Raw genomic sequence first — 54257 nt, 5'->3', positions numbered from 1 at the left:
GGCGGCCGAGGCGGGGATGGTCGGCGCGCTCGCGGACTGGTTCGCGGTGACCGCGCTGTTCCGGCACCCGCTGGGGCTGCCGATCCCGCACACGGCGATCATCCCGACCAAGAAGGACCAGCTCGGGGCGTCGCTCGGGGAGTTCGTGGGCGAGAACTTCCTCTCCCGCGAGGTGGTCCGCTCCCGACTGCGGTCGGTCGGCATCGGCAACCGGCTCGGTGCGTGGCTCGCCCAGCCGGAGCACGCCGACCGGGTGACCGCGGAGCTGGCCACCGCGCTGCGCGGGGCGCTCACCGTACTGCGGGACTCCGACGTGCAGGCCGTCGTCGGCGAGGCCATAACCCGACGGGCCGACGCCCAGGAGATCGCCCCCGGCATCGGGAAGGCCCTGGAGCGGATCGTCGAGGACGGCGGCCACCGGCGGGTGGTGGACCTGGTGTGCGTACGCGCCCACGACTGGCTGGTGGAGCACGGGGACTCCGTGATGGACGCGGTGCAGGGCGGGGCGCCCGGCTGGACGCCCCGCTTCGTGGACCGCAAGGTCGGCGAGCGCGTCTACCGGGAACTGCTGCGGTTCGTCACCGAGATGCGGGACATGCCCGACCATCCGGCGCGGGAGGCCGTGGACCGTTTCCTGGCGGACTTCGCCGGCGACCTCCAGTCGGACACGGACACCCGGGCCCGGGTGGAGCGCCTGAAGCGGGAGGTCCTCGCCCGCAGCGAGGTCCAGGACCTGATCGCCTCCGCGTGGTCCTCGGTACGGGCGATGATCGTGGCCGCGGCCGAGGACGAGCGCAGCGAACTGCGGTTGCGGGTCCGCACCTCCCTGCTGTCGCTCGGCGCGCGGCTGTCCACGGACGCCGGGCTCCAAGGCAAGGTGGACGGCTGGATCGAGGGCGCGGCGGTGTACGTGGTGACCACGTACCGGGACGAGATCACCTCGCTGATCACGGACACCGTGGCCGGGTGGGACGCCGAGCACACCTCGAAGAAGATCGAGGCGCACATCGGGCGCGACCTCCAGTTCATCCGCATCAACGGAACGGTGGTCGGCTCGCTGGCGGGACTGCTCATCTACGCGGTCTCGCACGGCCTCTGGCCCTGACCCGCCGCCCCCGGCCCGTCCGCACCCGGTCCGGGTGCGAACGGGTCAGTCCTTGCTCGGGGGGAGCTCCCCGCGGCGGGCCGCCCGGCGGTCGAGCTTCTCCTGCCGGCGCTCCGCCTTCAACCGCTCCTTCTCGGCGCGGGTCACCTTGCGGCGGACGCCGACCCCGCCCCAGAAGGCGAACCCGGTGACGATGACGCGGGGCGCGGCGGGGTCGGTGTACTCCTCGGGGTCGGGGTGGTCGAAACCGCCCATGATCCCGATGCCGCGCACCACGACGTCGACGCCGGGCGGCACGGTCACGTCGACCCCGCCCATCACGGCGATGCAGTTGATCACGATCTCGTTGTCCTGGAAGTCGGCGTCCCGCAGGTCGATGTCACCGCCGCCCATCAGCGCGAAGGCGTTGAACCTGCGGGGTGCCGTCCAGCGGCCCTTGCGCTCGAAGGCGCTCATGATCGCGACGCCCATCGAGGAGGTGGGCTCACCGCCGATCCGCTCCGGCCAGCGCGGGCCCGCGACCGTACCGGGCGGGGGCTTCACCAGCGAGGTGGGCGCGGTGCCGACCTCGGGCAGGTCGCGGGTGATCGGCGCGAGTTCCCCGTACGTGCGGGCCGCGTAGGCGGCCTCCAGCCGCTCCCCGAACTCGTCGAGGTCGAGGCGGCCCTCCGCCATCGCGTCGCGCAGTCGCTCGACGACCAGTTCCCGGTCGGCGTCCGACGCCCGTAGCTGTGCCGGGTTCAGCTCCTTGCCACGGGGTGCGGGGGCGTTCGCAGGGGAGGGCTCCCGTGCGGGGTCGGCGGCGGGTCCAGGCTCAGCGTCCGTCATGCGTTCAGCCTACGAGTTCGGCTCCGATCCCACTACGACGGGCACCCCTGGCCCACCCCTGAAGCGGTGCGCCGCGGCGGGCTAGCTGTGCACGCGGTAGCCGCAGCCGCACTCCCACTTGACGAGGTGGTGGTCCTTCGCTCCGGTCATGTACCGCCCGCACTGTCTCGGGCACGCCGTGCGCACGGCGCCGCCGTCCACCTGCCGGTACGGATTCCAGTACGGCTGCCGGCCGCCCGACAGGGGCTGTTGCTCCATGGCCGCAGACTAGGGCAGATCGCCATCTGTGGGACGCGCCTCACCCGGTGGGTACGGGCGGGGCGGGGACCACGGCCGGGGTGGCCATGCCGTTGTCGGCCAGGGCGATTTCGTCCAGTTCGACGCTGCGGACGAGGACGCCGGGCAGGTCCGCGAACCGACTCAGCGCGTCGGCGACCGCCTCGGTCAGGGTGTCCGCCGCGAACGCGCACGTGAAGCGGGCGCACCCGGGTGCTTCCTCAAGGGCGATGCGCCCGTCGTGGAAGCTCGCCAGGCCCGCGAGCGTGTCGTCCTGCTCCTCGGTGAGGACGCCCTGAAGGACCAGGTTGAAGTACCAGTTGCGCACGGTTCGCATGCTTCCGCGTGCATCGGTCGATCCGGCTGGACACCGGGGATCAGATCACTCGGACGAGCGAGCGTCCACCCGCCGGGGAGCGAACCGGGGCGCAACGGGACGGCGAGCCGTCACTGTCCCTCCCGGCCCGCGTACATGCGGGCGATGACCGACTCGATGTCCGGCTCCCGGACCGACAGGTCGGCCAGCGGGTACTCGGCGGCGATCCGGGCGACCAGGGGCGCCGCGGAGCCCTCCGCCGGGAAGGCGAGCCACTGGCGGGGACCCTCCACCTTGACCACCCGGGCCGCGGTGCCGACGTCGATCGGCCCGAGTTCGCGTTCCAGGTCCACCACGAGGGTCCGTTCGCTCTTGCCCGCCTCGTGCAGCCCGGCCAACGCGCCGTCGTACATGAGCCGCCCGTGGTCGATGACCATCACCCGGCGGCACAGCTGCTCGATGTCGGTCAGGTCGTGCGTGGTGAGCAGGACGGTGGTGCCCCGCTCGGCGTTGAGGTCCCGCAGGAACTCCCGCACCCGCACCTTGGAGACGATGTCGAGGCCGATGGTCGGCTCGTCCAGGTACAGCACCTCGGGGTCGTGCAGCAGCGCCGCGGCGATGTCCCCGCGCATCCGCTGGCCGAGCGAGAGTTGCCGCACGGGCACCTCCAACAGCTCGCCGAGCTGGAGGAGTTCCACGCAGCGGTCGAGGTTCTCCTTGAAGCGCGCGTCGGGCACCCGGTACATGCGGTGCGCCAGCCGGTACGAGTCGATCAGCGGGAGGTCCCACCACAGGGTGGTGCGCTGGCCGAAGACGACCCCGATCCGGCGGGCGAGCCGGGTCCGCTCCCGCGTCGGGTCGATGCCGGCGACCCGGATGCGCCCCGCGCTGGGGGTGAGGATGCCGGTGAGCATCTTGATCGTGGTGGACTTCCCGGCGCCGTTGGGGCCGATGTACCCGACCATCTCGCCGCGCGCCACGCCGAACGACAGCGAGTCCACCGCCCGGACCTCGCTGCGCTCCCGGCGCAGGAAACCGGTGCGGCGACGCACGTCGAAGACCTTCTCGACCCCGTCGAGCGTGATCAGCGGCGCTTCGGGCGGCCCGGCCTGGTCAGGGACGCTTCCCGTGGTCTGTGCCATGTTCCTTCCGGTTCTGTCTGGGGGCGGGGCGGGGCGGGTGCGCGCTGCGGTCAGCTGCCCGTGCTGCGGTAGCCGCGCAGCCCCGCGCGCCAGGCGAGACCGGCGAGCGCACAGCTCGCCACGGCGACCAGCGGCGGGGCGAAGGCCAGCCAGCTCGGCAGGTCCAACGGATAGGGGCGGTCCAGGAGGTACAGCGTGGGCAGCCAGTTGACGAAGGCGAGCGGGAAGACGAACGTCACCCCGCGCACCAGCTCCTGGGTGAAGATGACCGGCGGGTACTGGAGCATGGTGACCCCGCCGTACGTGAACGCGCTCTGCACCTCGGCGGCGTCCTTCGCCGCGAACTGGAACGCCGCGCCCGCGACGAACACCGCGCCGAAGATCCCCGCCCCGCTCAGCACCATCAGCGGGACCATCAGCACCGCGAGCGGGGTCCAGTCCACGTCCACGTGCAGCAGCCCGTACCCGAGGACCAACGCGCCCTGGGAGATCCGGCCGAGGCGGCGCAGGGCGAAACGGTCGGCGGCGACCTGGGCGAGGACCGGCGCGGGACGCACCAACAGGGTGTCGAGGGTGCCGTCCCTGACCCGCCGCCCCAGCCGGTCGACCGAGCCGATCGCGAGGTCGACGAGCCCGAACGAGGTCGAGGCGGTGCCGTACAGCAGCGCGATCTCGGCGAGCGCGTAACCACCGAGCGAGTCGACCTGCGAGAACATCAGCAGGATCGCCACGAAGTCGAGGATGGTGACGGCGAAGTTGCCGAACAGGGTCAGCGCGAACGACACCCGGTAGGTCATCGTGGAGCGGATCCACATGGCGGCGATCATCCGGTACGTGCGCAGTCCGTCCCGCAGCTTGGTCAGGGCGCCGTCGCGGGTTCCGAAGTCGGGGGCGGGCAGCGGTGCGACGGCAGGGGGAACGGGTCCCCCGGGCGGCGCGGGAAGCGTGGTGCGCGGTGGTTCAGCCACCCTGGACCACCACCCTGCGGGTCGCGACGGACTGGAGGAGCCGGCCCACCAGCAGCAGTGCCACGGCCCAGCCGGCCTGGAAGGCGAAGGCGCCCCACAGCCGCGCACCGGAGTACTGGCCGAGCAGCACGTCGGCCGGCACCTGGATCAGCGCGGACCAGGGCAGCGCCCGGGCGACCTCGCCCAGGGCGCCCGGGAAGACGGTGAGCGGCAGCAGCATCCCGGAGAAGAAGATGCCCGCGAGGAATGCGATCTGTGCCACACCCGCGCCGTCCAACAGCCAGAACGCCGTCAACGCGACGAGGTAGCGGATCGCGAAGCTGACGATCGCCCCGAGCAGGACGGCGAGCAGGAACGCGAGCCAGGGCAGCGGCCCGCCCGGGAGGGCCAGCGGGAAGGCGAGCGCGCCGACGATCAGGGGCACGACACCCCGTCCGAGCAGCTGGAACGCGCCCCGGCCCAGGTCGGCGGCGAGCCACCACCCCTGGAGGTCGACCGGCCGGTACAGGTCGATCGCGATGTCCCCGCTGCGGATGCGTTCCATCAGCTCGTCCTCGAATCCACCGCCCATGGTCGCCATCACGGCGAGCAGGCCCTGGCTGACCCACACGAAGGTGAGGGCGTCGGAGACGTCGTAACCGCCGAGGCCGGGACGCTCGTCCCAGAGGGCGATGAAGGTGTAGGCGAGAATGAACCCGAAGACGGTGTTGGTGAAGACTCCCGCTGCGGTGGCCGTGCGGTACGTCGCGTGGCGTCGGAACCCGCCGGCGGCAACCCTCGCGTACAACCATCCGGTGTGCACGTACAACCCCTTCCGGTTCTGCGTCGTCTCCTGTTACGGGGCCGAAGCGCAGAACCCTAGTGGCAGGGCGTGATGCACCGCCACGGGGTTTCGGGGTTCCGGGTCCGGTTGCGTGCCGTGTCACGGGCACCCGAGCAAGGGTGCGAAAGTTGAGACCTGGGACGCGAAGGTTTACGGGGTGCGCAACCTTGTACGAACCTTTACGGGGTGTATGTGACGTATGACCCGTACGTCCTCAGGGGGCACCTTCCTCGGTCGTGCCGTACACCGGCGCGCCCGGGGCAGCGGCAACGGCACCACGGCAGTACCCGCAGTAACAGAAGTATCCGGCGCACGAAGTGAATCGGGAGTTCCGCGAACCATGAGCGACGAGCCGCAACAGCACGACGAGGGCACTACGGGCCCGGAGCCCGAACGCCCCGCGGCACCGCCGACCGGCGAGGGGGAGCGGAGCTCCGGGAGCCCGTTCGGAACCGGGAAGAAGCCTTCGGACACCGGGAGGGGGGCTTCGGCCCCCGGGGGGAAGACCACGGGGGCGACGGGTGCGGACGGGGCGCCGAAGCTCCCGCAGCGCCCTGCGAAGAGCAGCCCGGCCGCCGGCGAGGGGCGCTCCTTCGACGCGTTCGCGCCGCGCCCGCGCTCCGGCACGTCCGGCGGGAACCGTCCCGCGGGTCCGGCGGGCGCAGGTGCGGCGGGACGGCCGGGCGGCCCGAACCCCGACCGCAAGGCTCCCCGGTCCGCAGCACCGGGGGCAGCGACGCCGGGGGCCGCAGCGCCCGGGGCCAAGGGCGCTGAGCCGAAGGGGCCCGCGCCCAAGGCGAACGGGCCCGAGGCGCCCCTGTCCAAGAATCCGCAGTCCAAGGCCCCCCAGCCCAAGGGACCCCAGGCCGCCGGGCCGGCGGCGAAGGGGCCCGGCCCCAAGGCCGCACCCGCGTCCGGCGGACCGGGCCAGCGACCCGCCGCGGAGTCCCGCGCCGCGCAGAACGCACGGGACGACCGCAGCAAGCGCGACGCACCGGGCGCATCGGGCGCCGGCAAGGCACCCGGCGGGCAGCAGGGCACCGCCTCCGGTGCCGCCGCCGCGGGCACGGGCTCCGGACCGACGAAGCGACCCGCCGGCCCGTCCGGCAAGCCCGCGCCCGGCGCGTCCCCCGCGTCGGGGCGGACGACCAGCGGCACCGGAGGCGCCCCGGGCGGCCCCCGCAAGGGCGCGCCCCGCGGGGCCGAGGAGACGCCGGCGGAGCGCACCACCCAGCTCGGCGCCGTCCGCCGCGGCGGCGCGGGCGGCGCGGGCCGCCCCGGTGGCCCGGGCGGCCCCGCGGGTGCCGGCGGCTCCCCCGAGGAGCGGCCGGTCGAGCGCACCACCCAGCTGCGCCTCCAGAAGCCCGGCGGCCCCCCGAAGGGCGCCGTTCCGCCGCCCCCCGGAGCGGACGGGACCGCGGTCTTCGCCGCGGCCGACGGCCCCGCCGGGGAGCCGGCCGAGCCCGGCAAGAAGGCGAAGCGGAAGCGGCCCAAGCGCAAGGGCTGGCGCCGGCTCGTGCCGACCTGGCGCTTCACGCTGGCGGCCGTCCTCACGGTGCTGCTGCTGGGGATGGGCGCCTTCATCACCGGCTACATGATCGTGAAGATCCCCGCGGCGAACGCCGCGGCGACCAAGCAGAGCAACGTGTACCTGTACGCGGACGGCTCGCAGCTCGCCCGCGACGGCGAGGTCAACCGGGAGAACGTGCAGCTGTCGCAGATCCCGGAGGACGTCCGGCGCACCGTGCTCGCCGCCGAGGACCGCGACTTCTACGGCCAGTCGGCCGTCGACCCGAAGGCGATGGTCCGCGCCGGCTGGAACACCATGACCGGCAAGGGCAAGCAGTCCGGCTCGACGATCACCCAGCAGTACGTGAAGAACTACTACCTCGCGCAGGAGCAGACCTTCTCCCGCAAGGCGAAGGAGTTCTTCATCTCGATAAAGCTGGACCGCGAGCAGTCCAAGGACGACATCCTGGAGGGCTACCTCAACACCAGCTTCTTCGGCCGCAACGCGTACGGCATCCAGTCCGCAGCGCAGGCGTACTACGGCGTCGACGTCGAGAAGCTGACCATCGAGCAGGGCGCGTACCTCGCCTCGCTGCTCAACGCCCCGAGCGCGTACGACGTGGTGGCCCACCCGCAGAACAAGCCGCAGGTGGTGTCCCGCTGGAAGTACGTCCTCAACGGCATGGTCACGGAGGGCTGGCTGTCCCAGGAGGAGCGGGACAAGATGACGTTCCCGATGCCGAAGGAGGCCAAGGGCTCGGTCGGCATGTCCGGCCAGCGCGGCTACCTGGTGCAGGCCGTCAAGGACTACCTGTTCGAGCACGACATCATCAGCGAGGACGTGCTGAACGCCGGCGGGCACCGGATCACCACCACGCTCCAGAAGCCCAAGCAGGACGCCCTGGTCAAGGCGGTCAACGACCAGCTGATGGCCCGGGTCGACAAGAAGGCGCGCAAGGTCGACCGCAACGTGCGGGCGGGCGGCGTCTCCATCGACCCGGCGACCGGGCAGGTCGTCGCCATGTACGGCGGCATCGACTACACCAAGCAGTTCGTCAACAACGCGACCCGGCGGGACTTCCAGGTCGGTTCGACGTTCAAGCCGTTCGTGTTCACCTCCGGCGTGGAGAACGACTCGGTGACCCAGGACGGTCGGCCGATCACCCCGAACACGGTCTACGACGGCACCAGCAAGCGCCCCGTGGAGGGCTGGAGCGGCGGCCCGTACGCGCCGGGCAACCAGGACTACGTCAACTACGGGCCGATCACCATCCGGGAGGCCACCGACAAGTCCGTGAACTCGGTGTACGCGCAGATGGCCGTGGACGTGGGCCCCGGCAAGGTGGAGAAGACCGCGGTCGCGCTCGGCGTGCCGAAGAAGACCCCGGACATGCACCCGTACCCGTCGATCGCGCTGGGCGCGGCACGGGCGAGCGTCCTGGACATGACGGGGGCGTACGCGACCCTCGCCAACCACGGCAAGCAGCGCGACTACACCCTGGTCGCCAAGATGACCAAGAACGGGGCGGCGATCGCCCTGCCGAAGCGGACGGCCAAGCAGGTCGTCAGCCGACAGGCCGCGGACACCACCACCTCGCTGCTGCGCAGCGTGGTCGACAGCGGCTCGGGCATGGCGGCGCTGGCCGCCGAGCGGCCCGCCGCGGGCAAGACCGGTACCGCGGAGAACGACAAGGCGGCCTGGTTCGCGGGCTTCACCCCGGACCTCGCCACCGTGGTCGCGGTGATGGGTCAGGACCCGGTGACCGGCAAGCAGATCCCGTTGTACGGGGCCCTGGGCGAGCCGCGGATCAGCGGTGGCGGTCCGCCGGCGCAGATCTGGGCGCAGTACACCAAGGCCGCGCTCAAGGGCAGCGAACCGCAGGACTTCACGCTGCGGCTCCAGGACGGGTCCAACAGGCGGCTCGACCTGCCGGGCGCGAGCAGCAGCGGTGACCCGGACACCTCCGCCAGCCCCGACGCCGAGGAGCAGGAGACCGAGGGCCCCACGCAGAAGGAGGAGGAGCCCGAGGGCACCCCGCCCACCAGCGACGCCACCCGGGACACCGGCAAGCCGACGACCCCGGGCAGCGGGGCCACCGACGGCACCACCGGGAACGGCCAGAACGGCGGGACGACGGGTGACGGCGGCACGTCCGCGGGGACCGGCGGCACCACGTCCGGCACCGGCTCGGGCGGCACCGGCGGTACCGGCTCGGGCGGCACCGGCTCGGGCGGTACCGGCGGGACCGGCGGTGGCGACGGCGGCGCGACGGGCCAGGTGACGGGCGGCGAGGTGACGGGCGGCCCCGGCCAGACCGGCACGCCCACCGGCGGCAACAGCCCCGGACTGCCCACGACCCCGTAGCGGGACGGAAGCAGACACACGAGTGGCCCCCGGGGTGGGTACCCCGGGGGCCACTCGTGGGTGCGGGCGGGTGGTGACCCGCGCGCGGAAGGGTCGCTCGGTCCGTCAGTGGCCGGAGGTGGCCTTCAGTCCGATGACGGCGACCAGCAGCAGCGCGATGAAGAAGATCCGCGCGGCGGTCGCCGGCTCGCCGAGCACCAGCATGCCGAGGATGGCGGCGCCACCGGCGCCGATGCCGACCCACACGCCGTAGGCGGTGCCGATGGGGAGCGTCTTCGCCGCGTACGACAGCAGGACCATGCTCGCCACGATTCCGGCGCCCGTGAACACACTGGGCCACAGTCGGGTGAACCCCTCGGTGTACTTCATGCCGATCGCCCAGCCGACCTCCAGCACACCGGCGATGATCAGCAAAATCCATGCCATGACGGCACCTCCGTGGTTTCCATAACGGATCTACAGGGGTGCGTCGTCTTTGCGTGTCCCGGTACGGCGCGTCTCGTCGGGCTGCCCCTACCGTAGCAAAAAACGGCGAAAGGGCTGGTGACCGGGGTCACCAGCCCTCAGAGCGGGGCCCTGTCGGCTACAGGTACAGCCCGGTGGAGTCCTCGGAGCCCTCGAAACGGTCGGCGGCGACGGCGTGCAGGTCGCGCTCGCGCATCAGGACGTAGGCGGTGCCGCGCACCTCGACCTCGGCCCGGTCCTCCGGGTCGTACAGCACCCGGTCGCCGGTCTCCACGCTGCGGACGTTCTGCCCGACCGCGACGACCTCGGCCCAGGCGAGCCGTCGCCCGACCGCCGCCGTCGCGGGGATCAGGATGCCGCCGCCGGAGCGCCGCTCGCCCTCGGCCGTGTCCTGCCGCACCAGCACGCGGTCGTGCAGCATCCGGATGGGCAGCTTGTCGTGCGTGGTGTTCAAGTCCTTGTTGGCGCTCACGCCCCCGAACCTACCTGCCTCGGCCCCCGGTACGCCGATGGGGTGGTCCGCACGGCCCGTACGGGGACGCACCGGCCCCGGTGCGCCCCGTTTCCCGCCGGGGGCGGCGCCCCGGCGCCCTCAGACCTTGCGCTTGCGGGAGCCGCCGAGGGCCACCAGGCCGACGAGCCCGACGACGACGATCGCGACCGGCACGATCCGCTCCAGCCGCGGGGCGCCGTCCTCGGACACCAGCTTGCCGGTGAAACGGGAGATCACCCGGTTGGCGCCGACGTAGACGCGGCCGAGGGTGTGGTCGACGCTGGCTACCGCCTTGGCCTTGGCGTCCCCGACGATCGTCTTGGGGTGCACTCGGACGCCGATCTCGTCGAGCGTCTCGGCGAGGCGCTCGCGGCGGCGCTCGATGTCCGCCTCGATCTGCGCCGGGGTCCTGGTATCCGATGTCTCCGACACCGTGTTGCCTCCGTCGTGTCCGGCGTGGGTGTTCCCTACGGTCGACAGTCTGTCAGCTTCCCGCGCGACCCACCCCACGGCACCCCCATTACGCTCGTTTCCGTACTGCGTTCCGTACTGCGTTCCGTAATCACCCCGGGGACGACCGCCCGGGGACACCGACCCTCGCGAGGAGATGCGACATGAGCGAGCGACTCCAGCCCGGCGACACCGCCCCCGCCTTCACCCTGCCCGACGCCGACGGCAAGGAGGTCTCGCTGGCCGACCGCAAGGGCCGCAAGGTCATCGTGTACTTCTACCCGGCCGCCCTCACCCCCGGCTGCACCAAGCAGGCGTGCGACTTCACCGACCGCCTCGACTTCCTCGCCGGCGAGGGGTACGACGTGATCGGCATCTCCCCGGACAAGCCGGCGAAGCTGGCCAAGTTCCGGGAGCAGGAGGACCTGCGGGTCACCCTGCTGGCCGACCCCGACAGGGCGGTGCTGGAGGCGTACGGCGCGTTCGGCGAGAAGAAGCTGTACGGCAAGACGGTCACGGGCGTCATCCGCTCCACGGTGGTCGTGGACGAGGACGGCAAGGTCGAGCGGGCCCTGTACAACGTCAAGGCGACGGGGCACGTGGCCAAAATCATCAAGGACCTCGGGCTGTAACCTCCCCCGCGCTGCCCGGCGCCCGGCCCCGGCCACTACGATGGGCGCGCGGACGCGGCCGTGGTGGAACTGGCAGTCACGCTGGGTTTAGGTCCCAGTGGGGTAACACCCGTGAGGGTTCGAGTCCCTCCGGCCGCACCGAACAGGGCCCGGCCCCCGAGTGATCGGGGGCCGGGCCCTGGTGCGTGCGCCCCGCGGCCCCGTTACGGGGCGGCCGGGAGGAGTTCGCGGAGCACGGGGACGAGGGCCCGGAACGCCTTGCCGCGGTGGCTGATGGCGTTCTTCTCCGCGGGGCTCAGCTCGGCGGTCGTCCGACTGTCCCCGTCCGGCTGGAAGATCGGGTCGTAGCCGAAGCCGTTGCTGCCCTCGGGCGCGTGGCGCAGGGTGCCGGTCAACCGCCCCTCGACGACGCGTTCGGTGCCGTCGGGCAACGCGAGCGCGGCGGCACAGGTGAAGTGCGCGGCGCGGTGCGGGGCTTCGATGTCGGAGAGCTGCGCGAGCAGCAGGTCCAGATTGGCCCGGTCGTCGCCGTGCCGTCCGGACCAGCGGGCGGAGAAGATGCCGGGGGCACCGCCGAGGACGTCCACCGACAGTCCGGAGTCGTCGGCCACGGCGGGCAGTCCGGTCGCCCGGGCCAGGGCGTGCGCCTTGAGGAGGGCGTTCTCCGCGAAGGTGACGCCGGTCTCCTTGACGTCCGGGATCTCGGGGTACTGGTCGGCGCCGACCAGCTCGTGGGCGAGCGCGGCGGCGGCCAGGATCTCCTGGAGCTCGACGAGCTTGCCGGGGTTGCGGGTGGCGAGGATCAGGCGGGTCATGCCGGGATTATGCCTGGTGGCACGGGGTGGGCCCGGGGGTGCCCCGGGCCCGGGGACCGGCTAGGGGGTGCACACCTTGGTCAGCTCGCCGGCCGCGTCGGTGACGGGGCCGATGTCCGGGGTCGAGTCGCCGTTCTCGATGGCGGTGCCGACGGTGTCGATGGCCTCGCCGAGTCGGTCCACGGCCTTGCCCAGGTCGGCGTTGTCGGTGGTGTCACCGATCTTGTCGAGGTTCTTCTCGATCGCCCGGAGCGATTCCTCGGCCTGCGTCGGATCGTTGGCGGCGTTCTCCACGGCCTGCTGGAGGTCGGTCACGCTGTCGGCGATCGTGTCGGCGGTCTGCACGCAGTCGAGCGCCTTGTCGACGGCGCTGCACCCGACGGCGAGCGGGGTGAAGAGTACTGCCCCGGCAACGGCGAGAGCGGTGATGGTGCGGCGGCGCGCGGCCATGGGGCGGGTCCCTCCCGAGAGTCACGGCGGACGCTGCGGGGTTCCCCCCTGCGCCCGTACTACTAGAAACGCGATCCGCCGCCGCTTGGTTGCCCCCGGTGCCGGTTCGCCCGGTCACACCGCCGCCCGGCCCGGCCCCCTCGGGGCGCGGACCGGGCGGGGGTCAGCGGTTCACTGGTCGTCGAGCGCCTTGCGCTGGAAGGCGGCCAACTCGTCGCAGCCGCCGACGGCCAGGTCGAGGAGGACGTTCAGCTCGTCGCGGGCGAAGGGCTCGGCCTCGGCGGTGCCCTGCACCTCGACGAAGCGGCCGTCGCCGGTGCAGACGACGTTCATGTCGGTGTCCGCCGTGACGTCCTCCTCGTAGCGGAGGTCCAGCAGCGGGACGCCGCCCACGATGCCGACCGACACGGCGGAGACGGTGCCGGTGAGCGGCTGGCGGTTCGCGCGGACCAGCTTGCGGTCCTTGGCCCAGGTGACCGCGTCGGCGAGGGCCACGTAGGCGCCGGTGATCGCGGCGGTGCGGGTGCCGCCGTCGGCCTGGAGGACGTCGCAGTCCAGCACGATCGTGTTCTCGCCGAGGGCCTTGAAGTCGACGACGGCACGCAGGGAGCGGCCGATCAGCCGGGAGATCTCGTGCGTACGGCCACCGACCCGGCCCCGGACGGCCTCGCGGTCGCCGCGGGTGTTCGTGGAGCGCGGGAGCATCGAGTACTCGGCGGTCACCCAGCCCTCCCCGCTGCCCTTGCGCCAGCGGGGTACGCCTTCCGTCACGGAGGCCGTACAGAACACCTTCGTGTCACCGAAGGAGATGAGGACGGAGCCCTCGGCGTGCTTGCTCCATCCGCGTTCGATCGTGATCGGGCGGAGCTGGTCGGGGGTGCGGCCGTCGATGCGTGACATGGTTCCGAGCCTATCGCCCACGGCCTTCAGGGGGGCGTGGGCGGGTGGGGGCCCTGCGGGGCCGGTGCGCTGGGCTGCGCGTGCGCTGTCCCGTGCGGGTGCGTGGTCGCTTCTGCGCAGTTCCCCGCGCCCCTGATCGGGTGCGATCCGCTGCGCGTGCGTGGTCTAGCTCGGGTGCGCGGTCGTTTTCGCGCAGTTCCCCGCGCCCCTATCGGGGTGCGATCAGCTGGCGGTGCGCTGTTCTGTGGCCCGCAGGATGCGATCCCACCGGAGCGACATCAGGGGCGCGGGGAACTGCGCGAAACGACCATCCACCCGCACGGGACAGCGCACCCGCAGGTGGACGCACCCCGACAGGGGCGCGGGGAACTGCGCAAAACCACCGCACACCCCAACCGGACCGCGCACCGCCAGGTGATCGCAGCGGATCAGCGGCGCGGGGAACTGCGCGAAACAGCAGCGCACCCGCACGGGCTACTGTTCGCCCCACTCCCACATGCTGCGCACCACTGGTTCCAGCGCACGCCCCCGGCCGGTCAGAACGTAGCGGACCCGGGGAGGCCAGCCCGGCACCCGGTGACGCTCGATGACACCCGCACGGGTCAACTGGACCAACCGGTCCGAGAGGACCTTGTCCGAGAGCACGGGCAGAGCCGCGGACACCTCGGAGTACGTCGCCTGACCACGCCGCAGGAACTCGCGGATCACCAGCGGCGTCCACCGACCGCCCAGCACGGCGAGCGTGACGTCAACGGGGCACCGCGGTTCGGGACGCGGCGGGACGAGTGCGCTGTCCGGACAGTCCGCCAGCGGACCGTCCGGCTCGTGTCCAACGGTTTGGTGAGTCACGAAGGCCCCTCCTAGCGTCCGTCGAGAACACCCCGCCAACATGCCTCCAGGGGGCCTCGTGCGCATCCATCACCTCAACTGCGGTTCTCTCCGGAAGATTCCACCACTCGGCGCAGGGCTTGAGGCCGACGCCGTGCACCACGAACGAGCCGTCGTCTGCCACTGCCTGCTCATCGAGACGGACGCGGACGGGCTGGTCCTGGTGGACACCGGTCTCGGCACCGCCGACCTGCCGCACCCCGACCGGTCGCTGGGTGCGGACTGGGTGGCCTACGCCCAACCCGAGCTGAACCCCGAGGAGAGCGCGCTGCGCCAGGTCGTCCGGCTCGGGTACGCACCCCGGGACGTACGACACATCCTGCTCACCCATCTGCACCGCGACCACACGGGAGGACTGCCGGACTTCCCCCGGGCACGGGTGCACGTCCACCCCGAGGAGTACCGGGCCGTCACCGACCCCACGGCAGCGCACCACCAGCACAGCCTCGACCGCTTCGTGCCGGCGCACCGGGCGCACCAGCCGCTGCTCACGCCCGCGTCCGTGGCGGACCGTACGGAGTGGTTCGGCTTCTCCGGCGTGGCTCGGCCGCAGGGGCTGGCGTGCGAACTCCTGTTGGTGCCGTTGCCCGGCCACTCGGCGGGACACGCGGGCGTCGCCGTGCGCGACGGGGACGGAGGGTGGTTGCTGCACGCGGGGGACGCGTACCTGCATCACGGCGAGCTCGAACACACGCCGCCCCGGTCCCATCCCGTCCTCGAACCGGTCCAGGAGGGGGCGCAGACCGACGCGGCAGTTCGTCTCGCGACCCGCGACCGGCTGCGTTCCCTCCGGCGCGACCACGCGGGCGAGGTCACCGTCTTCAGCGCGCACGACCCGTGGGAACTGGCTCGGTTCCGGCACGGGCAGCGCACCGGGGGGACTACATGAGGTCTTCGATCTCGCCGGCGATGGGGTCCGCGTCCGTGCCGATGACGACCTGGACGGCGGTTCCCATCTTGACGACGCCGTGCGCCCCCGCGGCCTTCAACGCACCGTCGTCCACCTTCGCGGGATCGACGACCTCCGTGCGCAGCCGGGTGATGCAGCCCTCGACCTCCACGATGTTCTCAAGCCCGCCGAGCCCCGCGATGATCTTCTCAGCCTTGCTGGCCATGCTGCCTCCCTGGCGCCACTGATGACTGCTTTGTCACGTTAACCCACTGTTGGCCCAACTTCGCGAGCGGTGACCGCCGCCTTGGCGAAGGATGACGATCACGACGCGCCACCCGACCGGGTGGCGTACGTCATCCCAGGAGGTCGCCCATGAGCGCGGACAGCGCGGCAGCACCCGCCCGCTCACGGTGGAACACCCTGTTCCAGGGGTTGCAGAAGATGGGGCGCAGCCTTCAGCTGCCCATCGCCGTCCTGCCTGCCGCGGGCATCCTCAACCGGCTCGGCCAGCCCGACGTCTTCGGCACCGAGGGACTGGGCTGGACGGATGTCGCGACGGTGTTCGCGGCGGCGGGCGGCGCCCTGCTGGACTCCTCGCTGGGCCTGCCCCTGCTGTTCTGCATCGGTGTCGCCATCGGCATGGCGAAGAAGTCGGACGGTTCCACCGCGCTGGCCGCGGTCGCCGGTTTCCTGGTGTACTACGCGATCCTCCGCGCGTTCCCGGAGAGCTGCGCGCCGGGCGCCGACTTCGAGGGGGCGGGCACCTGGAGCGGGCTGTGCGTCGCCGAGGACGGCACCTCGGCCCAGGCCTCGTACCAGAATCCGGGGGTCTTCGGCGGCATCGTCATGGGCCTGGTCACGGCGTACGTCTGGCAGCGGTTCCACCGGACCAAGCTGGTCGACTGGTTGGGCTTCTTCAACGGGCGGCGGCTCGTCCCGATCATCATGGCGTTCATCGGGTTGCTCTTCGCCGCGCTGTGCGTCTGGGTGTGGCCGCCGATCGGTGACGCGCTCACCAGCTTCTCGGAATGGCTCGTGGACCTCGGCTCCTGGGGCTCCGGCATCTTCGGCGTGGCGAACCGGGCGCTGCTGACGGTGGGGCTGCACCAGTTCCTCAACACGTTCGTCTGGTTCCAGTTCGGCGACTACACCAAGCCGGACGGCACGGTCGTGCACGGTGACATCAACCGGTTCCTCGCCGGCGACCCGACGGCCGGGCAGTTCACCACGGGCTTCTTCCCGATCATGATGTTCGCCCTGCCGGCGGCGGCCCTCGCGATCACCCACTGCGCACGGCCCGAGCGCCGCAAGATCGTCGGCGGGTTGATGCTGTCGGTGGCGCTGACCTCGTTCGTCACCGGCATCACGGAGCCGATCGAGTACTCGTTCCTGTTCGTCGCACCGCTGCTGTACGCGATCCACGCGGTGCTCACCGGCGTCTCGATGGCGGTGAGCTGGGCGCTGGGCGTCAAGGACGGGTTCAGCTTCTCGGCCGGCCTGATCGACTACGTCATCAACTGGAGTCTCGCCACCAAACCGTGGCTGATCATCCCGATCGGGCTGGCCTTCGCCGTCGTGTACTACGCGGTCTTCCGGTTCGCCATCATCAAGTTCAACCTCCAGACCCCGGGCCGGGAGCCGGAGGAGGAGTCGGAGGCGGAGGACCGCGAGAACGTGAAGTAGGGGTGCCGGCGGGGGTGCCGTGCCCGTCGGGCGCGGCACCCCCGGTGCGCTGCTCAGACCGCGTACGTGGCGCCCGGGACGGCGAGTTCCGTGGGGCCCTCGAAGACCTCACGGGCGTCCAGCAGGTTGACCTGGGGGTCGGTCCACGGCGGGATGTGGGTGAGCAGCAGCCGCCCCACGTCGGCCCGGCGGGCCACCGCCCCGGCCTCGCGCCCGTTCAGGTGCAGGTCGGGGATGTTCTCCTTGCCGGCGGTGAACGCGGCCTCGCACAGGAACAGGTCGGTGCCCGCGGCGAGTTCGTGCAGCGGCTCGCAGACGCCGGTGTCCCCCGAGTACGTGAGGGCGCGGCCCCCGTGTTCGACGCGGATGCCGTACGCCTCCACGGGGTGCGCGACGCGTTCGGTGCGCACCGTGAAGGGGCCGATGTCGAAGGTGCCGGGCTTGACCGTGTGGAAGTCGAAGACCTCGCTCATCGAGGAGGCCGAGGGGGTGTCCGCGTACGCGGTGGTGAGCCGGTGTTCGGTGCCCTCGGGGCCGTACACGGGGACGGGGTCGCAGCGTCCGCCTTCGTGGCGGTAGTAGCGGGCGACGAAGTACCCGCACATGTCGATGCAGTGGTCGGCGTGCAGATGGCTGAGGAAGATGGCGTCGAGGTCGTAGAGACCGCAGTGGCGCTGCAACTCGCCGAGGGCGCCGTTGCCCATGTCGAGGAGCAGCCGGAAGCCGTCGGCCTCGACGAGGTAGCTCGAACAGGCCGAGTCCACGGACGGAAACGACCCCGAGCAGCCGACGACGGTGAGCTTCATGGGAGCTGGAACCTCCGCGCTGACGGAAGACGGGCCCTGCGGGGGGCCGAAGGGGTGGAGTCTGTCGAGCGTAAAGCGCGAAAGGGGTGGGCGCTCCCCCGTCACTGACCGTTGTGGGCGAACTCACCCGCGCTATCACCGATTCGGGCTCTGTCCCGTGCGGGTGCGATCACCTGGCGGTGCGCTACCCAGTGCGGGTGCGTGGTGGTCTTGCGCAGTTCCCCGCGCCCCTGATCGGGTGCGATCCGCTGCGAGTGCGCTGTCCCGTGCGGGTGCGCTGCTGTTTCGCGCAGTTCCCCGCGCCCCTGATCTCGGGCGCTTCGGAGGATGCACACCCCGCAGGTCACAGAACACCACAACCCCCAGATAGACAGGGGCGCGGGGAACTGCGCAACACCACAGCGCACCCGCACAGGACAGCGCACCCCCGGCAGATCGCACCTGAAGGGGCGCGGGGAACTGCGCAAATCAGCAGCGCACCCGCACGGGACAGCGCACCCTCAGGTGGACGCACCCGAGCCGGACAACGTACGGGCAGCGCATCGCACGGGGAACAGCACGGCCCGGCGGGGAACCCCCGCCGGGCCACCGCTCAGGCCCAGAGCTGGCCGTGCAACCGCTCGATGGCCTCCTCCGTCGTGGCAGCCGTGTACACCCCCGTGGAGAGGTACTTCCAGCCCCCGTCGGCGACGACGAAGACGACGTCCGCGTCCTCCCCCGCCTGGAGGGCCTTGCGACCGACCCCGATGGCCGCGTGCAGCGCGGCCCCCGTCGAGACGCCCGCGAAGATGCCCTCCTGCTGGAGCAGCTCCCGGGTCCGGGTCACCGCGTCCGCGGAGCCGACGGAGAACCGGGTGGTGAGGACGGAGGCGTCGTACAGCTCGGGCACGAACCCCTCGTCGAGGTTGCGCAGCCCGTAAACGAGGTCGTCGTACCGCGGCTCCGCGGCGACGACCTTGACGTCCGGCTTGTGCTCGCGCAGGTAGCGGCCGACGCCCATGAGGGTGCCGGTGGTGCCGAGGCCCGCCACGAAGTGGGTGATGGACGGCAGGTCGGCGAGGATCTCCGGCCCGGTGGTGGCGTAGTGCGCGCCCGCGTTCCCGGGGTTGCCGTACTGGTAGAGCATGACCCAGTCCGGGTTCGCCGCGGAGAGTTCCTTGGCGACCCGGACGGCCGTGTTGGAGCCGCCCGCCGCGGGCGACGGAATGATCTCCGCGCCCCACATGGCGAGCAGCTCCCGCCGCTCCTGCGAGGTGTTCTCGGGCATCACGCAGACGATCCGGTAGCCCTTGAGCCGGGCGGCCATCGCCAGCGAGATGCCGGTGTTGCCGGAGGTGGGTTCGAGGATCGTGCAGCCCTCGGTGAGCCTCCCCTCCTTCTCGGCCTGCTCGATCATGTGGAGCGCGGGGCGGTCCTTGATCGAGCCGGTCGGGTTGCGGTCCTCCAGCTTCGCCCAGATCCGTACGTTCTCGGCGGGCGAGAGCCGCGGTAGGCGGACGAGCGGCGTGTTGCCGACCGCGGCGAGCGGGGAGTCGTACCGCATGCCGGTCAGGCCATCCCGCCGGCGACGGCGGGCAGGATGGTGACGCTGTCGCCGTCGGTGAGCTTGGTGTTGATGCCGTCGAGGAACCGCACGTCCTCGTCGTTGAGGTACACGTTCACGAAGCGCCGCAGCTGGCCGTTGTCGACCACCCGGTCGTGGATGCCGGCGTGCCGGCTCTCCAGGTCGGCGAAGAGGGCGGCGAGGGTGTCCCCGCTGCCCTGGACGGCCTTCTCCCCGTTGGTGTAGGTGCGGAGGATGGTCGGGATGCGGACCTCAATGGCCATGGCGTGGGCTCCTGTCGGGAATCGGGCAAACGGTGTTGCGGCGTACCGAGCGGATCTCGGCGGTGGGGCGGGCGGACGGAGCGCGAGGTGGCGGGCGGACCGGGATCGAAGCCGCTGGTCGGCGGGTTCGCGGGTGCTCCCGCCGGTGCGTCAGGGCCGCTCGGCGGCGGAGGTCAGCACGGACAGATGGCACTGTCGGACCGGCACAGGTCGACGTGCAGCCGCGCCACGAGCAGCGGCGTGCCCGGCGTCTTCTCGCTCACGTCAGAGGGAACCATGCGGTCATCGTATCGATTCCCCCCGCAAGTCCCAGAGGGTCATTCCACATCGCGGACGGAATCCGGCCGCGATGTGGACAGACGGGGGTCGGGGGCGCCGATCAGTAGGTCTCGACGACCCGGACCTCCTCCTCGGTGACCTCGCCGTCCACGATGCGGAACGAGCGGAACTGGAAGGGTCCGGCGTCGTCCTGGTCGGCGGTGGAGACGAGGACGTAGTGCGCGCCGGGTTCGTTCGCGTACGCGATGTCGGTGCGGGAGGGGCGCGCCTCGGTCGCGGTGTGCGAGTGGTAGATGATCACGGGTTCCTCGTCCCGGTCGTCCATCTCGCGGTAGAGCTTGAGCAGATCGCCCGAGTCGAACTCGTAGAAGGTGGGCGAGCGGGCGGCGTTGAGCATCGGGATGAACCGCTCGGGCCGCCCCGTGCCGGCGGGTCCTGCGACGACTCCGCACGCCTCGTCGGGGTGGTCCTGGCGCGCGTGGGCCACTATGCGGTCCCGCAGGTCCTGGGTGATGGTCAGCATGGGCCCAGGATAAGCAGCGGGTCCCTCCCGTACCGGATCGCGGTACGGGAGGGACCGGATGCTGGACGCGGGGTGGGGTCCGGTCAGTGGCGGGCGTCGCTGGGCACGGCGTCCGACGACCGTTTCTGCCGGCTGAAGGCCGCCGCGTCGGGGTTGCGCCGCTTCAGCACGAGGAACGAGACGCCGAGCAGCAGCGCCCAGACGGGGGCGCAGTAGAGGGAGATCCTGGCGTCCTCGTCCACGGCCATCATGACGATCACCATGCCGATGAAGGACAGGGCGAACCAGCTGGTGAACGGCGCGCCGGGGGCCCGGAAGGGCGACCTCGGGAGTTCACCGCGGTCGGCGCGGGCCCGGTAGCGGATCTGGCTGACCAGGATCATGATCCAGGCCCACATGCCGGAGATGGTCGCGAACGACACCACGTAGGTGAACGCCTCGCCGGGCCACCGGTAGTTGATCCAGACGCCGACCAGCATGAGCGCCGCGGAGAACGTCGTGCCGATCAGCGGGGTGCCGCGGGAGGTGAGGCGGGTGAAGACCGCGGGGCCCTGGCTGTTGAGGGCGAGGTCGCGCAGCATGCGGCCGGTGGAGTACATGCCGGAGTTGCAGGAGGAGAGCGCGGCGGTCAGCACCACGAAGTTGACGACGGCGGCGCCGAGGGCGAAGCCCATCTCCTCGAAGGCGGCCACGAAGGGGCTGACGCCGGGCTGGAAGGTGGTCCACGGCACCACCGAGAGGATCATGATCAGCGCGCCGACGTAGAAGACGGCGATCCGCCACGGAACGGTGTTGATGGCCTTGGGGAGGTTCTTCTCCGGGTCCTTCGACTCCCCCGCGGTGACGCCGACCAGTTCCACGGCGAGGAAGGCGAACATCACGATCTGGAGGGTCATCAGGGTGCCGCCGACGCCCTCGGGGAAGAAGCCGCCCTCGTTCCACAGGTGGGCGACGGTCGCGGTGTCGCCGGCGTCGGAGAAGCCGATGGTCAGGATGCCGGCACAGATGAGGATCATGCCGATGATCGCGGTGACCTTGATCATCGAGAACCAGAACTCCAGCTCCCCGAAGAGCTTCACGGAGATCAGGTTGGCCCCGTAGAGGATCACGGTGAAGACGAGCGCGGACAGCCACTGGGGGATGTCCCACCAGTACGTCATGTAGGTCGCCGCCGCGGTCACCTCGGTGATGCCGGTGACCACCCAGAACAGCCAGTACGTCCAGCCGGTCACGAAACCGGCGAAGGGTCCGACGAACTCGCGGGCGTACTCGGCGAAGGAGCCCGACACCGGTCGGTACATGAGGAGTTCGCCGAGGGCCCGCATGATGAAGAAGATGACGAGCCCCGCGATGGCGTACGCGAGGATCAGGCTGGGCCCGGCCTTGGAGATGGCCTTGCCCGCGCCGAGGAAGAGCCCGGTGCCGATCGCGCCGCCGATGGCGATCATCTGGATCTGTCGGGCGCCGAGCGCGCGTTGGTAACCCTCCCCGTGACCGTCCGTCCGGGGGTGCGCGCCGGTGGGGGGAGTGGGGAGGTCGCCGCCGTCCTTGCCGACCTGGGTCGAGGTCATGGTGCCGTGCCTTTCGCCGGGTGAGTGGGGCCCCGTCAAGTGCGGAAGGTCTACCACGCGACCGGCGAAGATCGACTGAGGCGCGTGTGGGGCACGCCACAGGAAGAAAGGGAGAAAACACCCCTCGTCCGGCAAAGGCCGTGGGGGTGGTGACGGATTCGTTATCCGGATTTGAGCGCCCTCTGAGCGAACACCAGCCCCCCGATCGGCGGGGGCGCCCCCGGCGGGCAGGGACGACCCCGGGCGACGGGCACCGGTGATCGGGGGCGGGGAGGGGCGGGGCGGGGCGGGGCGACTACGGCATCAGGGTGGTGACGAGGGTTTCTTGGAGCCCTCCGAGCCACAGGTAGGCCATCACCATCGGCTTGCGGGGGTCCTCGTCGGACAGCCGGTAGAGCAGATCGGCGTCGTCCTCGTCGGAGATCTCCAGCCGCGCCGCGATCGCCAGCCGCAGGTCGTTGAGCGAGCCGAGCCAGCGACGGCTGTCGTCCGCGGTCAGCCGCAGCACGGCCCCGCCGTCGCCGTCGGTCGCGAGCGCGTCCAGGGCGCGGATCACCGCGAGGGCGTCCTCCCGCTTGCGGGCCCGCAGGTCGTTCTCGGTGAACCGGCGGAACTCCGAGGAGCGCTCGGTGAGTTCCGCGGCCTCCTCCGGCCGCGTCGGGGCCTCGCCGGGACCCCCGTACGCATCGGGGAAGAGGCGGCGCAGGACCGGGTCGGCGGGCGGCTCGGTCGGGCCGTCGGCGAACAGTTCGGCGAGCGGGTCGGCCGGGGCGTCCCCGCCGGGGCCGGGCCCGACGAGTTCCAGGAGCTGGACCGCGAGCGAACGGATGATGGAGATCTCGACCTCGTCGAGCGTGACGGCCGCGCCGCCACCCGGGGTCGGTTCGAAGTGTCCTGGCATGGAGTCAGTCGCTACTTCCGGTCCTGCTGGAGCGTGGCCCACAGTCCGTAGCCGTGCATGGCCTGCACATCGCGCTCCATCTCCTCGCGGCTTCCGCTGGAGACGACGGCACGGCCCTTGTGGTGGACGTCCAGCATCAGTTTCGTGGCCTTGTCCTTCGAGTACCCGAAGTACGCCTGGAAGACATAGGTCACGTAGCTCATCAGGTTGACCGGGTCGTTGTGGACCAGTGTGATCCACGGGACGTCCGGCTCCGGTACGGCGAACACCTCTTCCGCCGACTCGGTCTTCTCGATCTCTAGGGGAGCGGGAGCCGTCACACCGCCCATGCTGCCACTTGGTGCGCCCGTACGCACAAACGGCCCGCCCCACGGGTGCCTCGACGGGCTTCCGCTTTGAAATCGTCAGAGTGACGAGATTGGGGGTAGCATCATCGTCATGAACACTGCGGACCTCGGGTTGCCGGTGGACGTGCCGTCGACCGCGCTCTTCACGGACCACTACGAGCTGACCATGCTCCAGGCGGCACTCGCCGCGGGCACCGCCGACCGGCGCTCCGTCTTCGAGGTCTTCACCCGACGGCTCCCCGAGGGGCGCCGCTACGGAGTCGTGGCCGGCACCGGACGGGTGCTGGACGCCGTGGAGAACTTCCGCTTCGACGAGCCGGTCATCGGTTTCCTGCGGGAACGCGGGGTCGTCGACGAGCGGACCCTCGCCTGGCTCGCGGACTACCGCTTCTCCGGTGACGTCTGGGGCTACCCCGAGGGCGAGGTGTACTTCCCCGGCTCGCCGCTGCTGCGGGTGGAGGGCTCGTTCGCGGAGTGCGTGCTCCTGGAAACGGTCATCCTGTCGATCCTGAACCACGACTCGGCGATCGCCGCCGCGGCCTCCCGGATGGCCTCCGCCGCCGGCGACCGGCCGCTGATCGAGATGGGCGCCCGGCGCACCCACGAACTGGCGGCGGTCGCCTCGTCCCGGGCCGCGTACGTCGGCGGCTTCGCCACCACCTCGGACCTCGCCGCGGGCTTCCGGTACGGCATCCCGACCGTCGGCACCTCCGCGCACGCCTTCACCCTGCTGCACGACACCGAGCGCGACGCCTTCCGCGCCCAGGTCGACTCGCTGGGCGCGGGCACCACCCTGCTGGTCGACACCTACGACGTGGCCGATGCCGTGAAGGCCGCCGTGGACGTCGCAGGACCGGAGCTGGGCGCGGTCCGGATCGACTCGGGCGACCTGCTCCTCGTCGCCCACCGGGTCCGCCAGCAGCTCGACGAGCTGGGGGCCACCCGGACGAAGATCGTGGTCACCTCCGACCTGGACGAGTACGCCATCGCCTCGCTCGCGGCGGCCCCCGTCGACGCGTACGGGGTGGGCACGCAGCTGGTCACCGGCTCCGGGCACCCGACCTGCTCCATGGTCTACAAGCTGGTCGCCCGCGCCGCCTCCGGTGACCCGAAGGCCCCGCTGGTGCCGGTCGCCAAGCGCTCCACCGGCGGGAAGACCTCCATCGGCGGTCGCAAGTGGGCCGCCCGACGGCTCGACGCCCAGGGGGTCGCCGAGGCCGAGGTGATCGGCACCGGCCCGGTACCCGCCGACCTGGTCGACCGGCAGCTGCTCGTCGAGCTGATCAAGGGCGGCTCGGTGCTCGCCCGCGAGTCCCTGGACGTGGTCCGCGACCGGCACTCCGCGGCCCGTGCGGCACTGCCGCTGTCGGCGACCCAGCTGTCCCGCGGCGAGGCCGTCATACCAACGGAGTACATATGAGCGCCGCGACGGGATTCGGACCCCACCCTTGGGGTACGTGCGACTACACAAAAGCCGTGTGACGAGGGAGGTCGTGCCCTCTCCCGGTCCGACGCCGAAGTGCCTACGCTCGGTCCGTCCGACCGCACCACCCTCCCTCACCCCGACCCGACAAGGACCCTCGACATGCGCCGCGCCCTGATCGTCGTAGACGTGCAGAACGACTTCTGCGAGGGCGGCAGCCTCGCCGTCACCGGAGGCGCCGACGTGGCCGCCGCCATCACCGAGCTGATCGGCCAGGCGCCCGCCGGTTACCGGCACGTCGTCGCCACCCGCGACCACCACATCGCGCCCGGCGACCACTTCTCGGACCAGCCCGACTACGTGAACTCCTGGCCGGTGCACTGCCTCGCCGGGACCGAAGGCGTCGGCTTCCACCCGAACTTCGCCCCCGCGGTCGCCTCCGGCGCGGTGGAGGCCGTGTTCGACAAGGGGGCGTACTCGGCCGCGTACAGCGGGTTCGAGGGCGCCGACGAGAACGGCGTCACCCTGGCGGACTGGCTGCGGGACCGAGAGGTCACCGAGGTGGACGTGGTCGGCATCGCCACCGACCACTGCGTACGCGCCACCGCCCTGGACGCGGTGCGCGAGGGCTTCCGGGCGAACGTGCTGCTGGACCTCACGGCGGGCGTCGCCGGAGAGACCACCGAGCGGGCGCTCGGTGACCTCCGCGAGGCGGGCGTCACGCTCACCGGCAAGCCGGTCGTGACCGCCTGACGCCCCCGGGGCGGGCACCTCACGGCTCGCCCACCGGTGGCTGACGTGCCAGGAACTCCTCGAACGCCGCGAGCTGCTTCGGGTCCATGTACCCCTGCCGGCCCTGCACCGCTTGATCCTCCAGCCACTCAAGGGACCAGGCGGCGTACAACTCGGCCACCACCACCCGGCCCCGGGTGAACGTCATCCGCTCGCCGTTTCCGTGCACGTACTGCGTGTACGGGCCGTGCTGCGCCGGTCCGGGCGGACGCTCCTTCGCCCGGACCGGCGGGGGCAGGACACCGAGGTACCGCCGCGCCCAGTACTCCAACTCGGCCAACTCCCCCGCCGGGAGCAGCACGCCGACCGGCCGCCCGTCCTCGGTGAGCGTCACCCGCTCGCCGGTCTCCGCGACCCGGTCGACCAGCAACTCGAAGTCGACTGCGGCGTACGGTAATTCACCACTGTTCATGGGCTCGACGGTACCTACCGCGGGGTCTCGGTCGCTCGTCCGGCGGGCCGATGGGCCGCCGCCTACGAGGTGGCACGCTCCCCGATCACCGGGTAGTTCAACAGGGCGAACCGCGCCAGGGATCGAACCTGGTCGAAGGTCTTGAGGGCGGCGAGGTCCTCCAGGCCGAACCAGGCGGCACCGTGCACCTCTTCGCGCTGCGCCGCCACGACTCGTTCCCGGGTGCCCGGCTGTCGCCGGACGTAGAAGAACTGGACCAGTGCCGGGGTGACGAACCCCTCCCGCTCGGTGTCGACGTAGAACGGCACCGGCTCGGGCGTGGCATTGGCGTCGGCCGGGTGGATCTCCGGCTGGCTCGACACGGCCTGCACCGACAAGCCGGTCTCCTCCTCGAACTCACGCACCGCCGTCCCCGCGAAGGACTCGCCGGGCTCGATGTGGCCGCCCGGAGGCACCCATTTGTCGAAGCGGTTGTGGTGCACGAGCAGCACTCGGCCACCCTCCACGAGGTAGCCCGAGCAGATGTAGACGAAGCCGGTGTCCCGGGACGTCTGGCCGTCTTGGATCAGAATCGAGCGAGGCACGTCCGCCACGGTAGCCCACCGCTCGGCACCCGAACTTCCCAGCAAAGCAGGCGTCTTCGGCGCGGTCATCGCCCGGTCGGTGACGTGTCATGGGCAACGACAACGCGATGCCCGGGGCGGGCGGGCTCGGTCACTCGATCGTGTCGTGAGCGCCCGGTATCCATCTCCCTGTCCCGGGCCGGGCTCTACGGTGGCCGCTTCGGGGCTGCGGGGGGCTTCGCGGATGGAAGTGAGGCATACATGGGGCCGGTGTGGAGCATCCCCCTGGCAGGCGCGCATGTGGAGGTCCCGTCGAGCATCGGGGGCGTCCGCGCGGCGCTGGCGCCGGAGCGGGCGGCGGAGTTCGACGCCGTGGTCGCCCGGACCCCGGCGAAGCATCTCGTCTACGTGATTCTCGACTGGGCCCTGCCGCAGGGCGCGGCCGAGTCGGACACTGCGACCGTGCGACGGCTCCGCAGCGGCGACTTCTCGGGAGTGCGGGACGGCGACGGGAAACCGGTCGCCCCGACCCATCCGCCGCTGAACGAGGCGGCGGGAGAGATCGCACCCGCGGTGTGGTCCACCGGCTTCCCCGTCGGCTCGAAGACGTTCCCGGCGACGATCGACGGCATCCGGGAAGCACTGGCCGAGGGCCGCCGGGCGGAGTTCGAGGCGGAAATCGTCCTCACCCCGGGGCACGAGCTGACCTATGCCGCACTCCGCTGGGGATACCCGCCGGAGGACCTGTCCGAGGAGGACGCCCTCGTCGCCGAGCTGAGGTCGGCCCATCAGGACCGGGGGGAGGGGCGGTGAGCCGCTACCGAATCACCTACGCGGGCGAGGCGGAGAAGGTCTACCGGCAGATGAACCACCAATTCAGGGCCCGGTTCGACGCCGCGATGCAGACGACCCTGGCAAAGGACCCCTACGGGCACGGGTCCGCCCCGGCCAACCCCGGTCGAGAGCCGGACCGGCGCCTGGCGACCGTCGCCGGCGCGATCGTCCGCTACTACATCGCAGGACCGCCCGCCCTCGTCGTCACAGCAGTCAAGATCATTCACGGCTGATCAGGACCGGATGCCCGCGGACGCCGGAGCAAGGGGGTGCGGCAGGTGCAGGTGCAGCGGTCCCCCCGGAGCAGGGCCCGCACCGTCCGCCGGGCGTCGTGGCAGCCGTGCTCGGGCAGGTCGAAGATCCGCGCCCGTACGCACCCGGCGCACACGATCGCCCAGTCCTCCGCACACCATCGGTGCAGGTGGTACGGACCGGGGGCGTCGATCCGTCGTACGTAGGGGTGGTGCCACCAGCGCACGGGGCCCTTGCAGTCGACGCAGGAACGGGTCGTCGTCATGGGTACTGCTCCTTCGTGGTGCGCCGGTCACGTGGACAGCAGCGCGCGGACTGTCTTGCCGTTCCCGTCCGGCCGCCACGACAGCCGCGCGAAGCAGCGGACGAGTAGCAGCCCACGGCCCCCTTCCTCGTCGGGCTCGGTGTTCTGCTCGCCGTGGTCGGGCATCCGGGCGACCGGGTCACTGACGTCCACCAGGAGGCGACCGTCCGCCAGCGCGGCGAGCCGCAGTCGCAGCAACCGCCCGGGCACGGCCGCGTGGACGACCGCGTTCGTCGTCAGCTCCGACACCACGAGCAGGGCCGCGTCCCGGTCACCCGGCCAGCCCAGCCGGTCCAGCGCCCGTGCGGACTGTCGGCGGATCAGTCCGATGACGCGCGGGGTCATCGTGAAGCTCATCGACCATTCGCCGGTCACCGAATGGTCCACCGGCAGTGGGTGCGTGCGGCCCATAACCGCCCTTCCTGACGTGGGCCGGCGAGACGGCGGCCCGGGAGTGGGTGCGCACATTCCAACGAGCAAGTGAACTGGTCTGACAGGCAATTAGGCGGAGCCCTCGGCAGCCGGAATCCGGCAGTTTTTACGCAGGGCCCGATGCACCCTGGGTACATGGACGGCTACTTTGAACACGGAAAGACGAAGCGGCTGCACGCGAGATAACGGCGCGCTCTCGAAGAAGAAGTCGGATGTACGGCCGTCGAGCTGGGCTTGCGCAGGCATCCGCCCAGGACAGCGGCATGCCGCCAAGCCTCAGTGGAGGAGTCCGTGAAACGACGCCAGTTCGCCGCTTCGGCCGGAACGATCGCCGCAGCCACCACTCTGACCGGCACTGCCACCGCATCGACACCCCGCATCGGCATGGCCGATGTCCACCAACTCGAATCGGCCTTCCATCAGATCGTTGCTGCCGACAACGCGCGCGGCGGGGGCGTTCGATTGGAGACCCGCGCGCTCCGCTTCGCGAAGCTCGTTACCGATGTCCAGGCGAACAGCACCGCCAGCCAGCATGTGCGCCAGCGGATGTACTACCTCGCCGCAGCCTTCACGGGAAGCGCTCTTTGGGCGGCGATCGAGGATCAAGCGCCCGAACGGGCCAACCAACACCTTGACCGCGCGACCCGACTGGTCGGACTCTCTGGCAACCCCGACATCCAACTCCGGATCTGGGGTCATGCCTCGATGCTGGCCACCCAGACAGGCAACCTCTCCGAGTCCCTCGCCGCATGTGAGGCTGCCAAGGCCTCGCCGTTGTGCCGCCGGGACCCGTTGTACCGCTCGCTGACGGCTGCCCGCTTGGCAAGTTCGCAAGCCCGCATGGGTGAGCGCACCCAGGCCCGCCGCAGCCTGGCGGTCGCCGCCCAAGCGTTCGAGCAAGCCGACCAGCAAACGTCTCGGGCTCCCTGGGTGGCTTTCTATGATCGCTCGGAACTGGAAGGGCTGTCCGGTCTCGCGATGTCGGATCTTGGGCGACACGATCAGGCAGAGGCGCACTTCCACCGCGCCCTCGCGCACTTGCGTCCGGACTATGAACGCAACCGGAAGTACTACACCTCGCATCTGGCCCTCTCCCAAATCCGCCAAGGTGACGTGGAACTGGCGTACACGACGGCATCCTCCGTGTTCCCCGGCCGCGACGACGCTCCACTGACCGGGCGCCAATGGAAGCTGCTGAAGAGGTTCAGTCACGAACTAGCTATTCAGGCGAAGGGCACAGAAACGGCTGCCTCCTGGGCGGAACGCTATGCGGACGAACGGAACCACGACGGGCAGCCATCCGGCAGGCGCTGATCGACGTACACACCGCTCCGCCCGAGACCGACCGCACGACCGCCCGCGGACGCCGGAGCAGGGGGCAGCCCATAACTGCCCTTCCTGACGTGAGCCGACAAAGCGGCGGCCCGGTAGTGGGTGCGCGCATTCCAACGAGCAATCAAGCTGACCTGACAGGCAATCAAGCGTAGCCCTCGGCAACCGTGAACCGGTAATTTTTACGCAGGACTCGATGCACCCTGGGTACATGAACGGCTACTTTGAGCACATGACGTGGAACGTCTTGCTCGCCGCTCGGATGAAGGCCGAAGGCTTGAAGCAACACGAGCTGGCCGATGCGCTGAATCGTCGCATCGCTTCCTTCACCGGAAGACTCGGAACGCTTCAGGATCGTCACGTCCGCAACTGGTTGACCGGAAAGACGAAGTGGCCGCACGCGAGACAACGGCGCGCTCTAGAGGAAGAATTCGGATGTACGGCTGCCGAGCTGGGCTTCCGGAGACCGCCGCCCAGGACAGCGGCACACCGCCAAGCATCAGTGGAGGAGTCCGTGAAACGCCGCCAGTTCGCCACCGCCACCGGAACGATCGCCGCCACCACCGCGCTGCCCGATCCCGCCTCCGCCTCGACCACCCGCATCGGCATGGCCGACACCCAGCGGCTGGAGGCGGCCTTCCAGCAGATCGCCACCGCCGACCAGACCCGTGGCGGCAGCACCGCTCTGGAGTCCCGCGCCCTCGGCTTCGCCCGCCTCGCCCTCGGACTCCAGAAGAACGGCATCGCCAGCCAGCGGGTCCGCCAGCGGCTGTACTACCTCGCCGCGGTCTTCACCGACACCGCACTCTGGTTCGCGATCGATGCACGGGCCCTGGAGCGGGCCGAGCGGCACCTGGACCGGGCCCTTCGGCTGGCCGGGCTCTCCGGCAGTCCGGACATCCAACTGTGCCTCTGGGGGCACGCCGCGATGCTCGCCGTACAGACGGACAACCTCCGCGACGCGCTGGCCGCGTCCGAGGCGGGCCAGGCGTCCACTGCCTGCCGCCAGGACCCCGCGTACCGGTCCCTGGCAGCCGCTCGGCTCGCCGGAGCCCAGGCCCGGATCGGTGACGGAACGGCCGCGCGACGGCAGGTGGACGTTGCCGCGCGGGCCTACGAGCGGGCCGAACCGGACGTTCCGCGCGAGGCATGGGCCGGGTTCTTCGACCGCGCCGAACTGGAGGGCCTGTCCGGCCTCGCACTGGCCAACCTCGGGGAGCACGAGCAAGCCGAGGCGTACTTCCATCGCACCCTCGCGCACTTGCGTCCGGAGTACGCGCGAAACCGGCAGTACTACACCACCCAACTGGCCCTCTCCCAGCTCCGCCAGGGAGACGTGGAACTGGCCTGCGTCACCGGCTCCGCCGCGCTGGCCGGTGCAGGCCACGCCCCGCCGAACGGGCGTCAACGCAAGCTGCTCGACACCTTCCACCGCGAGCTGAACGCCACCACGAAGCGCACCGGCGCTGCGGCAGCTTGGACGGAACGCTACGTCGACGAAAGGAACCGCGACGGACGGTCATCCGGCAAGCGTTGATCGACGCGCACACCGCGCCGCCCGAAACCGACCCAGGGAACCCGTTCACCCGGCGGGTTCCCCCGGTGCATGGACCGCTGGAGCGGCGCCGGCGAGTGGCCACCGTTCGAGGACTCACCACTCTGCCCGGTCGTGCTCCGCACACTGCGCTCACGGCAGCACCCCGCGTCCCATGCCCGCCCGGTCCGGCACCAGTTCCACACCTTGCCACTGTGGGCACCGTCGGCGTGCCGTCCTCCCAGCCCACAAGCTCATCACGGCGACGGAACCATGCGCACCACCGTGACCTTCAGAACGTTCCGTGCCACGTAGTAGCGAATGAAGACGTCTGCGACAGTCGCTTCCCTACGGTCACGCTCCCGGTCAACAGCCCGCGAGCCGTGTCCGTAGGGGTCGCGTCCCAAGGTGCTCTCCATCAGCGACCGGAACCGCGCGTGCGACGGCAACTGCTTCAGCGTTGCCTCAGCCACGGGCGCATAGGCGATCTCGTAACGGCTCACGCGGCGCCCCGGTTCTCCGCCTCCAGGTGGGCGAACACCTCGGCGTCCTCGGGGTCGGAGGCGAGGTCGAGGATCCAGTGCCGGACGATGTCGGCGACCGTCTCCACCGTGGCCCGGCCCAGCTCCTCTTCGAAGAGCCGGCGCTGTTCGTCGGAGAGGGCCTCGCGGATGCCCGCCACCGTGGCGGGCACCTCCACCCGGTCCTCGTTGCGGATGGTCCATCTCGACGTTTCAGGGTCGGCCATGACAGCGGGTCCTCTCCGGTCCAGCGGCTCGACGCCGCCGCGTCCATGGGGTCCGCGCCAGATTAGGGCTCGGGAGCCGGAGTCGGGACGTACCTCGGCCCGGCGCGTGCAGCACGGTAGGGGCGTGCGCAGCGTCACAGGGTGTGTGGAGTGGGGGGAGGGCGGAAAGGGGAATGTTCGCGCGCTTTCCGTGTTCAACGTATAGCGCAGTGGGGGGCTTGCGGCAAGGCCCCGGTCGTGCCGCAGAATCGCCGACCGAAGCCGTACCCCCCCCCGGGACCGGGACGGGTCCGGGGGGCGCCCGGGTCCTTGGACCGGGGAGCGAACGCTTAGGCTCGTTGCTGCGCGCGCCGTGGTCGCCAGCACCCCCCTCTGATCGGACCCCCTGATCGGACCCCGATCCGACACCGCAGATCGAAACCGAGGCCATGAACCCCCTGACCACCAGCGCATTCGACCTTCCCGACCGCCTCTCCCCCAAGGCGGACCCGGCACTGATCGACGGCGACGAACGGCATTTCGCGGCCATGGCGGAAAGCCTGGAACAGTCGATCGCCGAGGTGTCCGAGCTGCTCGACCGGGAGCGCAGGGCACCCGGCGGGGTCGGGCGGGACGCGATGGACCGGGACGCGGAGGTCCACCGGCTGACCGGGCGCCTGCACGGGCTGCGCCGCTTCGGCCTGGACCTGTGCCTGGGGCACTTCGTGTCCGCGGACAGCCCGGAGCCGGTGTACGTCGGGCGGCTCGGTCTCACCGACAGCTCGGGGCACCGGCTGCTGCTGGACTGGCGCTCGCCCGCGGCCGAACCGTTCTTCGCGGCGACCCACGCCCGTCCGATGGGCCTGGTGAGCCGCCGCCGCTACCGGTGGACCCGGGGCCGGATCGGTGACTACTGGGACGAGGTGTTCACCGCGGACGGGCTGGAGGGGCACGCGGCGCTGGACGACCAGTCCGCGTTCATCGCCAGCCTGGGCAGCAACCGGTCGGAGCGGATGCGGGACGTGCTCGGCACCATCCAGGCCGATCAGGACGCCGTCATCCGGGCGGGGTCCCGCGGTGCGCTGGTGGTGGACGGGGGTCCGGGTACGGGGAAGACCGTGGTGGCCCTGCACCGGTCGGCCTACCTGCTCTACTCCGACCCCCGGCTCGGGCACCGTCGGGGCGGGGTGCTGTTCGTCGGCCCGCACCAGCCGTACCTGGCGTACGTCGCGGACGTCCTGCCGAGCCTCGGTGAGGAGGGCGTGCAGACCTGCACGCTGCGTGACCTGGTCGCGGAGGGGGCGACGGCGACGGTCGAGAAGGACCCGGAGGTGGCCCGGCTGAAGTCGTCCGTGGAGCTGGTGCGGGCGATCGAGCCGGCCGTGAGGCTCTACGAGGAGCCGCCCGCCAAGGGGATGACGGTCACCAGCCACTGGTCCGAGACCTGGCTGAGCGCCGAGGACTGGGCGGCGGCGTTCGAGGCGGTGGAGCCGGGCACCCCGCACAACGAGGCGCGCGCGCAGATCCGGGAGGAGCTGCTGACGATCCTGATCGACAAGGACACCAGCGAGGCCACCCCCGAACTGCTGCGCAGGTCACTGCTCCAGAACCGGGAGCTGCTCGGGGCGCTGAACCGGGCGTGGCCGATGATCGAGGCGAGTGACCTGGTCGGGGACCTGTGGACGGTGCCCGCCTATCTGCGCAAGTGCGCCCCGCACCTGAGCGTCGCCGAGGTGCGCCGGCTCCAGCGGGCGGACGCGCAGGCGTGGACGGTGTCCGACCTGCCGTTGCTGGACGCGGCCCGGCAGCGGCTGGGCGATCCGCGGGCGTCGGTGCGCAAGCTGCGGCGGGACGCCTCGGTGGCCGCCCAGCGGGCCCGTAGGTCCGCGGTGATCGACAGCCTGTTGGCGGCCGACGACGACGCGGAGGGCGCGGTGACCATGCTGCACGGGAGGGACCTCCAGGACAGCCTGATCGACGAGAGCGGGCTGCCCGTCGCCGATCCGGAACCCCTGGTCGGCCCGTTCGCGCACGTCGTCGTGGACGAGGCCCAGGAGCTGACCGACGCCGAGTGGCAGATGCTGTTGCTGCGCTGTCCGTCGCGGAGCTTCACCGTGGTCGGGGACCGTGCCCAGGCCCGGCAGGGGTTCGAGGAGTCGTGGGAGCAGCGGTTGGAGCGGATCGGGCTGGACCGGGTCACGGTGGCGTCGCTGAGCATCAACTACCGGACGCCCGAGGAGGTCATGGCCGAGGCGGAGCAGGTGATCCGGTCCGTGCTGCCGGACGCCAACGTGCCGACCTCCGTGCGCAGCAACGGCGTGCCCGTGGTCCACGGGTCGGTCGAGGACCTGGATGCGGTGCTCGACGCCTGGCTCGCGGAGCATCCGGACGGGGCGGGGGTCGCGTGCGTGATCGGCGACCCCTCGTTCCGGCCGCGGCCCCGCGTGCGGTCACTGACTCCGGGGACGTCGAAGGGCCTGGAGTTCGACCTGGTGGTCCTCGTCGATCCGGAGGCGTTCGGCGAGGGCGTCGCGGGGGCCGTGGACCGCTACGTCGCGATGACCCGGGCGACGCAGCGGCTCGTCGTCCTCAGGAGCTCCTGAGCCCTCAGGAACTCCTGAGCCGTCCGCAGGAACTCCTGGGCCGGCCGCGCGGGCTCCTCAGCCGGAGTCCCGGGCCGCGGTCTCGATCAGGTCGGTCACCTCGACCGGTCGGGACGCCAGGGAGGCGTGGCTGGCGTCCAGCTCGATGATGCCGCGCGGGGACATGCGCTGGGCCATCTTCTTCTCGTTCTCCGGGTTGATCATCCGGTCCTGGGTGGAGATCTGGTACCAGGTGGGCTTCCGGCGCCAGGCGGGGTCGGTGATCGTGTCGCCGAAGGTGCTGCCCAGCGGTGCCTTCTGGGTGACGGCGAGGACGAACGCCTCGTCCTCGTCGAGGTCCTGGCAGAAGCTCTCGCGGTACTTCTCGGGCTTCACCCAGAGGTAGCCGTCGGAGTCGGGGGCGATGTTCTCGAACGCGGCGGGCGGGAGGTCCTGGCTGATCTGCCCGGGGCTCTCGCCCGCGTCGGGGGCGAAGGCGGCGATGTAGACGAGGCCGGTGACGTTCGGCAGGTCGCCCGCCTCCGTGATCACGGCGCCGCCGTACGAGTGGCCGACCAGCAGGACCGGGCCGTCGATCTGCTTGACCATCTTGCGGGTGCGTTCGGCGTCCTCGGCCAGGGAGGTCAGCGGGTTCTCGACGGCGTGCAGCCCGGTGTGGCCGCGGCGCTTCAGTTCGAGGATGACCTTGCCCCAGTGGGCGGCGCCACCCCAGAATCCGTGGACGAGGACGATCGAGGGCGTGTCAGCCATGACTGCGGGCCTTTCGGTGCGGTTCGCCAGGGCCCCCCGGTCGACCGTAGGACCGCCGAGGGCCGTCCGCCACCGGAGCGGGTGCCGCTACTCGCCCTTCACCCGGGCGGTCAGCCCGGGGTGGGTGCCCAGCGGGGGGCGGCGCAGCAGGCTGCGGATCGGGTGCCACAGTTCGGCCGAGTCGTCGGGGGCGGTGCGCCACACCAGTCCGTCGGGGTGGTGGAGGACCGCGGTGATCTCGTCGGGGGTCGGCGGTTCGACGTTGCCCCGCAGGTAGACGGAGCGCAGGCCGAGGTTGCGGAGCCGGGTGAGGGCGCGGGCCCGGTTGCCGGCGACGATCAGTACGCGGACCCGGTCCGCGGTGTCGGACAGGGCGTTCTCCGCGGTCGGGCTCGGCAGGTTCAGGGCCACGACCACGTTCCCGTTCGGAAGTCTGCAGAAGCCTCCCGCACTCATATCGTCACACCCCCGTGAGACATCGTGTCAATAAGGACCGTACAGACGCACCTAAGCACGGCCGGCCGCCACCCCGCTAGAGGGTGGCGGCCGATCATGGCTTGACCTGCGAAGACGCCTTCTACCTGGTAGATCGTCCGACCTGGACGGTGATCGTCGAGCCGTCCCGGGGCTGCTTGATGATCTTGATCCGGGTATTGGTGTCAGTGACCTTGACGCTGGCGGTCGGGTTCGCCGCGTCCCAGTAGCCGCCCTTGCGGTCGTCGAAGACCGGGACCCCGCGGTGTGCCGCGATCTTGGTCGGGACGTCCGCGTTGTGCAGCGTGAACGCCGCCGAGCCGCGGGTGCTGAAGGTCGAGTCGAAGGACTGGATGCGGTTGCGCATCAGGTTGCCGTTCGCCCACTTCAGCGGGGTCGGGCTGGCGTCCACCGGGAGGATCAGCCCCCGGCCGTGGTGCTGGCTGGTGTTGTTGTCCTTCTGGGAGGTGTCCCAGAGCCAGACCAACAGGCCCTTCTGGTACTTGTAGTGCTCCACCCAGTCCGGACGGGTGGTGGAGAAGCCGAAGTTGTACGGGCCGACCTCCAGGGTCTGGTCGTACGACACGTACTGGCGGTTCTCGGCGATGTAGTACTGCTCGTACTGGTTGGTGAAGGACTCGCCGATCCGCGAGAAGCCCTTGGTGGTCCAACCGCCCGCGTCCGTCTCCGCGTTGTCCGAGAAGACGGGCGTGCCGTCGGCGGTGACCGTGAGCGCGTCACCGGTGAAGCCGAGGCCGCCGGTGCCGCCGTCGGTGGCGTACCGCAGGCGCAGGTCGATGCGCTGGCCGGCGTACGCGTCCAGGGAGTAGGCGAGCTTCTTGTGGCCGCCGGAGACGCCGCTCAGCGCGGGGCGGTCGGCGCCGTCGCGGGCCAGCGGGCCGCCGTCGGCGGTGCCGTCGAGCGCGGTCCAGTTGGCGCCGCCGTCCGTGGAGACCTCGGCGTAGAGGTAGTCGTAGTTCTCCTCGATGTCCCACCAGCCCTGGAGGGACAGCTCGGCCTTGGTGCGGCCGGTGAGGTCCACCGAGCGGGTCAGGGCGTTCTGGAGGTCGTCGCCCTGGCCGCTCCACCACTGCCGGGTGCCCTCGGCGGGCTTGGTGACGGTGGTGGTGACCGGCTTGGTCGGCAGCTGCACGATCAGCGCCTGCGGGTTCTTGGTGTTGTACGCCGAGACGCCGAGGCGGTGCGTGGACTTGGTGGCCGCGCGGGCGAGGTCGTAGTCCAGCCAGCCGAGCTGGAGCTTGTCCCAGGCGGTCATGTCGCCGGGCAGGTCACCGATGGCGTCCTTGCCCCGGCCGAGCCAGGAACCGCTGGACATCAGCGACCAGAAGCCGGTGGAGTTCTCGCCGCCGCCGGAGGTGTCGTAGAGGTCCGGCAGACCGAGGTCGTGGCCGTACTCGTGGGCGAAGACGCCGAGTCCGCCGTTCTCCGGCTGCACGGTGTAGTCGCCGACCCAGATGCCGGTCTCGCCGATCTGGGTGCCGCCGGCGCGGTTGTCGCCGGGGCCGGTGCGCCCGGCGTCGCTCCCGTACGCGTACCAGCGGTGCGCCCACAGGGCGTTGGGGCCCTCGGTGCCGCCGCCCGCGGACTCGTCCTCGCCCGCGTGCACCAGCTGGAAGTGGTCGATGTACCCGTCGGGCTCGTTGAAGTTGCCGTCCTGGTCGAAGTCGTACCGGTCCCAGAGGTCGTAGGCGGAGAGGTCCTGCTTGATCTGGGCGTCGGTGCGGCCGGCGGCCTTCTGGTCGCGGACCCAGGCGTTGACGCCGTCGCGGACCGCGTCCCAGACGTTGACGCAGTTGGAGGAGCCGCAGTAGTTGGAGCCGTAGCGGGCCTCGTTGTAATCGACCTTGACCCAGTCGGAGACGTGACCCTCCACCGAGTAGCGGCCCGAGGACGCCTTCTCGTAGTAGGTCTTCAGGGACTCCTTCTTGCGGCCCTGCTCGTCGACGCCGGTGCCGAAGTAGAGGTCCTGGAAGTGGGCCCGGTTGTAGTCCGCCTGCCAGGCCGTCGAGTTGTCCTTCGCCCGGTCCGGCTGGGGGATCTTGTTGTGCGCGGGGCCGGGCGTGCCGCCGTACTTCAGTACGGGGGGCTTGGGGCCGTTCGGGCCGTCCGGGTCGTGCTGGGTGGTGCTGTCGACCTTGTCGCCGAACTCCAGCAGGATCGTGAAGATCTTGTCGGTCTTCTCCCGGCCCAGCTCCACGTACTTCTTGTCGTCGAGCTTGACGACCTTCGAGCCGCCGCGCTGCTGCACGGTCGCGCCACCCGCGAGGACCTGCTCCAGCGCGGTCTCGCGCTGTTCGGCCCGGGCCTCGCTGAAGGGGCCTTCGAGGTCGTGGTCGACGTGGCCCTTCGCCGGGGCCGGGTCGTGCCGGTCGGCGGCCGGAGCGGGGGCCCCGGAGTCCGGAGCGGCCAGGGCCGGGCCGGAGTAGGCGGCGGTGGCCGCGGCGAACGCCACGGCCACCGCGGCGACCCTGAACGTCCTGCTTCTTCTGCTCACGTGACGGTGTCCTCCCCTGCGCCCCGCGTACCGCGGCCGTTGGGGGGTTCCCGGAGCGGGGAGGGCCGCGCGCGGTGTGCGCGTCACAAGTGCGGTCATTCGATCGGAGTTACAGAAGAAAAGACAGACCTTGACTTGAACACTTCAACGCACTATGCAGGGTGGGGGCTCCGCTATCCGGACGTGCCGTGCGCCGTCCGTTGACCGCCGTCCGAGCCCAACCGGCGCGCCGAAACGTCCACTTCGTGGAATCGGTGACCCTGTGCGCCCCCCGTGCATCGGCACCGTGCGCCACGTCACGCTTACGGTTCGGGTCCGAGGGGCATGGAGGCGGTGAAGTCGCCCCGAGACGTTCCCTCGTACCCTGTACCTCGTCCCGGGGGGCCTCGCCGTTCCCCACCGACCCCCGTACCCGATAGTCCCGAGGACTGATACGCCATGCCTCGTCCGACTGCCGCACAGATCGCCTACGGAACCGCCACCGTCGTCTGCTCGACGCTCGCCATGCTGCTGCTCTCCCGGACGAGTTCGGGCATCGCCGTCGCGGTCATCGCCATCGCCGCACTCGGACTCGGCCTCCTCGTGGCCGTCACCGTTCCCCTGCCGAAATCCCGACCGCGGGGCACACCGGTCGCCGCCCGCGCCGCGACGCCCCGCATCCCCGGACAGCGCACCGTCGGGACGCAGGCGCCCGCGGCCCGGGAGGCGGTCGACACGGTCGCGGTGACCCGGCGCCTCGGTTCCGCCCGTCGACCCGCGGGACGACCGGGGCCCAGCCGCCCGTAAGCCCGGCGGGGCGCCCGGCTCAGACGGTGCTGACCTCGACCGTCTTGGCGGCCTTGTCGTGCAGGCCCTGCTTGAACGGCTTGTCGAAGAAGCTCCAGCCACCGGCGATCGCCGTCCAGACGCAGGCGCAGCAGAACGCGAACGGCAGCCACAGCACCGCCGCCCGGACCAGCGAGGTCTGGACGGACGGGGTCGCCCCGTTGTCGAGGTTGGCGACCCGCATCTTCAACAGCCGTTTGCCGAGCGTCTGCCCGGTGCGGGAGATCAGCACCGTGTCGTACCCGATGTAGAGGATCGCCGCGAGGACGGACTGTCCGAAGGACTTGCCGTACTCCACCTCGTCCGGGTCCACGGAGTACCCGGAGACGCCGAACGCCCAGGACAGCAGCCAGACCACCACCCCGACGATGATCATGTCGATGATCCGGGCGAGGACGCGTTTGCCGCTGTCGGCCAGCGGGGGCATCCCCGCGAGCGGGTCGGCGCCCCCGTACGGGCCGCCGCCGCCCGCACCGTACGGACCGCCGCCGCCAGCGGGCGGGGGCGGCGGGGCGCCGTACGGGGAACCTCCGCCGGGAGGCGGGGCGCCCCAGGTCGGGCCGCCACCGGAGGGGGGTGGCGGCCCACCGGGCGCCCCGTCGCCTCCGGGCCCGCCGCCCGGGGGCTGACCCGGGGGCGGGCCACCCGGCGGCGGACCTCCCGGGGGCGGACCTCCGGGGGGCGGACCTCCGGGGGGCGGGTCGTAGGGCGAACCGCCCTGGGGGACACCACCCCCGGACGGCGGCTGCTTGCTGAACGGGTCGTCTTCCGGCTGTCCGGGCCCGGGCCGCGGCGGTTCGCTGCTCATGGCCCGAGTGGATCGCGAACCCCCCTGCCCCGCATCCGGCACGCACCCGTCCGGGCGATCACCCGGCCCGGCGGCGCGCTCCGGCGCGCCCCACGCCTACCGGGCGACGAACGTACGGGCCGCCTTGTCGTGCCAGCCCTGCCGCCACGGCCGGTCGAACACCGCCCACAGCACGCCCAGCGCGCCGACCGCGAGCAGTCCGGGCACGGTGAGCACCAGGAACCGCCGCAACGCGGCCCCGAAGGACGGGGCCTCGTGCGCCCCGATGTCCTGGACCCGCAGCCCGAACAGTCGTTTGCCCGCGGTACGGCCCCACTTGGCGGTGGGCAGCACCTCGTACACGATCCCGGTGAGCAGCAGCACCGCGACGACGGCCCCGAGGTAGCCGGCGGTCGTTCCGTCCACCAGCCAGACGGTGACCGTCCGGCCGGACAGCTTCGCCGCCTCGATCTTCTCGTCGACGTGGTCGGCGGCCCGGATGCCGAGCGGCACCGCGGCGGCGCCGGTCACCGCGGCGATGACCGCGGTGTCCACCAGCCGGGCCAGCAACCGCCGGCCCAGGCCCGCCGGTCGGGCCGCCGCCTGGGCCTGGGCCACGGCCAGGAACGGGTCGCTGACCGGGGGCTTGAACGGGATCACGGGCCCCTCGCCGCGTCCCTCGTCCCCAGTGGCGGGTGCGGCGGGCGCCGACTGGGCGAGGCGGTGGACCTGCTGCGCCCACGACGGCTGCCCGGCTCCGGGCCCGGGCGGTACCTGGGCCGGGAGTTCGGGAGTGCCGTGCTGCACGGGAGCGGCGGGGGCGGCAGGGGCTGCCGGGGCCGGGGGGGCGGCCACGGGCGGCGCGGGAGCCGGCAGTGCGGGTGCCGGGGCCGCGGGCGGCGGGGATGACGGGGCCGACTGGGCGGGGACGACGGGGGCGGGTGCCGGGTCCGCGGGGGCGGGTTGCGGCGGGAGTCGGACGGGTCCCTGCTGGTGCGGCACCGGGCCCGGCGACACGGGCGCGGGGGGCGTCGGGGTGCCGGGCGGGGCGTGGGTGCGCGGCGCCCGGTGGAAGGTCATGGTGCCGTGGTCGCCCGGGACGCCCCGGGTGACCTCGCCGCGGGCCGGGGCGTCCGGTCCGGCGTCCTCCCGTCCCGCGGCGTCGGGGAATTTCGGGGCGGCGGGCGCCGCCGGGGCCGCGGAGCCGGTGGCGGGCGCCGGGGGCGCGGCCGGGGCAGTGGCCGCTCGGGGGTCGGGCACCGACGGGGCGCCCCAGGACACCTTGCGGTCCTGGTCGCCGCCGAAGCCCGACTGGAGGCCGGGACTCGCGCCCCAGGAGGCGGCGGGTTCGGGGCGGTTGCCGTGCGGGGACGACGGGGCCGGAAGCTCCGACCGGGGCGGCTCCTCCTCGTCGAAGAAGACGGGGCCGGTCTCCTCCACGGGCGGGGCGGCGGCCGGGACCGGGGCGGCCGGGACGGTCGGCTCGGGGGTGTGCAGGAGGGCGCCGTCCGTGGGCGCGGGACGGCTGGTGCCGGGCACCCACGCGGCACCGTTCCAGTACCGGACGTATCCCGGAATGGAGGGGTCCGGATAGTAGCCCTCACGGGGCGTTTCATCGCCGGGTGCCGGAGTTGGGGCGCTCATGTCCGTCGTCCCGTATCTGCTCGTTGGTGGGTGATGGGGGCTCCACATCTATCAGACCCGCGCCCCCGCCCGTGCGGGACCGGCGTGACACGCCCCTTCCGGGCAGGGCGCACCACCCGGTGGCACGGTGGTGCGCCGGTGGAACAGGGCCCGGGTGACGGGCGGTCGGGCGGGTACGCGCAGCAGGACGCGACGGGTCGCCGGGAACCGCTGAAAAAACTTTCCGGAAGTCGCGTAATGCTCCCGGGCGGACGCGCTCTCCCTCGCGTGGACCTGTTCCGGGTCCGCGTACTCAGGGAGAGGAACGAAGAGATGCACACCGTGGTGGAACGCGAGTTGGAACTGAGGCTGGTCCTGTCGCCCGAGCGCAGCATTCCCGTCCCGGCCCGACTGACCTACCGGTCGAACGACCCGTTCGCCGTGCACATCACCTTCCACATCGGTACGGAGCACCCGGTGAACTGGACGTTCGCCCGGGAGTTGCTGGTGGAAGGGGTGTTCCGGCCGTGCGGGCAGGGGGACGTACGGGTGTGGCCGACCAAGGTCGACGGCCGCAGCGTGGTGCTGGTGGCGCTGAGCTCCCCGGACGGGGACGCCCTGTTGGAGGCGCCCGCCGCCCCCGTGTCCGCGTGGCTGGAGCGCACCCTGCGGGCCGTACCCCCGGGGGCCGAGACCGAACAGCTCCACATCGACGACGGTCTGGCGGCGCTGCTCGCACCCACCCCGGACCGCGGGCAGGACGACCTGTGGCCGTGCGAACCGCTGGCCGGCGACGAGGGGCACGACGGGGAGTGAACGCGGTGGAGGGCCGCCGCGCACCGCTGCGGTCAGAAGAGCTTGCCCGGGTTGAGGATGCCCAGCGGGTCGAAGGCGTGTTTGACGGCCCGCTGCGCCTCCATGCCCACCGGGCCCAGTTCGCGGGCCAGCCACTCCTTCTTCAGGACGCCGACGCCGTGTTCCCCGGTGATGGTGCCGCCCAGTGCGAGCCCGAGGGCCATGATCTCGTCGAAGGAGGCGCGGGCCCGGCGCGTCTCCTCGGGGTCGGCGGCGTCGAAGCAGACGGTGGGGTGCGTGTTGCCGTCGCCCGCGTGGGCGCACACCCCGATCGTCAGCCCGTGCTTCTCGGCGATCCGCTCCACTCCGGTCAGCATGTCGCCGAGCCGGGTGCGCGGCACGCACACGTCGTCGATCATCGTGCTGCCCTTGACCGCCTCCAGGGCGTTGAGTGCCAGCCGCCGGGCCTGGAGCAGCAGTTCGGGCTCGGCCCGGTCAGCGGCGGGCACCACCTCGGTGGCGCCGGCCGCCGTGCACAGGGCGCCCACCGCGGCGAGGTCGGCGGCCGGGTCGGCGGTGTCGAAGGCCGTGAGCAGCAGGGCTTCGGTGGTGTCGGGCAGGCCCATGCGGGCGAGGGAGTTGACGGCGCGGACGGTGGTGCGGTCCATGAGTTCGAGCAGCGAGGGGGTGTGGCCGGCGGCCATGATCCGGCAGACCGCGTCGCAGGCGGCGGCGGCCGAGGGGAACTCGGCGGCCAGGACGAGGCGTTCCGGCGGCTTGGGCACCAGGGCGAGGACGGCGCGGACGACGACGCCGAGGCTGCCCTCGGAGCCGACGAACAGCCGGGTCAGGTCGTAGCCGGCGACGCCCTTGGCGGTGCGCCGTCCGGTGCGCAGCAGTCGGCCGTCGGCGAGGACCACGTCCAGGCCGATCACGTACTCGGCGGTGACCCCGTACTTGACGCAGCACAGGCCGCCGGCCGCGGTGCCGATGTTGCCGCCGATCGTGCACGTCTCCCAGCTGGACGGGTCGGGCGGGTAGGCGAGGCCCAGCTCCCCGGCGGCCCGGTTCAGCGCCGCGTTCACCACGCCCGGTTCGACCACGGCGATCCGGTCCACGGGGCTGATCTCCAGGATGCGGTCCATCTTCACCAGGGACAGCACGAGGCAGCCGTCCACGGCGTTGGCGCCCCCCGACAGTCCGGTGCGAGCGCCCTGCGGGACGACCGGGACGCGCAGTTCCGTCGCCGTGCGCATCACGTGCTGGACCTGTTCCACGGTGCGCGGCAGCACCACGGCGGCCGGGACGCCCGCCGCGCAGAAGCTCGCCGTGTCGCGGGCGTACGAGGCGGTGACGTCCGGATCGGTGTGGACCGCCCCCGCCGGCAGACCGGCGAGGAGACGGTCGACCAGGGTGGTGCTCGTGCTGCTCATCCGCCCAGCGTCGCACCCGGGGCCATCGGTGTGAACCCGGGCGTGCTGCGCGTCACCTGCGCGGACGCCGTCACCGGGCCGGGTCACAGTGAGCGCCATGAAGGCCACGACGAGCGCGATCCGGGCCCTGGAGTCGCCCGAGGAGACGGCGACAGCGACGGACGAGCAGCCGTCAGGGGCGGCGGTGCGGTGGCGGCGGGCCGGCCGGGTGCTGCGGGCGACGCTCGTCGCGGGGCTGGTCGTCGGGGGTGCGGCGGCGCTGGTGCTGTGGCCGCAGCCGCGCGCGACGGTGCCGCCCGCGCCGGGCCCCGGGGCGCGGGCCCTGAGCGCGGTGGAGACCGGCGGCCCGGCGACGGCGACGGACCTCGCGGTGCTGATCGCGGACCGGGAACGGCACCTGCGGGCGCACCCCGGGGACCACGCGTCCCGGGCGGTGCTGGGTGCGGCCTACGGGGAACGGGGCCGGCGCTCCGGCGACTCCGCGGACTTCCCCCGGGCCGAGCGGGCCCTGCGCGCTGCGCTGGCGGCCCGGCCCGGGGGCGATGCGGGGGCGCTGACCGGGCTGGCGGCGCTGGCGGTCGCCCGCGGTGACCTGCCGGCGGCCCGGACCTGGGGCGAGCGGGCGGTACGGCTCGCGCCGAAGCGGTGGGCCTCGTACCCGCCGCTGATCGAGGCGTACCGGGGGCTCGGTGACGACGCGGCGGCCGGGGAGGCGCTGGAGGCCCTGCGGGGGCTACGGGTGCCCGAGGCCGCGGTGCGTACGGTGACCGGGCGGCTGTACCGGGAGCGGGGGTGGCGCGAGGACGCGGTGGCGAACCTGACGGACGCGGTGACCGCGGCCCGCACCCCGGCCGAGGAGGCGTGGGCGCGGCAGTTGTTGGGGGAGGTCGCCTGGGACCGGGGCGAGGCGGAACCGGCACTGCGGCACTTCGACGCGGCGCTACGGGTCGACCCCGGCCGGTACGAGGCGCTCGCGGGGCGGGGGCGTGCGCTGGCGGCGCTGGGGCGCGGCGACGAGGCGGTGCGGGCGTTGCGGGAGGCGTCCGCGCGGCGGCCCGTACCCGAGTACGCGCTGGAGTTGGGCGAGCTGCACGAGGCGCTGGGGGCGCGGGACGCCGCCCGGGACGCGTACCGGGTGGCCCGGGAGCGGGTGCGGGTCCGTACGGCGCACGGGGCGCGGGACCTGGTGCTGCTCGGGCGGTTGGAGGCGGACCACGGGGACGGGGCGGCGGTCGCGGCGGTGGTCGCGGAGCTGGAGGCGGAGGTGCGGCGGGGGGCGCGGCCGGCGGTGTTGGACGCGTTGGGGTGGGCGTTGTTCCGGTCCGGGGAGTCCGAGCGGGGGCTCGTGCGGGTGCGCGAGGCGCAGGAGAAGGGGCCTCGGGTGCCGATGGTGTCCTATCACCGGGGGGTGATCGAGCGGGAGTTGGGGCGCGGGGGCGCGGCTCGGCGGCACTTCGGGGATGCGGTGCGGTTGCATCCCTCGTTCTCTCCGCTTTTTGCGCCTCGGGCTCGGGCTGCGCTGGGTGCGCTCGGGGAGCTGGGTTCGGGTGGGCCCGTTGAGGTGGACGGCCCGCCCCAACCCCTGACGTCGCCGTCGGCTTCTCCGTCCCCCTGAGCCTCCGCTGTCCCGTGCGGGTGCGATCAGCTGCACGTGCGCTGTTGTTTTGCGCAGTTCCCCGCGCCCCTATCCGGGTCCGATCAGCTGAGGGTTCGCCGTCCCGTACGGTGTGCCCCTATCGGGGTCCGCAGGAGACGACGCGCCGTCGCCAGAGGCCCCGATCAGGGGCGCGGGGAACTGCGCAGAGCCGCCGCGTACGGCACAGGACAGCGAACCCGGAGCCGGACGTACCCGATAGGGGCGCGGGGAACTGCGCAGAGCCGCTGCGTACGGCACAGGACGGCGAACCTGGGGCCGGACGTACCTGGATCAGCGCACGGGGGCCGGACAGCGCGCCCCCAGGTGGACGCACGGGGTCGACCCACCGCGCACCCGCACGGGGACAGCGGACGGGGACGGGGTTCACGGGGGAACCGTCACAGGTTGCCGCGGGCTTCCTGTTCGCGTTCGATCGCCTCGAACAGCGCCTTGAAGTTGCCCTTGCCGAATCCCATGGACCCGTGCCGCTCGATGATCTCGAAGAACACCGTCGGCCGGTCCTGCACCGGCTTGGTGAAGATCTGGAGCAGGTACCCGTCCTCGTCCCGGTCCGCGAGGATCTTCAGCTCGCGCAGCGTCTCGACGGGGACCCGGGTGTCACCGACCCACTCCCCCAACGTGTCGTAGTACGAGTCGGGGGTGTCGAGGAACTGGACGCCCGCGGCCCGCATCGTCCGCACCGTCTCGACGATGTCGTTGGAGGCGAGGGCGATGTGCTGGACGCCGGCGCCCCCGTAGAACTCCAGGTACTCGTCGATCTGCGACTTCTTCTTCGCGATGGCGGGCTCGTTGATCGGGAACTTGACCTTGAGCGTGCCGTCGGCGACGACCTTCGACATGAGGGCGGAGTACTCGGTGGCGATGTCGTCGCCGACGAACTCCTTCATGTTGGTGAAGCCCATGACCTCGTTGTAGAAGGCGACCCATTCGTTCATCCGGCCGAGTTCCACGTTGCCGACGCAGTGGTCGATGGCCTGGAAGGTCCGCTTCGCGGGCGGCGCCACGATCGGCTCGGCGGCGACGAAGCCGGGCAGGTAGGGGCCCTCGTAGCCGCGCCGTTCGACCAGGGTGTGCCGGGTGCGGCCGTACGTGGCGACGGCGGCGAGGACGACGGTGCCGTTCCCGTCCCGGACCTCGTACGGCTCGGTGACGCTCCGGGCGCCGTGCCGCACCGCGTAGGCGTGGGCGGCGCGGGCGTCGGGCACCTCGATCGCGAGGTCCACGACCCCGTCACCGTGTTCGGCGACGTGGTCGGCGAGGAAACGGCCCCACTCGGTGGCGGGTTTGATCACGGAGGTGAACACGAAGCGCGCGGAGCCGTTCTCCAGGACGTAGGAGGCGGTCTCGCGGCTGCCGTTCTCGGGGCCGGAGTAGGCCACGAGCTTCATGCCGAACGCGGTCGAGTAGTAGTGGGCGGCCTGTTTGGCGTTGCCCACGGCGAAGACGACCGCGTCCATGCCCTTCACCGGGAAGGGGTCGGCCTCGCGCGCGGTGGTGGGGGCGGGATTCATGTGCGCAGAAGTAGCTGCCATAGCCGCAGGCTCCCGCCCTTCCACAAGGTGCGCAATAGTTTGCGTTTTTAGTGGGCATTATGACTAGGCAGAAGACCGTTCAGGGGGTCTTTCTGTACATGATGACCATGAGGGAGGCCCCATGGCGATCGATCATCTGGACGGCCGGCTCATCGTGCTGCTGGCCCGCGAGCCACGGATCGGGGTGCTGGAGATGTCCCGCCGCCTCGGGGTGGCCCGGGGCACGGTGCAGGCCAGGTTGGACCGGCTTCAGTCGAACGGAGTCATCCGGGGGTTCGGTCCCCAGGTCGATCCGGCGGCCCTCGGCTACCCGGTGACGGCGTTCGCCACGCTGGAGATCCGACAGGGTCAAGGCGCCGACGTCCGGGCCCACTTGGCGACCGTTCCGGAGGTGCTGGAACTGCACACGACGACCGGCAGCGGGGACATGCTGTGCCGGCTGGTGGCCCGCTCGAACGCCGATCTCCAGCGGGTGATCGACCGCGTGGTGGGTTTTGATGGCATCGACCGGGCCGCCACGGCGATCGTCATGGAGAACCCCGTACCGCTGCGGATCATCCCGCTGGTGGAGCAGGCGTCGCAGGACGACTGACCCCACCGGCGCGCTCACCCGGCGGTCCCGGCGCCGGGCGAGGAGGGCGGGACGGGCGTGAACTTCTGGAGCTATCTCGGCAACCGTCACGAACAGTTGCTCGCGGACGCGTACCAGCACGCCTCGGCGGTCTTCCAGTGCATGGTGGTCGCCACCGTGCTCGGCGTGCTGATCGGGGTGTTCACCTACCGCAGCGAGTGGGCGGGCAACCTCGCGACCACCACGACGGCGACCCTGCTCACCATTCCCTCGCTGGCGATGATCGGCCTGCTGATCCCGCTGGTGGGCCTGGGCGTCGCCCCGACCGTCATCGCGCTGACCCTGTACGGGCTGCTGCCGATCGTCCGGAACGCGATCGTGGGACTGCGCGGGGTGGACGCCACCCTGGTGGACGCGGCGAAGGGCATCGGCATGTCGCGCGGCGCCCGGTTGCTGCGGATCGAACTCCCGCTGGCCTGGCCACCGATCCTCACCGGCATCCGGGTCTCCACCCAGATGCTGATGGGGATCGCCGCGATCGCCGCGTACGCCTCGGGCCCGGGTCTCGGCAACGAGATCTTCCGCGGGATCGCCTCGCTGGGCAGCAAGAACGCACTGAACCAGGTGCTCGCCGGCACCCTCGGGATCGTCGTGCTCGCCCTGTTGTTCGACACCGCGTACGTCCTGCTCGGGCGGCTGACCATTCCGAGGGGGATTCGTGTCTGAGCCCGCCGCAGCGCCGCCGGAGGGGGACGGGCCCGTCGTCCGGGCGACCACCGGGGCGGCCATCGAGTTGGAGAACCTGAGCAAGCGGTACCCGGGCAGCGAGGCGCCCGCCGTCGACGACGTGTCCCTGGAGATCAAGGCGGGCGAGACGGTCATCTTCGTCGGCCCGTCCGGCGGCGGGAAGACCACCCTGCTGAAGATGATCAACCGGCTGATCGAGCCGACCGGCGGTCGGATCAGGATCGCCGGCGAGGACGTCACCGACATGGACCCGGTCCGGCTGCGCCGCAAGATCGGGTACGCGATCCAGTCCTCGGGGCTGTTCCCGCACATGACCGTCGCCCAGAACATCGCCCTGGTCCCCCGCATGACCGGCTGGACGAAGTCCCGGACCCGGGACCGGGTCGAGGAGATGCTGGACCTCGTCGGGCTGGACCCCGGCGAGTTCCGCGACCGCTACCCGCGCCAACTCTCCGGCGGTCAGCAGCAACGCGTGGGGGTGGCCCGGGCCCTCGCCGCCGACCCGCCGGTCCTGCTGATGGACGAACCGTTCGGCGCGGTCGACCCGATCACCCGCGACCACCTCCAGGACGAGCTGATCCGCCTCCAACAGGAACTGCGCAAGACGATCGTCTTCGTCACCCACGACTTCGACGAGGCGATCAAGCTGGGCGACCGGATCGTGGTGCTGCGGGAACGGTCCCAGATCGCCCAGTTCGACACCCCGGAGGCCATCCTCACCAATCCGGCCGACGACTTCGTCTCCGGGTTCGTCGGCGCGGGCGCGGCCCTCAAACGGCTCAACCTCACCCGGGTGCGGGACGTGGAGATCCGCGACTACCCGACCGTCACCGTGGACGACCCGCTGCAACGCATCTTCGACCTGCTGAAGACCGTCGGCACCAACGAGATCCTGCTCCTCGACAAGCGGGGCCGCCCCTACAAGTGGCTCCGGCGCGGCGACCTGATGCGGGCCCGCGGCTCGCTGGCCCGGGCCGGCACCCTGGTGCACGACACGGTGACCCGGGACGCCACGCTGCGGGACGCCCTGGAGGCCGTGCTCACCGACAACGCGGGCCGGGTCGCGGTCACCGGGCGGCGCGGCGAGTACACCGGGGTGGTCGACATGGAGACGCTGATGAACTCGGTGCACGAACTCCTGGAGGCCGACCGGCTGGAAGCGCTGGAGCACCAGCACGAACTGCTCGCCCAGCACGCCGACCGCACCCGCGCCGAGCAGGAGGGCGCCTCGGACGGGAAGCGGGCGCCGTGAACGGGCCCCCGGGCTCCCACGAGGTCAAGGGCGTCGGCTTCCAGGACACCGGCGAGGCCCCCGAGGCGGCCCGGCCGTCGACCGCCAACTCCCGGGTGCCCGCCCGGGTCACCTGGCGCAAACTGGTGGTCCTGCCGTCGGTGATCGCGATCGTGCTGCTCGCGACCTGGCTGTGGTTCCAGCAGGCCAGCCTGGACTCGGTCAGCCGCAACGCCCTCGCCGGGGACGTGGTGCGGCTGCGCCTGTGGGAGCACATCCAACTGACGGCGATCTCCACGTTCTTCGTACTGATCATCGCGATCCCGCTCGGCATCCTGCTGACCCGGCGGCTGCTGCGCCCGGCGGCACCGTTCGCGATCGCCCTGGCCAACGTGGGGCAGGCGACTCCGGCGATCGGGCTGCTGGCCCTGCTGGTGATCTGGCTCGGCATCGGGGCGCGCACCGCCCTGGTCGGCATCATCGCCTACGCGCTGCTGCCGGTGCTGTCCAACACGATCGCCGGGCTACGGGCCAACGACCCGACGCTGTTGGAAGCGGCCCGCGGCATCGGGATGTCCTCGGTCGGGGTGTTGCGCCGGGTGGAACTGCCGCTCGCCGTCCCGCTGATCCTCGCGGGCGTGCGCACCGCGCTGGTGCTCAACGTCGGCACCGCGACCCTGGCGACCTTCGGCGGCGGCGGGGGCCTCGGCGATCTGATCACCGCCGGGATCACCAACCAGCGGATGCCGGTCCTGGTGCTCGGCTCGGTGCTGACGGTGTCCCTCGCCCTGTTCGTGGACTGGCTGGCGTCGATCGCCGAACTGCTGCTCCGCCCGCGGGGGTTGGAGGTGGGGACGTGAGCCGCGCCACCCGGTACGGGGCACGGGTACGGGTACGGGTACGCGGGGCGGTGGTGGCGCTGACTGGCGGGGCGCTGCTGGCGGGGTGCGGGCTGACCAGCGGGTCGCCGATGGTGGACGACGTGCACCCGGGGTCGATCGGGCAGGGGCTGCCGCTGAAGGGCGCGCAGCTCACGGTGACGTCGAAGGAGTTCACCGAACAGCTGATCCTGGGCGCGATGATGGGCATCGCCTTCGAGGCGGCCGGCGCTGAGGTCTTGGACCGGACCGGCATCCAGGGCTCGATCGGCGCCCGCGAGGCCGTCAAGTCGGGCGAAGCGGACGGGATGTACGAGTACACCGGCACCGCCTGGATCACCTACCAGGGCAACTCGGCGCCCATCCCGGACCCGGACGCCCAGTGGCGGGCGGTGCGCGACGCCGACCTGGACAACGGCATCACCTGGTTGGCGCCCGCCCGGCTGAACAACACGTACGCCCTGGCCACCAACCGGGCGAACGAGGAGAAGTACCGGACGCGGACGCTGTCGGACGTGGCGGCCCTGTCGAGGTCGGACCCGAAGGCGGTGTCCCTGTGCGTGGAGAGCGAGTTCGCTTCCCGTGACGACGGGCTGGTCGGGATGGAGAAGTCGTACGGGATGGACATCCCCCCGTCCCGGGTGATCCGGATGGACACCGGGATCATCTACACCCAGACCGCCAAGGGCGCCTGCACCTTCGGCGAGGTGTTCACCACGGACGGCCGCATCAAGGCCATGGACCTGGTGGTCATGACCGACGACAAGCACTTCTTCCCCAACTACAACGTCGCCCCGGAGATCAACACCAAGGCCCTGGAGAAGCACCCGGCGATCCGGGACGTCCTCGACCCGATCACGGCCCGGCTCGACAACACGGTGGCCCGCGAGCTGAACGCCAAGGTGGACGTGGACGGCGACGACCCCCACGAGGTGGCGCTGGACTGGCTGGTCGCCGAGGGGTTCGTGAAGGAGTGAGCCAGCTTACAAAGACTTCTATGCAATGCTCTCTTTGCAAGAGGTCCTTTGCATAGTTATCTTTGTGGGCATGGAACCTGTGGAACCCCTGGAGTCCGCGGCGGCGGGCGCCGAAGGCAAGATCCGCCAGCTGGACGCCCGGGCGCTGCGCGGACTCGCGCACCCGCTGCGGATGGAGATGCTGACCGCCCTGCGCCGCGGCGGGCCCGCGACCGCCTCCCAACTCGCCGCGAAGCTGGGCGAGTCCAGCGGGGCCACCAGCTACCACTTGCGCCAGCTCGCCGCGTACGGCTTCGTCGAGGACGCCCCCGAGCAGGGCAAGGGACGCGAGCGCTGGTGGCGGGCCGTGCACGAGGGCACCGAATTCGGGAGCGGTCTGATGCGCGACGCCGATCCGGAGACCCGGGGCGCGGTCGACGTGTTCCTGCACGAGATCGCCCACAGTCACGCCCGCGAGGTGTCGACCGCGATCGCCACCCGGTACGAATGGGCGCAGGAATGGTCAGAATCGACCGACCTCAGCAACTTCACGTTGCGACTGACGCCCGGCCAGACCCGTGAACTGTCCCGGCGGATGCACGAACTCGTCAACAGCTACCAGGACTCGGTGGAAGAGGACGGCACCGGGGCCGCCGCCCGGGTCCGGGTGCACCTGCACGCCTTCCCCCAGCAGGACGCCTGAGTCCGCACCCGTCCCCGCTTCCGATCTCCGCACCCGGAGGGAGAACGTCATGCATCCCGACGTCCATCTGATGATGCACCGTCAGCGCGCCGTCGAACTGCGGCGGGAGGCGGGTCCACGCGTACGGGCCGCGCCCCGGTCACGCACCGGTCCGCGCACCGGTCCGCGCCTCGACCTGCGGGCCCGACTGGGCTGGACCCTGGTCGAGTGGGGGCTGCGGCTCGCCACCACGCCCCGACGACTCGATCACGGCCTCTGACCCTCCGGCCCCGTTCGTCCCGTGGCGCCGGTTCAGCAGCTGGGAACCTTGTCGCCCTTCTCCAACGCCTTCAGGGAGTTCACCGCGCCCTTGAGGTCGGTGACCGGGACCAGCCGCAGCCCCTTCGGAAGGTCGGTGCGGGCGTCCCCGCACTCCGCCTTCGGCACCAGGAAGACCGTGGCACCGTCGCGCCGGGCCGCCCGGGTCTTCAGGGAGACCCCGCCGACGGGTCCGACCTCGCCGTCCGGGGTGATCGTGCCGGTGCCGGCGATCGTCCGGCCGCCCGTGAGGTCGCCGCCGCCACCGTCGCCCTGGAGCTTGTCGATCACACCGAGGGCGAAGAAGAGGCCCGCACTCGGGCCCCCCACGTCGGCCAGCCGCAGCGAGACCCGCACGTCGTCGAAGTCGCCGCCCAGGTAGTTCAGGGCGGCCTCCGCCGCGGTGTCCTGGGACTTCGCCATCTCGCGGGTGTTGTGCTGCTCGATCTCCTCGGTGGAGTCCCCGGACGGGTAGACCGCATCGTGCGGCATCACGGCCCGGTCCTCGCGGAACCAGCTGTCCCAGACGGTGCCGAACTGGACGTCGGTACCCGGGCCCGTCACCTCGATGGTCGTCATCCGCAACTGCCCCGAGGTCTTCCGCACCGGAGCACCCTCGATCGTGATCACGGCAGTGCCGTCGTTCTTGCCGAGGACGTCCGCCGTCAGACCCGGTTGGGCGATGACGAACGGGAGGGGTGCGAAGACCGCGGTGGCCACCAGGGCGACGATCGGAACCGCGCAGAGAACGATGGCCTGGAGGCGTGTGAGGCGTGAGAGCACCCTGCAACCTTACGGGCACCGGGCGCTCCCGCCGGTGTCCCGGGTCGCGCTCAGCGCAGGGCGTCGGCGACCTCGCGGGCCGCGTCCACCACGCGTGGCCCCACCCGCTCCGGCACCGAGTCGGACAGCATGACGACCCCGACGCTGCCCTCGACTCCGGTCACCCCGAGCAGGGGCGCCGCGGCGCCGCTGGCCCCGGCTTCGAGTTCGCCGTGCGTGAGGGCGTAACCGGGGTGGTCGAGGAGGCCCTGCCGGGCGGCGAGGATGGCGCGACCCGCGGCCCCCCGGTCCAGCGGGTGCCGGAACCCGGTGCGGTAGGCGACGTGGTAGTCGGTCCAGGTGGGTTCGACCACCGCGACGGCCAGGGCCTCCGAGCCGTCGACCAGGGTCAGATGGGCGGTGGCGCCTATGTCCTCGGCGAGCGCGCGCAGGGCGGGTAGCGCGGCCTCCCGTACGAGGGGGTGCACCTGGCGGCCCAGCCGGAGCACGCCGAGGCCGACCCTGGCGCGACCGCCGAGGTCGCGGCGGACCAGCGCGTGCTGCTCCAACGTGGCGAGCAGTCGGTACACGACGGTACGGTTCACACCGAGCTTGGTGGACAGCTCCGTCACGGTCAGCCCGTGGTCGGTGTCGGCGAGCAGTTTGAGGACACGCAGTCCTCGGTCGAGCGTCTGAGAAGTCTCCGCGGTCACGACGCCCACTCCTTCGGTGATGAGGGGTCGCGGCCTCCTCCGCGGACGAGCGTCACCCGTCCCTGGGCGATGCGTGGCGGAGGCTGCCGGCAGCCAAGGCGACCCGGGGCCCACGGGCGTAGCCCACGGCACACCGGCTGCGCTCCGCGGCGGCGCTGCCACGGGGCGTGTGCGTTGCGGGGACACTAGCGAGCCGGTTCGATGAGCGGAAGTCTCCGTCCAGAATCCGGGCACGGACTCGCGAGTAGCGTCCATTTGATCCCGTTTCGCTCCACGGCTCCGCTGCTCGGTGCGCTTCCCTGCGGGGTGCGTTGTCCCTGTGCGGGTGCGTTGTGCTTGCTCGCGCAGTTCCCCGCGCCCCTTCGGTGCGCTTCCCTGCGGGTGCGTCGTTCCTGTGCGGGTGCGCTGTTGCTTTGCGCAGTTCCCCGCGCCCCTGGGCGGGTGCGGCGTTCCTGTGCGGGTGCGTTGTGCTTGCTCGCGCAGTTCCCCGCGCCCCTTCGGTGCGCTTCCCTGCGGGTGCGTCGTTCCTGTGCGGGTGCGCTGTTG

At 71.6% G+C, this 54257-nt stretch carries 60 protein-coding genes, 1 tRNA gene and 1 riboswitch (1 of these 62 running past the window's edge); of the genes, 23 read left to right on the top strand and 38 right to left on the bottom strand.

All coding sequences use genetic code 11. The annotated features are described in order from the left end of the window. Positions 1 to 1105, top strand: the 3' portion of a protein-coding gene (locus tag ACFWIA_RS29145) for a DUF445 domain-containing protein (protein ID WP_387010178.1). The gene continues 251 nt to the left of window position 1, outside the view; only the last 1105 of its 1356 coding nucleotides appear in the window; its start codon lies off the left edge, out of view; its stop codon occupies positions 1103 to 1105. Positions 1106 to 1150: 45 nt separating this feature from the next. On the opposite strand, the gene ACFWIA_RS29140 is transcribed toward ACFWIA_RS29145, so the two are convergent. From ACFWIA_RS29140 to ACFWIA_RS29115, 6 genes are all read right to left on the bottom strand, one after another. After that, positions 1151 to 1933, bottom strand: a complete 783-nt coding sequence (locus ACFWIA_RS29140) for a DUF1707 domain-containing protein (protein WP_387010176.1) — start codon at positions 1931 to 1933, stop codon at positions 1151 to 1153. Positions 1934 to 2014: 81 nt separating this feature from the next. Then, on the bottom strand, positions 2015 to 2191 hold the full coding sequence (locus ACFWIA_RS29135; RefSeq protein ID WP_387010174.1) for a hypothetical protein: 177 nt from the start codon (positions 2189 to 2191) through the stop codon (positions 2015 to 2017). A gap of 40 nt (positions 2192 to 2231) precedes the next feature. Then, the gene (locus ACFWIA_RS29130; RefSeq protein WP_387010172.1) at positions 2232 to 2546 is read right to left on the bottom strand and encodes a hypothetical protein; all 315 of its coding nucleotides are present in this window, start codon (positions 2544 to 2546) and stop codon (positions 2232 to 2234) included. Positions 2547 to 2656: 110 nt separating this feature from the next. After that, positions 2657 to 3667 (bottom strand): ATP-binding cassette domain-containing protein, encoded by a 1011-nt coding sequence (locus ACFWIA_RS29125; RefSeq protein ID WP_385760649.1) that lies wholly within the window; start codon positions 3665 to 3667, stop codon positions 2657 to 2659. Between the two features lie 50 nt (positions 3668 to 3717). Then, the gene (locus tag ACFWIA_RS29120) at positions 3718 to 4566 is read right to left on the bottom strand and encodes an ABC transporter permease (RefSeq protein WP_387010184.1); all 849 of its coding nucleotides are present in this window, start codon (positions 4564 to 4566) and stop codon (positions 3718 to 3720) included. Positions 4567 to 4627: 61 nt separating this feature from the next. Continuing rightward, positions 4628 to 5437 (bottom strand): ABC transporter permease, encoded by an 810-nt coding sequence (locus ACFWIA_RS29115; RefSeq protein WP_387010170.1) that lies wholly within the window; start codon positions 5435 to 5437, stop codon positions 4628 to 4630. Positions 5438 to 6806: 1369 nt separating this feature from the next. Here ACFWIA_RS29115 and ACFWIA_RS29110 point away from each other — a divergent pair. After that, a complete protein-coding gene (locus ACFWIA_RS29110; protein ID WP_387010182.1) occupies positions 6807 to 9332 on the top strand; it encodes a transglycosylase domain-containing protein in 2526 nt (841 codons plus the stop codon). 105 nt (positions 9333 to 9437) lie between these two features. Here the strand turns inward: ACFWIA_RS29110 and sugE are convergent, their stop codons facing one another. The 3 genes from sugE to ACFWIA_RS29095 all read right to left on the bottom strand — a co-directional run bounded on the left by sugE (position 9438) and on the right by ACFWIA_RS29095 (position 10722). Further along, positions 9438 to 9758, bottom strand: a complete 321-nt coding sequence (gene sugE, locus ACFWIA_RS29105) for a quaternary ammonium compound efflux SMR transporter SugE (protein ID WP_385486988.1) — start codon at positions 9756 to 9758, stop codon at positions 9438 to 9440. Between the two features lie 37 nt (positions 9759 to 9795). Further along, positions 9796 to 9860: riboswitch (guanidine-III (ykkC-III) riboswitch) on the bottom strand. A gap of 55 nt (positions 9861 to 9915) precedes the next feature. Further along, the gene (locus ACFWIA_RS29100; protein WP_385487416.1) at positions 9916 to 10218 is read right to left on the bottom strand and encodes a GroES family chaperonin; all 303 of its coding nucleotides are present in this window, start codon (positions 10216 to 10218) and stop codon (positions 9916 to 9918) included. Positions 10219 to 10389: 171 nt separating this feature from the next. Further along, positions 10390 to 10722, bottom strand: a complete 333-nt coding sequence (locus ACFWIA_RS29095) for a DUF3618 domain-containing protein (RefSeq protein WP_385486986.1) — start codon at positions 10720 to 10722, stop codon at positions 10390 to 10392. Between the two features lie 182 nt (positions 10723 to 10904). Between ACFWIA_RS29095 and bcp the strand changes: the two genes are divergently transcribed. Then, positions 10905 to 11372: a thioredoxin-dependent thiol peroxidase gene (gene bcp / locus ACFWIA_RS29090; protein WP_387010167.1), complete on the top strand. Its 468-nt coding sequence runs from the start codon at positions 10905 to 10907 to the stop codon at positions 11370 to 11372. Positions 11373 to 11426: 54 nt separating this feature from the next. Beyond that, positions 11427 to 11510, top strand: a tRNA-Leu gene (locus ACFWIA_RS29085). A 65-nt stretch (positions 11511 to 11575) separates the two neighbouring features. Here the strand turns inward: ACFWIA_RS29085 and rdgB are convergent. From rdgB to ACFWIA_RS29065, 4 genes are all read right to left on the bottom strand, one after another. Further along, complete coding sequence (gene rdgB / locus ACFWIA_RS29080; RefSeq protein WP_387010165.1) at positions 11576 to 12187, bottom strand: RdgB/HAM1 family non-canonical purine NTP pyrophosphatase; 612 nt, start codon at positions 12185 to 12187, stop codon at positions 11576 to 11578. Between the two features lie 60 nt (positions 12188 to 12247). Then, positions 12248 to 12637 carry a hypothetical protein gene (locus ACFWIA_RS29075; RefSeq protein WP_387010163.1) on the bottom strand — a complete coding sequence of 130 codons (390 nt, stop codon included), beginning with the start codon at positions 12635 to 12637 and terminating at the stop codon, positions 12248 to 12250. A 171-nt stretch (positions 12638 to 12808) separates the two neighbouring features. Beyond that, the gene (rph, locus tag ACFWIA_RS29070) at positions 12809 to 13537 is read right to left on the bottom strand and encodes a ribonuclease PH (protein ID WP_387010161.1); all 729 of its coding nucleotides are present in this window, start codon (positions 13535 to 13537) and stop codon (positions 12809 to 12811) included. Positions 13538 to 14011: 474 nt separating this feature from the next. Further along, complete coding sequence (locus tag ACFWIA_RS29065; protein ID WP_387010159.1) at positions 14012 to 14386, bottom strand: winged helix-turn-helix transcriptional regulator; 375 nt, start codon at positions 14384 to 14386, stop codon at positions 14012 to 14014. Between the two features lie 133 nt (positions 14387 to 14519). On the opposite strand from ACFWIA_RS29065, the gene ACFWIA_RS29060 reads away from it, so the two are divergent. After that, positions 14520 to 15314 (top strand): MBL fold metallo-hydrolase, encoded by a 795-nt coding sequence (locus tag ACFWIA_RS29060; RefSeq protein WP_387010157.1) that lies wholly within the window; start codon positions 14520 to 14522, stop codon positions 15312 to 15314. Here the strand turns inward: ACFWIA_RS29060 and ACFWIA_RS29055 are convergent. Beyond that, positions 15307 to 15540, bottom strand: coding sequence for a glucose PTS transporter subunit EIIB (locus ACFWIA_RS29055; protein WP_387010156.1), 234 nt, complete (start codon positions 15538 to 15540; stop codon positions 15307 to 15309). The two genes, ACFWIA_RS29060 and ACFWIA_RS29055, sit on opposite strands and share 8 nt — an antisense overlap. A 149-nt stretch (positions 15541 to 15689) precedes the next feature. On the opposite strand from ACFWIA_RS29055, the gene ACFWIA_RS29050 reads away from it, so the two are divergent. Continuing rightward, positions 15690 to 17000 (top strand): PTS transporter subunit EIIC, encoded by a 1311-nt coding sequence (locus ACFWIA_RS29050; RefSeq protein ID WP_387010154.1) that lies wholly within the window; start codon positions 15690 to 15692, stop codon positions 16998 to 17000. A gap of 53 nt (positions 17001 to 17053) precedes the next feature. Here ACFWIA_RS29050 and ACFWIA_RS29045 read toward each other — a convergent pair whose 3' ends face one another. The 8 genes from ACFWIA_RS29045 to clpS all read right to left on the bottom strand — a co-directional run bounded on the left by ACFWIA_RS29045 (position 17054) and on the right by clpS (position 23236). Beyond that, complete coding sequence (locus ACFWIA_RS29045; protein ID WP_387010152.1) at positions 17054 to 17806, bottom strand: MBL fold metallo-hydrolase; 753 nt, start codon at positions 17804 to 17806, stop codon at positions 17054 to 17056. A 592-nt stretch (positions 17807 to 18398) separates the two neighbouring features. Continuing rightward, positions 18399 to 19349 (bottom strand): PLP-dependent cysteine synthase family protein, encoded by a 951-nt coding sequence (locus ACFWIA_RS29040; RefSeq protein ID WP_387010150.1) that lies wholly within the window; start codon positions 19347 to 19349, stop codon positions 18399 to 18401. Between the two features lie 5 nt (positions 19350 to 19354). Continuing rightward, complete coding sequence (locus ACFWIA_RS29035) at positions 19355 to 19633, bottom strand: MoaD/ThiS family protein (protein ID WP_385486964.1); 279 nt, start codon at positions 19631 to 19633, stop codon at positions 19355 to 19357. A 173-nt stretch (positions 19634 to 19806) separates the two neighbouring features. Further along, positions 19807 to 19911: a putative leader peptide gene (locus tag ACFWIA_RS29030; protein WP_385486962.1), complete on the bottom strand. Its 105-nt coding sequence runs from the start codon at positions 19909 to 19911 to the stop codon at positions 19807 to 19809. A 101-nt stretch (positions 19912 to 20012) separates the two neighbouring features. Further along, entirely contained in the window at positions 20013 to 20435 is a 423-nt protein-coding gene (locus ACFWIA_RS29025; RefSeq protein ID WP_387010148.1) for a Mov34/MPN/PAD-1 family protein, read from the bottom strand. An 83-nt stretch (positions 20436 to 20518) separates the two neighbouring features. Next, complete coding sequence (locus ACFWIA_RS29020; RefSeq protein WP_387010146.1) at positions 20519 to 22006, bottom strand: amino acid permease; 1488 nt, start codon at positions 22004 to 22006, stop codon at positions 20519 to 20521. A 295-nt stretch (positions 22007 to 22301) separates the two neighbouring features. Continuing rightward, positions 22302 to 22907 carry a DUF2017 domain-containing protein gene (locus ACFWIA_RS29015; RefSeq protein WP_387010144.1) on the bottom strand — a complete coding sequence of 202 codons (606 nt, stop codon included), beginning with the start codon at positions 22905 to 22907 and terminating at the stop codon, positions 22302 to 22304. A gap of 11 nt (positions 22908 to 22918) precedes the next feature. After that, positions 22919 to 23236: an ATP-dependent Clp protease adapter ClpS gene (gene clpS, locus ACFWIA_RS29010; protein ID WP_387010142.1), complete on the bottom strand. Its 318-nt coding sequence runs from the start codon at positions 23234 to 23236 to the stop codon at positions 22919 to 22921. Between the two features lie 109 nt (positions 23237 to 23345). Between clpS and ACFWIA_RS29005 the strand changes: the two genes are divergently transcribed. Further along, positions 23346 to 24674 carry a nicotinate phosphoribosyltransferase gene (locus tag ACFWIA_RS29005; RefSeq protein ID WP_387010140.1) on the top strand — a complete coding sequence of 443 codons (1329 nt, stop codon included), beginning with the start codon at positions 23346 to 23348 and terminating at the stop codon, positions 24672 to 24674. A gap of 165 nt (positions 24675 to 24839) precedes the next feature. Beyond that, a complete protein-coding gene (locus ACFWIA_RS29000; protein ID WP_387010138.1) occupies positions 24840 to 25430 on the top strand; it encodes an isochorismatase family protein in 591 nt (196 codons plus the stop codon). 19 nt (positions 25431 to 25449) lie between these two features. Here ACFWIA_RS29000 and ACFWIA_RS28995 read toward each other — a convergent pair whose 3' ends face one another. Next, positions 25450 to 25881 carry a type II toxin-antitoxin system prevent-host-death family antitoxin gene (locus ACFWIA_RS28995; protein ID WP_387010136.1) on the bottom strand — a complete coding sequence of 144 codons (432 nt, stop codon included), beginning with the start codon at positions 25879 to 25881 and terminating at the stop codon, positions 25450 to 25452. A gap of 62 nt (positions 25882 to 25943) precedes the next feature. Further along, positions 25944 to 26465 carry an NUDIX hydrolase gene (locus ACFWIA_RS28990; RefSeq protein ID WP_387010134.1) on the bottom strand — a complete coding sequence of 174 codons (522 nt, stop codon included), beginning with the start codon at positions 26463 to 26465 and terminating at the stop codon, positions 25944 to 25946. Positions 26466 to 26714: 249 nt separating this feature from the next. On the opposite strand from ACFWIA_RS28990, the gene ACFWIA_RS28985 reads away from it, so the two are divergent. Together ACFWIA_RS28985 and ACFWIA_RS28980 are read left to right on the top strand one after the other, a co-directional pair. Continuing rightward, the gene (locus ACFWIA_RS28985; RefSeq protein ID WP_387010133.1) at positions 26715 to 27257 is read left to right on the top strand and encodes a hypothetical protein; all 543 of its coding nucleotides are present in this window, start codon (positions 26715 to 26717) and stop codon (positions 27255 to 27257) included. Next, positions 27254 to 27511, top strand: a complete 258-nt coding sequence (locus tag ACFWIA_RS28980) for a hypothetical protein (RefSeq protein ID WP_387010131.1) — start codon at positions 27254 to 27256, stop codon at positions 27509 to 27511. The genes ACFWIA_RS28985 and ACFWIA_RS28980 overlap by 4 nt, the downstream gene beginning before the upstream one ends. Here the strand turns inward: ACFWIA_RS28980 and ACFWIA_RS28975 are convergent. Together ACFWIA_RS28975 and ACFWIA_RS28970 are read right to left on the bottom strand one after the other, a co-directional pair. Beyond that, positions 27502 to 27795 carry a hypothetical protein gene (locus tag ACFWIA_RS28975; protein ID WP_387010129.1) on the bottom strand — a complete coding sequence of 98 codons (294 nt, stop codon included), beginning with the start codon at positions 27793 to 27795 and terminating at the stop codon, positions 27502 to 27504. The genes ACFWIA_RS28980 and ACFWIA_RS28975 overlap by 10 nt on opposite strands. A gap of 27 nt (positions 27796 to 27822) precedes the next feature. Then, complete coding sequence (locus tag ACFWIA_RS28970) at positions 27823 to 28221, bottom strand: ATP-binding protein (RefSeq protein WP_387010128.1); 399 nt, start codon at positions 28219 to 28221, stop codon at positions 27823 to 27825. 336 nt (positions 28222 to 28557) lie between these two features. Between ACFWIA_RS28970 and ACFWIA_RS28965 the strand changes: the two genes are divergently transcribed. Next, positions 28558 to 29580 (top strand): hypothetical protein, encoded by a 1023-nt coding sequence (locus ACFWIA_RS28965; RefSeq protein ID WP_387010126.1) that lies wholly within the window; start codon positions 28558 to 28560, stop codon positions 29578 to 29580. 163 nt (positions 29581 to 29743) lie between these two features. Here the strand turns inward: ACFWIA_RS28965 and ACFWIA_RS28960 are convergent, their stop codons facing one another. Beyond that, positions 29744 to 29959, bottom strand: a complete 216-nt coding sequence (locus tag ACFWIA_RS28960) for a hypothetical protein (protein WP_387010124.1) — start codon at positions 29957 to 29959, stop codon at positions 29744 to 29746. A 153-nt stretch (positions 29960 to 30112) separates the two neighbouring features. On the opposite strand from ACFWIA_RS28960, the gene ACFWIA_RS28955 reads away from it, so the two are divergent. Next, complete coding sequence (locus ACFWIA_RS28955) at positions 30113 to 31135, top strand: XRE family transcriptional regulator (protein WP_387010122.1); 1023 nt, start codon at positions 30113 to 30115, stop codon at positions 31133 to 31135. A 254-nt stretch (positions 31136 to 31389) separates the two neighbouring features. Here the strand turns inward: ACFWIA_RS28955 and ACFWIA_RS28950 are convergent, their stop codons facing one another. Together ACFWIA_RS28950 and ACFWIA_RS28945 are read right to left on the bottom strand one after the other, a co-directional pair. Then, a complete protein-coding gene (locus tag ACFWIA_RS28950) occupies positions 31390 to 31635 on the bottom strand; it encodes a hypothetical protein (protein WP_387010120.1) in 246 nt (81 codons plus the stop codon). Then, positions 31632 to 31880 carry a hypothetical protein gene (locus tag ACFWIA_RS28945; RefSeq protein WP_387010118.1) on the bottom strand — a complete coding sequence of 83 codons (249 nt, stop codon included), beginning with the start codon at positions 31878 to 31880 and terminating at the stop codon, positions 31632 to 31634. Before ACFWIA_RS28945 ends, ACFWIA_RS28950 begins: the two co-directional genes overlap by 4 nt. A 428-nt stretch (positions 31881 to 32308) precedes the next feature. Here ACFWIA_RS28945 and helR point away from each other — a divergent pair, with 428 nt between their 5' ends. Continuing rightward, positions 32309 to 34462, top strand: coding sequence for an RNA polymerase recycling motor ATPase HelR (helR, locus tag ACFWIA_RS28940; RefSeq protein ID WP_387010116.1), 2154 nt, complete (start codon positions 32309 to 32311; stop codon positions 34460 to 34462). 57 nt (positions 34463 to 34519) lie between these two features. Here the strand turns inward: helR and ACFWIA_RS28935 are convergent, their stop codons facing one another. The 3 genes from ACFWIA_RS28935 to ACFWIA_RS28925 form a co-directional block, all read right to left on the bottom strand. Further along, entirely contained in the window at positions 34520 to 35212 is a 693-nt protein-coding gene (locus ACFWIA_RS28935) for an alpha/beta hydrolase (protein WP_385486930.1), read from the bottom strand. 87 nt (positions 35213 to 35299) lie between these two features. Continuing rightward, positions 35300 to 35668 carry a hypothetical protein gene (locus ACFWIA_RS28930; RefSeq protein ID WP_387010114.1) on the bottom strand — a complete coding sequence of 123 codons (369 nt, stop codon included), beginning with the start codon at positions 35666 to 35668 and terminating at the stop codon, positions 35300 to 35302. Between the two features lie 121 nt (positions 35669 to 35789). Next, positions 35790 to 38201 carry an immune inhibitor A domain-containing protein gene (locus tag ACFWIA_RS28925; protein ID WP_387010112.1) on the bottom strand — a complete coding sequence of 804 codons (2412 nt, stop codon included), beginning with the start codon at positions 38199 to 38201 and terminating at the stop codon, positions 35790 to 35792. Positions 38202 to 38639: 438 nt separating this feature from the next. Here ACFWIA_RS28925 and ACFWIA_RS28920 point away from each other — a divergent pair, with 438 nt between their 5' ends. Next, on the top strand, positions 38640 to 38987 hold the full coding sequence (locus ACFWIA_RS28920) for a hypothetical protein (RefSeq protein ID WP_387010110.1): 348 nt from the start codon (positions 38640 to 38642) through the stop codon (positions 38985 to 38987). Positions 38988 to 39006: 19 nt separating this feature from the next. Here the strand turns inward: ACFWIA_RS28920 and ACFWIA_RS28915 are convergent, their stop codons facing one another. Then, positions 39007 to 39834 carry an RDD family protein gene (locus tag ACFWIA_RS28915; protein WP_387010108.1) on the bottom strand — a complete coding sequence of 276 codons (828 nt, stop codon included), beginning with the start codon at positions 39832 to 39834 and terminating at the stop codon, positions 39007 to 39009. Between the two features lie 96 nt (positions 39835 to 39930). Then, the gene (locus tag ACFWIA_RS28910; protein WP_387010107.1) at positions 39931 to 41457 is read right to left on the bottom strand and encodes an RDD family protein; all 1527 of its coding nucleotides are present in this window, start codon (positions 41455 to 41457) and stop codon (positions 39931 to 39933) included. A gap of 312 nt (positions 41458 to 41769) precedes the next feature. Between ACFWIA_RS28910 and ACFWIA_RS28905 the strand changes: the two genes are divergently transcribed. Continuing rightward, positions 41770 to 42252 carry an SsgA family sporulation/cell division regulator gene (locus tag ACFWIA_RS28905; protein ID WP_387010105.1) on the top strand — a complete coding sequence of 161 codons (483 nt, stop codon included), beginning with the start codon at positions 41770 to 41772 and terminating at the stop codon, positions 42250 to 42252. Positions 42253 to 42284: 32 nt separating this feature from the next. On the opposite strand, the gene ACFWIA_RS28900 is transcribed toward ACFWIA_RS28905, so the two are convergent. Beyond that, complete coding sequence (locus ACFWIA_RS28900) at positions 42285 to 43664, bottom strand: FAD-binding oxidoreductase (protein WP_387010103.1); 1380 nt, start codon at positions 43662 to 43664, stop codon at positions 42285 to 42287. A gap of 97 nt (positions 43665 to 43761) precedes the next feature. Here ACFWIA_RS28900 and ACFWIA_RS28895 point away from each other — a divergent pair, with 97 nt between their 5' ends. Then, positions 43762 to 45279 carry a tetratricopeptide repeat protein gene (locus tag ACFWIA_RS28895; protein ID WP_387010101.1) on the top strand — a complete coding sequence of 506 codons (1518 nt, stop codon included), beginning with the start codon at positions 43762 to 43764 and terminating at the stop codon, positions 45277 to 45279. Positions 45280 to 45698: 419 nt separating this feature from the next. Here ACFWIA_RS28895 and hppD read toward each other — a convergent pair whose 3' ends face one another. Continuing rightward, on the bottom strand, positions 45699 to 46853 hold the full coding sequence (hppD, locus tag ACFWIA_RS28890) for a 4-hydroxyphenylpyruvate dioxygenase (protein ID WP_387010099.1): 1155 nt from the start codon (positions 46851 to 46853) through the stop codon (positions 45699 to 45701). A 121-nt stretch (positions 46854 to 46974) separates the two neighbouring features. On the opposite strand from hppD, the gene ACFWIA_RS28885 reads away from it, so the two are divergent. The 7 genes from ACFWIA_RS28885 to ACFWIA_RS28855 all read left to right on the top strand — a co-directional run bounded on the left by ACFWIA_RS28885 (position 46975) and on the right by ACFWIA_RS28855 (position 52198). Next, positions 46975 to 47445 (top strand): Lrp/AsnC family transcriptional regulator, encoded by a 471-nt coding sequence (locus ACFWIA_RS28885; protein ID WP_385486912.1) that lies wholly within the window; start codon positions 46975 to 46977, stop codon positions 47443 to 47445. 57 nt (positions 47446 to 47502) lie between these two features. Continuing rightward, entirely contained in the window at positions 47503 to 48150 is a 648-nt protein-coding gene (locus ACFWIA_RS28880; protein WP_385486910.1) for an ABC transporter permease, read from the top strand. Further along, positions 48143 to 49423, top strand: a complete 1281-nt coding sequence (locus tag ACFWIA_RS28875) for a betaine/proline/choline family ABC transporter ATP-binding protein (protein ID WP_387010096.1) — start codon at positions 48143 to 48145, stop codon at positions 49421 to 49423. The genes ACFWIA_RS28880 and ACFWIA_RS28875 overlap by 8 nt, the downstream gene beginning before the upstream one ends. Further along, positions 49420 to 50262, top strand: a complete 843-nt coding sequence (locus tag ACFWIA_RS28870; protein ID WP_387010094.1) for an ABC transporter permease — start codon at positions 49420 to 49422, stop codon at positions 50260 to 50262. Before ACFWIA_RS28875 ends, ACFWIA_RS28870 begins: the two co-directional genes overlap by 4 nt. Before the next feature lie 50 nt (positions 50263 to 50312). Beyond that, entirely contained in the window at positions 50313 to 51257 is a 945-nt protein-coding gene (locus ACFWIA_RS28865; protein ID WP_387010180.1) for a glycine betaine ABC transporter substrate-binding protein, read from the top strand. A 70-nt stretch (positions 51258 to 51327) separates the two neighbouring features. Then, positions 51328 to 51939 carry an ArsR/SmtB family transcription factor gene (locus tag ACFWIA_RS28860; protein ID WP_387010092.1) on the top strand — a complete coding sequence of 204 codons (612 nt, stop codon included), beginning with the start codon at positions 51328 to 51330 and terminating at the stop codon, positions 51937 to 51939. Between the two features lie 49 nt (positions 51940 to 51988). Then, positions 51989 to 52198 carry a hypothetical protein gene (locus ACFWIA_RS28855; protein ID WP_387010090.1) on the top strand — a complete coding sequence of 70 codons (210 nt, stop codon included), beginning with the start codon at positions 51989 to 51991 and terminating at the stop codon, positions 52196 to 52198. Between the two features lie 32 nt (positions 52199 to 52230). Here the strand turns inward: ACFWIA_RS28855 and ACFWIA_RS28850 are convergent, their stop codons facing one another. Further along, positions 52231 to 53019: a S16 family serine protease gene (locus ACFWIA_RS28850; protein WP_387010088.1), complete on the bottom strand. Its 789-nt coding sequence runs from the start codon at positions 53017 to 53019 to the stop codon at positions 52231 to 52233. Between the two features lie 50 nt (positions 53020 to 53069). Beyond that, positions 53070 to 53711, bottom strand: coding sequence for an IclR family transcriptional regulator (locus ACFWIA_RS28845; RefSeq protein ID WP_385486897.1), 642 nt, complete (start codon positions 53709 to 53711; stop codon positions 53070 to 53072). Between the last annotated feature and the right edge of the window lie 546 nt (positions 53712 to 54257).

Source organism: Streptomyces sp. NPDC127068 (genome assembly GCF_042724695.1).
In the GTDB taxonomy this organism is placed as follows: domain Bacteria; phylum Actinomycetota; class Actinomycetes; order Streptomycetales; family Streptomycetaceae; genus Streptomyces.
This window is presented reverse-complemented; position numbering and strand designations above follow the sequence as displayed.

Excerpts from the sequence above, each read along its gene's own strand:
- hppD (WP_387010099.1), bottom strand. The coding sequence starts at position 46,853 with ATGGCAGCTACTTCTGCGCACATGAATCCCGCCCCCACCACCGCGCGC.
- ACFWIA_RS29005 (WP_387010140.1), top strand. The coding sequence starts at position 23,346 with ATGAACACTGCGGACCTCGGGTTGCCGGTGGACGTGCCGTCGACCGCG.
- ACFWIA_RS28915 (WP_387010108.1), bottom strand. The coding sequence starts at position 39,834 with ATGAGCAGCGAACCGCCGCGGCCCGGGCCCGGACAGCCGGAAGACGAC.
- ACFWIA_RS29050 (WP_387010154.1), top strand. The coding sequence starts at position 15,690 with ATGAGCGCGGACAGCGCGGCAGCACCCGCCCGCTCACGGTGGAACACC.
- ACFWIA_RS28975 (WP_387010129.1), bottom strand. The coding sequence starts at position 27,795 with ATGACGACGACCCGTTCCTGCGTCGACTGCAAGGGCCCCGTGCGCTGG.
- ACFWIA_RS29055 (WP_387010156.1), bottom strand. The coding sequence starts at position 15,540 with ATGGCCAGCAAGGCTGAGAAGATCATCGCGGGGCTCGGCGGGCTTGAG.
- rph (WP_387010161.1), bottom strand. The coding sequence starts at position 13,537 with ATGTCACGCATCGACGGCCGCACCCCCGACCAGCTCCGCCCGATCACG.
- ACFWIA_RS28995 (WP_387010136.1), bottom strand. The coding sequence starts at position 25,881 with ATGAACAGTGGTGAATTACCGTACGCCGCAGTCGACTTCGAGTTGCTG.
- ACFWIA_RS28895 (WP_387010101.1), top strand. The coding sequence starts at position 43,762 with ATGAAGGCCACGACGAGCGCGATCCGGGCCCTGGAGTCGCCCGAGGAG.
- ACFWIA_RS29020 (WP_387010146.1), bottom strand. The coding sequence starts at position 22,006 with ATGACCTCGACCCAGGTCGGCAAGGACGGCGGCGACCTCCCCACTCCC.
- ACFWIA_RS28905 (WP_387010105.1), top strand. The coding sequence starts at position 41,770 with ATGCACACCGTGGTGGAACGCGAGTTGGAACTGAGGCTGGTCCTGTCG.
- ACFWIA_RS28900 (WP_387010103.1), bottom strand. The coding sequence starts at position 43,664 with ATGAGCAGCACGAGCACCACCCTGGTCGACCGTCTCCTCGCCGGTCTG.
- ACFWIA_RS28930 (WP_387010114.1), bottom strand. The coding sequence starts at position 35,668 with ATGAGTGCGGGAGGCTTCTGCAGACTTCCGAACGGGAACGTGGTCGTG.
- ACFWIA_RS29045 (WP_387010152.1), bottom strand. The coding sequence starts at position 17,806 with ATGAAGCTCACCGTCGTCGGCTGCTCGGGGTCGTTTCCGTCCGTGGAC.
- ACFWIA_RS28920 (WP_387010110.1), top strand. The coding sequence starts at position 38,640 with ATGCCTCGTCCGACTGCCGCACAGATCGCCTACGGAACCGCCACCGTC.
- ACFWIA_RS29130 (WP_387010172.1), bottom strand. The coding sequence starts at position 2,546 with ATGCGAACCGTGCGCAACTGGTACTTCAACCTGGTCCTTCAGGGCGTC.
- ACFWIA_RS29000 (WP_387010138.1), top strand. The coding sequence starts at position 24,840 with ATGCGCCGCGCCCTGATCGTCGTAGACGTGCAGAACGACTTCTGCGAG.
- ACFWIA_RS29100 (WP_385487416.1), bottom strand. The coding sequence starts at position 10,218 with ATGCTGCACGACCGCGTGCTGGTGCGGCAGGACACGGCCGAGGGCGAG.
- ACFWIA_RS28910 (WP_387010107.1), bottom strand. The coding sequence starts at position 41,457 with ATGAGCGCCCCAACTCCGGCACCCGGCGATGAAACGCCCCGTGAGGGC.
- bcp (WP_387010167.1), top strand. The coding sequence starts at position 10,905 with ATGAGCGAGCGACTCCAGCCCGGCGACACCGCCCCCGCCTTCACCCTG.
- clpS (WP_387010142.1), bottom strand. The coding sequence starts at position 23,236 with ATGGGCGGTGTGACGGCTCCCGCTCCCCTAGAGATCGAGAAGACCGAG.
- ACFWIA_RS28935 (WP_385486930.1), bottom strand. The coding sequence starts at position 35,212 with ATGGCTGACACGCCCTCGATCGTCCTCGTCCACGGATTCTGGGGTGGC.
- ACFWIA_RS29030 (WP_385486962.1), bottom strand. The coding sequence starts at position 19,911 with ATGGTTCCCTCTGACGTGAGCGAGAAGACGCCGGGCACGCCGCTGCTC.
- ACFWIA_RS29135 (WP_387010174.1), bottom strand. The coding sequence starts at position 2,191 with ATGGAGCAACAGCCCCTGTCGGGCGGCCGGCAGCCGTACTGGAATCCG.
- ACFWIA_RS29025 (WP_387010148.1), bottom strand. The coding sequence starts at position 20,435 with ATGCTGACCATCACCCAGGACCTGCGGGACCGCATAGTGGCCCACGCG.
- ACFWIA_RS28945 (WP_387010118.1), bottom strand. The coding sequence starts at position 31,880 with ATGGCCGACCCTGAAACGTCGAGATGGACCATCCGCAACGAGGACCGG.
- ACFWIA_RS29125 (WP_385760649.1), bottom strand. The coding sequence starts at position 3,667 with ATGGCACAGACCACGGGAAGCGTCCCTGACCAGGCCGGGCCGCCCGAA.
- ACFWIA_RS28885 (WP_385486912.1), top strand. The coding sequence starts at position 46,975 with ATGGCGATCGATCATCTGGACGGCCGGCTCATCGTGCTGCTGGCCCGC.
- ACFWIA_RS28860 (WP_387010092.1), top strand. The coding sequence starts at position 51,328 with ATGGAACCTGTGGAACCCCTGGAGTCCGCGGCGGCGGGCGCCGAAGGC.
- helR (WP_387010116.1), top strand. The coding sequence starts at position 32,309 with ATGAACCCCCTGACCACCAGCGCATTCGACCTTCCCGACCGCCTCTCC.
- ACFWIA_RS29035 (WP_385486964.1), bottom strand. The coding sequence starts at position 19,633 with ATGGCCATTGAGGTCCGCATCCCGACCATCCTCCGCACCTACACCAAC.
- ACFWIA_RS29015 (WP_387010144.1), bottom strand. The coding sequence starts at position 22,907 with ATGCCAGGACACTTCGAACCGACCCCGGGTGGCGGCGCGGCCGTCACG.
- ACFWIA_RS29140 (WP_387010176.1), bottom strand. The coding sequence starts at position 1,933 with ATGACGGACGCTGAGCCTGGACCCGCCGCCGACCCCGCACGGGAGCCC.
- ACFWIA_RS29040 (WP_387010150.1), bottom strand. The coding sequence starts at position 19,349 with ATGCGGTACGACTCCCCGCTCGCCGCGGTCGGCAACACGCCGCTCGTC.
- sugE (WP_385486988.1), bottom strand. The coding sequence starts at position 9,758 with ATGGCATGGATTTTGCTGATCATCGCCGGTGTGCTGGAGGTCGGCTGG.
- ACFWIA_RS28855 (WP_387010090.1), top strand. The coding sequence starts at position 51,989 with ATGCATCCCGACGTCCATCTGATGATGCACCGTCAGCGCGCCGTCGAA.
- rdgB (WP_387010165.1), bottom strand. The coding sequence starts at position 12,187 with ATGACCCGCCTGATCCTCGCCACCCGCAACCCCGGCAAGCTCGTCGAG.
- ACFWIA_RS29075 (WP_387010163.1), bottom strand. The coding sequence starts at position 12,637 with ATGGCCGCGCGCCGCCGCACCATCACCGCTCTCGCCGTTGCCGGGGCA.